General features: G+C 58.1%; 44 protein-coding genes and 1 pseudogene (1 of these 45 running past the window's edge). 21 read left to right on the top strand and 24 right to left on the bottom strand.

Annotated features, from left to right (window positions below; genetic code table 11):
* Both NE637_RS11415 and NE637_RS11410 read right to left on the bottom strand, forming a co-directional pair.
* Positions 1-628, bottom strand: partial view of a hypothetical protein gene (locus NE637_RS11415; protein WP_227118783.1) — the 5' end (the start) only. Its footprint begins 1,517 nt before the window's first position; only the first 628 of its 2,145 coding nucleotides appear in the window; the start codon lies at positions 626-628; the stop codon falls past the left edge of the window.
* Positions 629-763: 135 nt separating this feature from the next.
* Positions 764-4,315: an FAD-binding and (Fe-S)-binding domain-containing protein gene (locus NE637_RS11410; RefSeq protein ID WP_227118782.1), complete on the bottom strand. Its 3,552-nt coding sequence runs from the start codon at positions 4,313-4,315 to the stop codon at positions 764-766.
* 451 nt (positions 4,316-4,766) lie between these two features.
* Between NE637_RS11410 and NE637_RS11405 the strand changes: the two genes are divergently transcribed.
* Positions 4,767-5,657 (top strand): hypothetical protein, encoded by an 891-nt coding sequence (locus tag NE637_RS11405; protein ID WP_215647482.1) that lies wholly within the window; start codon positions 4,767-4,769, stop codon positions 5,655-5,657.
* Between the two features lie 236 nt (positions 5,658-5,893).
* On the opposite strand, the gene cydB is transcribed toward NE637_RS11405, so the two are convergent.
* Both cydB and NE637_RS11395 read right to left on the bottom strand, forming a co-directional pair.
* Complete coding sequence (cydB, locus tag NE637_RS11400) at positions 5,894-6,919, bottom strand: cytochrome d ubiquinol oxidase subunit II (RefSeq protein WP_192113090.1); 1,026 nt, start codon at positions 6,917-6,919, stop codon at positions 5,894-5,896.
* Between the two features lie 2 nt (positions 6,920-6,921).
* Complete coding sequence (locus tag NE637_RS11395; RefSeq protein ID WP_192113089.1) at positions 6,922-8,238, bottom strand: cytochrome ubiquinol oxidase subunit I; 1,317 nt, start codon at positions 8,236-8,238, stop codon at positions 6,922-6,924.
* 310 nt (positions 8,239-8,548) lie between these two features.
* Here NE637_RS11395 and htpG point away from each other — a divergent pair, with 310 nt between their 5' ends.
* Positions 8,549-10,525: a molecular chaperone HtpG gene (htpG, locus tag NE637_RS11390; protein ID WP_227118781.1), complete on the top strand. Its 1,977-nt coding sequence runs from the start codon at positions 8,549-8,551 to the stop codon at positions 10,523-10,525.
* Positions 10,526-10,633: 108 nt separating this feature from the next.
* Here htpG and NE637_RS11385 read toward each other — a convergent pair whose 3' ends face one another.
* The 3 genes from NE637_RS11385 to NE637_RS11375 all read right to left on the bottom strand — a co-directional run bounded on the left by NE637_RS11385 (position 10,634) and on the right by NE637_RS11375 (position 14,681).
* Positions 10,634-11,344 (bottom strand): OmpA/MotB family protein, encoded by a 711-nt coding sequence (locus NE637_RS11385; protein WP_192113087.1) that lies wholly within the window; start codon positions 11,342-11,344, stop codon positions 10,634-10,636.
* A 170-nt stretch (positions 11,345-11,514) separates the two neighbouring features.
* Positions 11,515-12,363, bottom strand: coding sequence for a flagellar motor stator protein MotA (motA, locus tag NE637_RS11380; RefSeq protein ID WP_192113086.1), 849 nt, complete (start codon positions 12,361-12,363; stop codon positions 11,515-11,517).
* 275 nt (positions 12,364-12,638) lie between these two features.
* The gene (locus tag NE637_RS11375) at positions 12,639-14,681 is read right to left on the bottom strand and encodes an AsmA family protein (RefSeq protein ID WP_227118780.1); all 2,043 of its coding nucleotides are present in this window, start codon (positions 14,679-14,681) and stop codon (positions 12,639-12,641) included.
* A gap of 275 nt (positions 14,682-14,956) precedes the next feature.
* On the opposite strand from NE637_RS11375, the gene NE637_RS11370 reads away from it, so the two are divergent.
* Positions 14,957-16,591 carry a cobyric acid synthase gene (locus NE637_RS11370; RefSeq protein ID WP_227118779.1) on the top strand — a complete coding sequence of 545 codons (1,635 nt, stop codon included), beginning with the start codon at positions 14,957-14,959 and terminating at the stop codon, positions 16,589-16,591.
* Between the two features lie 9 nt (positions 16,592-16,600).
* Here NE637_RS11370 and NE637_RS11365 read toward each other — a convergent pair whose 3' ends face one another.
* Positions 16,601-17,536, bottom strand: coding sequence for a DMT family transporter (locus tag NE637_RS11365; RefSeq protein ID WP_227118778.1), 936 nt, complete (start codon positions 17,534-17,536; stop codon positions 16,601-16,603).
* Positions 17,537-17,857: 321 nt separating this feature from the next.
* Here NE637_RS11365 and NE637_RS11360 point away from each other — a divergent pair, with 321 nt between their 5' ends.
* From NE637_RS11360 to NE637_RS11320, 9 genes are all read left to right on the top strand, one after another.
* Positions 17,858-20,539, top strand: a complete 2,682-nt coding sequence (locus NE637_RS11360; protein ID WP_256267738.1) for a response regulator — start codon at positions 17,858-17,860, stop codon at positions 20,537-20,539.
* Positions 20,536-21,360 (top strand): glycosyltransferase family 8 protein, encoded by an 825-nt coding sequence (locus NE637_RS11355; protein WP_215647476.1) that lies wholly within the window; start codon positions 20,536-20,538, stop codon positions 21,358-21,360. Before NE637_RS11360 ends, NE637_RS11355 begins: the two co-directional genes overlap by 4 nt.
* Before the next feature lie 244 nt (positions 21,361-21,604).
* Positions 21,605-22,072: a chemotaxis protein CheW gene (locus tag NE637_RS11350; RefSeq protein ID WP_027180850.1), complete on the top strand. Its 468-nt coding sequence runs from the start codon at positions 21,605-21,607 to the stop codon at positions 22,070-22,072.
* Between the two features lie 157 nt (positions 22,073-22,229).
* Positions 22,230-23,369 carry a DegT/DnrJ/EryC1/StrS family aminotransferase gene (locus tag NE637_RS11345; protein WP_215647475.1) on the top strand — a complete coding sequence of 380 codons (1,140 nt, stop codon included), beginning with the start codon at positions 22,230-22,232 and terminating at the stop codon, positions 23,367-23,369.
* A gap of 27 nt (positions 23,370-23,396) precedes the next feature.
* Positions 23,397-23,933 (top strand): GtrA family protein, encoded by a 537-nt coding sequence (locus NE637_RS11340; protein ID WP_256267736.1) that lies wholly within the window; start codon positions 23,397-23,399, stop codon positions 23,931-23,933.
* Positions 23,930-24,904 carry a glycosyltransferase family 2 protein gene (locus NE637_RS11335; RefSeq protein WP_227118775.1) on the top strand — a complete coding sequence of 325 codons (975 nt, stop codon included), beginning with the start codon at positions 23,930-23,932 and terminating at the stop codon, positions 24,902-24,904. Before NE637_RS11340 ends, NE637_RS11335 begins: the two co-directional genes overlap by 4 nt.
* A gap of 173 nt (positions 24,905-25,077) precedes the next feature.
* Positions 25,078-26,718, top strand: coding sequence for an L-lactate permease (locus tag NE637_RS11330; protein ID WP_192113078.1), 1,641 nt, complete (start codon positions 25,078-25,080; stop codon positions 26,716-26,718).
* 198 nt (positions 26,719-26,916) lie between these two features.
* The gene (locus NE637_RS11325; RefSeq protein WP_227118774.1) at positions 26,917-28,731 is read left to right on the top strand and encodes a KUP/HAK/KT family potassium transporter; all 1,815 of its coding nucleotides are present in this window, start codon (positions 26,917-26,919) and stop codon (positions 28,729-28,731) included.
* Positions 28,732-28,748: 17 nt separating this feature from the next.
* Positions 28,749-29,024, top strand: a complete 276-nt coding sequence (locus NE637_RS11320) for a hypothetical protein (protein WP_227118773.1) — start codon at positions 28,749-28,751, stop codon at positions 29,022-29,024.
* A gap of 264 nt (positions 29,025-29,288) precedes the next feature.
* Here the strand turns inward: NE637_RS11320 and lepA are convergent, their stop codons facing one another.
* From lepA to NE637_RS11265, 11 genes are all read right to left on the bottom strand, one after another.
* Entirely contained in the window at positions 29,289-31,094 is a 1,806-nt protein-coding gene (gene lepA / locus NE637_RS11315) for a translation elongation factor 4 (protein ID WP_215647473.1), read from the bottom strand.
* Positions 31,095-31,387: 293 nt separating this feature from the next.
* On the bottom strand, positions 31,388-31,789 hold the full coding sequence (locus NE637_RS11310; protein WP_192113074.1) for a F0F1 ATP synthase subunit epsilon: 402 nt from the start codon (positions 31,787-31,789) through the stop codon (positions 31,388-31,390).
* Between the two features lie 97 nt (positions 31,790-31,886).
* Positions 31,887-33,308, bottom strand: a complete 1,422-nt coding sequence (gene atpD, locus NE637_RS11305) for a F0F1 ATP synthase subunit beta (protein ID WP_192113073.1) — start codon at positions 33,306-33,308, stop codon at positions 31,887-31,889.
* Between the two features lie 10 nt (positions 33,309-33,318).
* Positions 33,319-34,203: a F0F1 ATP synthase subunit gamma gene (locus tag NE637_RS11300; RefSeq protein ID WP_192113072.1), complete on the bottom strand. Its 885-nt coding sequence runs from the start codon at positions 34,201-34,203 to the stop codon at positions 33,319-33,321.
* Between the two features lie 26 nt (positions 34,204-34,229).
* Positions 34,230-35,738, bottom strand: coding sequence for a F0F1 ATP synthase subunit alpha (atpA, locus tag NE637_RS11295; protein ID WP_227118772.1), 1,509 nt, complete (start codon positions 35,736-35,738; stop codon positions 34,230-34,232).
* 3 nt (positions 35,739-35,741) lie between these two features.
* Complete coding sequence (gene atpH, locus NE637_RS11290; RefSeq protein ID WP_192113070.1) at positions 35,742-36,293, bottom strand: ATP synthase F1 subunit delta; 552 nt, start codon at positions 36,291-36,293, stop codon at positions 35,742-35,744.
* Entirely contained in the window at positions 36,290-36,871 is a 582-nt protein-coding gene (locus tag NE637_RS11285) for a F0F1 ATP synthase subunit B (protein WP_192113069.1), read from the bottom strand. The genes atpH and NE637_RS11285 overlap by 4 nt, the downstream gene beginning before the upstream one ends.
* A 106-nt stretch (positions 36,872-36,977) precedes the next feature.
* Positions 36,978-37,397 carry a F0F1 ATP synthase subunit B gene (locus tag NE637_RS11280; RefSeq protein ID WP_192113068.1) on the bottom strand — a complete coding sequence of 140 codons (420 nt, stop codon included), beginning with the start codon at positions 37,395-37,397 and terminating at the stop codon, positions 36,978-36,980.
* A 426-nt stretch (positions 37,398-37,823) separates the two neighbouring features.
* Positions 37,824-38,894, bottom strand: a complete 1,071-nt coding sequence (locus tag NE637_RS11275) for a glycosyltransferase (protein WP_215647471.1) — start codon at positions 38,892-38,894, stop codon at positions 37,824-37,826.
* Between the two features lie 36 nt (positions 38,895-38,930).
* Complete coding sequence (gene aroL / locus NE637_RS11270; RefSeq protein WP_192113066.1) at positions 38,931-39,476, bottom strand: shikimate kinase AroL; 546 nt, start codon at positions 39,474-39,476, stop codon at positions 38,931-38,933.
* A 9-nt stretch (positions 39,477-39,485) separates the two neighbouring features.
* A complete protein-coding gene (locus NE637_RS11265) occupies positions 39,486-40,559 on the bottom strand; it encodes a M24 family metallopeptidase (protein WP_227118771.1) in 1,074 nt (357 codons plus the stop codon).
* A 200-nt stretch (positions 40,560-40,759) separates the two neighbouring features.
* Between NE637_RS11265 and NE637_RS11260 the strand changes: the two genes are divergently transcribed.
* From NE637_RS11260 to NE637_RS11230, 7 genes are all read left to right on the top strand, one after another.
* Positions 40,760-41,569, top strand: coding sequence for an iron-sulfur cluster-binding protein (locus NE637_RS11260; protein ID WP_192113064.1), 810 nt, complete (start codon positions 40,760-40,762; stop codon positions 41,567-41,569).
* A 177-nt stretch (positions 41,570-41,746) separates the two neighbouring features.
* Positions 41,747-42,673 (top strand): dihydroorotate dehydrogenase, encoded by a 927-nt coding sequence (locus NE637_RS11255; RefSeq protein WP_227118770.1) that lies wholly within the window; start codon positions 41,747-41,749, stop codon positions 42,671-42,673.
* Between the two features lie 2 nt (positions 42,674-42,675).
* Positions 42,676-43,806, top strand: a complete 1,131-nt coding sequence (locus tag NE637_RS11250) for a hypothetical protein (RefSeq protein WP_227118769.1) — start codon at positions 42,676-42,678, stop codon at positions 43,804-43,806.
* A gap of 2 nt (positions 43,807-43,808) precedes the next feature.
* The gene (locus NE637_RS11245; RefSeq protein WP_215647564.1) at positions 43,809-44,894 is read left to right on the top strand and encodes an NAD-dependent epimerase/dehydratase family protein; all 1,086 of its coding nucleotides are present in this window, start codon (positions 43,809-43,811) and stop codon (positions 44,892-44,894) included.
* Positions 44,891-46,891: an ATP-binding cassette domain-containing protein gene (locus tag NE637_RS11240; RefSeq protein WP_227118768.1), complete on the top strand. Its 2,001-nt coding sequence runs from the start codon at positions 44,891-44,893 to the stop codon at positions 46,889-46,891. Before NE637_RS11245 ends, NE637_RS11240 begins: the two co-directional genes overlap by 4 nt.
* A 121-nt stretch (positions 46,892-47,012) precedes the next feature.
* Complete coding sequence (locus NE637_RS11235; protein ID WP_192113060.1) at positions 47,013-47,420, top strand: (deoxy)nucleoside triphosphate pyrophosphohydrolase; 408 nt, start codon at positions 47,013-47,015, stop codon at positions 47,418-47,420.
* Between the two features lie 339 nt (positions 47,421-47,759).
* Positions 47,760-50,816 carry an EAL domain-containing protein gene (locus tag NE637_RS11230; RefSeq protein WP_227118767.1) on the top strand — a complete coding sequence of 1,019 codons (3,057 nt, stop codon included), beginning with the start codon at positions 47,760-47,762 and terminating at the stop codon, positions 50,814-50,816.
* Positions 50,817-50,905: 89 nt separating this feature from the next.
* Here NE637_RS11230 and NE637_RS11225 read toward each other — a convergent pair whose 3' ends face one another.
* Positions 50,906-52,255 (bottom strand): sugar transferase, encoded by a 1,350-nt coding sequence (locus NE637_RS11225; RefSeq protein WP_192113058.1) that lies wholly within the window; start codon positions 52,253-52,255, stop codon positions 50,906-50,908.
* Entirely contained in the window at positions 52,252-53,409 is a 1,158-nt protein-coding gene (locus NE637_RS11220; RefSeq protein WP_227118766.1) for a glycosyltransferase family 4 protein, read from the bottom strand. Before NE637_RS11220 ends, NE637_RS11225 begins: the two co-directional genes overlap by 4 nt.
* A 226-nt stretch (positions 53,410-53,635) precedes the next feature.
* On the opposite strand from NE637_RS11220, the gene NE637_RS11215 reads away from it, so the two are divergent.
* Positions 53,636-54,658 (top strand): NAD-dependent epimerase/dehydratase family protein, encoded by a 1,023-nt coding sequence (locus NE637_RS11215; protein WP_227118765.1) that lies wholly within the window; start codon positions 53,636-53,638, stop codon positions 54,656-54,658.
* Positions 54,659-54,913: 255 nt separating this feature from the next.
* Here NE637_RS11215 and NE637_RS11210 read toward each other — a convergent pair whose 3' ends face one another.
* Genes NE637_RS11210 through NE637_RS11200 form a run of 3 tightly spaced genes read right to left on the bottom strand, consistent with a single transcriptional unit; the run spans position 54,914 to position 56,879 of the window.
* Positions 54,914-55,624, bottom strand: coding sequence for a septal ring lytic transglycosylase RlpA family protein (locus NE637_RS11210; RefSeq protein WP_027180843.1), 711 nt, complete (start codon positions 55,622-55,624; stop codon positions 54,914-54,916).
* Positions 55,615-56,613 carry a hypothetical protein gene (locus NE637_RS11205; RefSeq protein WP_227118764.1) on the bottom strand — a complete coding sequence of 333 codons (999 nt, stop codon included), beginning with the start codon at positions 56,611-56,613 and terminating at the stop codon, positions 55,615-55,617. Before NE637_RS11205 ends, NE637_RS11210 begins: the two co-directional genes overlap by 10 nt.
* Complete coding sequence (locus NE637_RS11200) at positions 56,610-56,879, bottom strand: hypothetical protein (protein WP_022658936.1); 270 nt, start codon at positions 56,877-56,879, stop codon at positions 56,610-56,612. Before NE637_RS11200 ends, NE637_RS11205 begins: the two co-directional genes overlap by 4 nt.
* Before the next feature lie 572 nt (positions 56,880-57,451).
* On the opposite strand from NE637_RS11200, the pseudogene NE637_RS11195 reads away from it, so the two are divergent.
* Positions 57,452-57,671: pseudogene (locus NE637_RS11195) on the top strand (dissimilatory-type sulfite reductase subunit alpha); the annotation flags it as partial.

Raw genomic sequence — 57,671 nt, 5'->3', positions numbered from 1 at the left:
ACACACCCACGGTCAGTACACCCACAATGATGGCCTGACGCCGCGCCTTGCTGGCCTCGGTTGTCGGAGCGGCCCACAGACGGCAGAGCATCCACAGAAAGACAAGGGTCATGGCCTGCAAAAGGCCCATGGTGAGCGCATCTGTCAGCAGGTAGAAGTTGGGCAGGCTCTGATGACCAGCGAGCACCACAAGCACGCCCAGCAACCCGCAAAAAGCGGCCGCGCCGCGCTGGACGCTTACCACCCGCGCAAGGCCGAACAGGCCAAGGCCGAACTGCGCCGCAACGCCCGCGCAAACAAGCCCGTAAAGGGGGCGGATTTCCCCGGCCTTGCCAAGAAAAACCGCCAGAAAGTGGTAGGTGTAGCGTCCGCTCCAGGTCAGCCATTCGCGGGCAACTTCATACAGCCCACCGGGCAGATCAAAGGGGAACATGGCTCTGGTGACTTCATCAAAGTCATCCCCGCGCGGAAACAGAAAGCCAAAGGCATAGGCAAAGGGCAGCAGCAGCGCCACCAGCGCCACCCACCAGCACCAGCCGGGGGCAGGCAAGGTGAAATGATGCGCCTGAAGCTCATGGGCCGGGGATTTCCCTCTGTGTGCGGGGCAGGAATCGGCAGGGTGCGCCATATGCTGACAGACCTTGTGTTTGCGCGGGAGGCCCCGTATCCGGAACCCCCCGCGCTGTATTTTGGGAATGTATGCTGGCCTCGCCAGAGGCAAGAGGCCGAGCCTGCATGTGCAGGCCGCCTTATGATAAGGCTGTTATTTTACGTCAATAACGCGCACTTCGCCGCGCACATCGTTGACTTTTTTGCGGAAGGTCTGGCGGCGGTCTTCGCCGTCCACCTGCCCGGCCAGCCATTCAACCACGTGCATGACAGGGCGTTTGTCGCGCATGTTGATGAGGCAGCGGCCAATACCGATCTTGCACGAGGGGCAGCCCACAATTACGGGGCCGTCGTTGCCCTGCTCAAAAGCCTCACCAAGGCGCAACTGCTTGCGCGAACGCAGCAGGTTGTAGATATCGGGCGAGGTCATGGCGCCCATGCCCGATTCGCCGCAGCAGCCAGGGTTGAGCGTAATCTTGGCGCCGCTGAAGTCGCCCAGCGCCTTGATAATCTGTTTTTGTCCCTTGATCTTGTGCACATCGGCCCATTCGCAGTGGCACGCGCCGTGGTACAGAACCTTGGAGCCTTCCGGTAGGGGAGCCTTGAGCTTGTCCTTGTCCAGCAGGGGCAGGGTAAGCTGCCCCACATCACGCAGGGTCAACTGCGGGAACTGCGTTTCCATGTGCAGGCGCTCAAGGCCGTCACGGCACGAGCCGCAGGCTGTGACCAGATGCTTGCAGTCAAAGCCCTGCTTGGCAAGATTGCGCAGCATGGAGGCCAGATACTGCCGGTTCTGGGCCATGTTGTCTTCAAAGGCCGTATCCATGCCCGCAGCCAGCAAGGGGAAGCCGCAGCACATGTGCCGGGGCGGCACGGCTACGGCAAAGCCGGCCTTGAGCAGCAGCATGATGGAAGAAACACCGATGCGGTCATAGAACAGCGCGCCGCCGCAACCGGGGAAGTACAAGACGCAGGGCATGCCCGGCGTTGGCTCGGCAGGCGCAAAAATGGAACCCCTGTGCAGCTTGAGGGTTTCATACAGATTCGTGTAGCCCATCTTGGGGCCGCGCCCGGAAAAGAGCGGGCTCTTCAGGCGGCGTTTCCACATATCTGGCACGAAACCGAGAAACTTGTTCTGCATCTTTTGTCCAAGGGAGGCCATTTTGGCCGCCTTGGGCACACGGTGCTGTATATCGCGCGAGAGCCATTCAAGGGCATGCCCCTTGATGGGGTGCCCGCCAGCGCCTTCGTGTTCCAGCAGGGCGCGCAGGGTGAGGGCCACCTCACCCGAGGGAATCTTGACCGGGCAGTTGGCCATGCAGCGGCCACAGGCGGTGCAATGCTCCACAATATCGCGCAGGGCCTTGTGCAGGCTTTCCTCAATGCGGCCCTTGTTGACCTGGCTGTAGTATACAGCCTCCAGCAGCATGCCCAGCACCATGTTCTTGTTGCGGGGGTGGTACTGCATGGAGCGCTCGGGATAGCACATGGAACAGACCTGCTTGCACTTGCCGCAACGCGTGCAGACCTGAATGGAGGTGAGCAGGCTGATGAGCTTTTCCTTGTCGGGCAGGCCGCTTTCACGAATATCGCGGATCAGGCGGTTGAACGAGAAGGTAAAGGGGCGCACCGGCAGCTCGCGGAAAACCAGCTTGGCCGGGTTCATCACATCGCGGGGATCCACGCGCTCTTTGAAAGCGCGCAGGGCGTCCATCTTGTCTTTGCCGAAAAAGGCGATCTTGGTGATGCCGATGCCGTGCTCGCCCGAAACCTCGCCGCCCATTTCCTGGCACTCGGCCATGATGCGGGCTGCGGTTTCTTCCGCTTCTTCAAGCATGTGAGCATCGTTGGAGTTCACGGGGATGTTCACATGACAGTTGCCGTCGCCCGCGTGCATATGGCTGGCAACCACAATGCGGCTGGCATCCATGTATTCCCTGATCTTGTCGATCTTTTTGGCAAGATGGGGGTATTTTTCCTTGAGCTTGGCAAGAAAGTCTTCTGCGCGGGCGGCCAGTTCCATATCCGAAATTTCGGTGGCGGCAACATCGCCCGAGGCAGCCTTGGAGGCCTGCGAAAACTCGCGGTTAAAGTCTTTATCTTCCATGGGGAAGCCCGGCAGACGACCCACTTCCTGCAAGGCGTAACGGTAGGAGGCCGCCGTGCATTCCAGGTTGATCTGCTCGAGGAACAGCGCAAAGTCGGGGATGCGGTCCATGGGGATGACCACGTCCTCGTTCATCTTGAAGCCGGAGGTGCGCTTGGCGATGGCCGAGAGCCTGTGGCGGTCTTCCCAGAAGCGCTCGCCTTCCTTTTCATCAGCGGCAACGATGATGTCCACGTTGTCCTGCTGTTCCACAACGCTCACGATGTCGCCCACGCACTTGTCGAGCAGGTAGGGATCGTCGCCATCCACCTGCAGGATGATGACCGAAATGGGCGAGCCCTCGTATTTCTCGGACTTGCGCTTGTATTCAATGGCCTGCACGTACTTGGCGTTGAACTCTTCCATGGCCGACAGGTGGGCGTAGTCGCCTTCCTGCCGGATGCGGTTGCGCAGGGCCACCAATTCTCGTACCACCACGGCGGCGGGGTGCATGGAGCGCCCAAAGAATTCAAGCACCATGACGCGGCTGTACTTGGGCTTGGGGTGAACGATAAAGCAGGCTTCGGTAATGATACCGTCCACGCCTTCTTTCTGCATGCCCGGCAGGCCGCCCAAAACCTTGTTGGTCACGTCCTTGCCAAGGCCCGGCAGGCGTATTTCGTCGCCGCGCAGGTGTACCACGTTGCGCACGCCGCCGCTCACGTCCTTGACCACAAAGACGGCGGTTTCTTCGGGCAGGATCTTGTGGCGGGGGTGGTTTTCACGCTCAACGGTGATGATTTCACCCGTGGGCGTGACCATGCGCCACCACAGCAGGTTGTCCAGCGTGGTGCCGTACTCAAAGGCGCTGGGGCCGCCCGCGTTTTCAGAAATGTTGCCGCCGATGGTCGATGCCTGCTTGGAAGCCGGGTCAACGGAAAACAGTGCGCCCTCGGCATCCACGGCGTTGATGACGGCCTGGGTGATGGCCCCGGCCTGACAGGTGACTGTCATGGCTTCAAGGTCAACAGGCCCGATGCGCGTCAGCCGGGTGAGGCTGACAATAACCGTGCGCTTGCGCGCGGGTACAGCGCCGCCGGTCATACCGGAGCCGCCGCCACGCGGAATGAGCGCAAACTTCATGTCGTTGGCGAGCTTTACAAGCTCGGCCACCTGCTCGGTATTGTCTGGCTCAACCACCAGCAGGGGCAGTTCCATGCGCAAGTCAGTGGCGTCTGTTGCCGATTCCACCATGGCGGCGGGATTGGTCAGAATGCATTCATCGGGCAAAACGCCGTGCAGGGCGTCCACCAGTTTGGCGCGGAAGGCGGTTTCGGCCTCGTGGGCCGACCAGAACATGGTCAGGCCTTCGCTGATGGCCGTGGCGTAATAGTGCGCCAGGGAGACCGATTCCTTGTCATAGCTTTCGCGCACGCTGGTGCGCACGGTTTCCGCATTGATAAAGGGGTTGTAGGCCACCAGAAAAAGTTCTTCGGCTATGGCGATGGCCAGGTTGCGCACAGATTCGGGCCATTCTGCAAAGTCATCAATATTGATGCGCAGAATCCTGTTCACCACATAGTCGGGAGAAATGGAGATATGCGGACCCTTGTGGGGCATGACGTTCTACCTCGTAAAGCTCGATGAAGCTCTTGCGGCGTTGCCGCCGGTCAAATCCGTGAAGACAGGCGGGGCATGCTCAATCCACCCCCTGTTTTCCCGCGCATTGGCGAGTCGCCCAATAGCCGACCATGCCGAACCGATGCCCGTAGTGATGCGGGGTCGGGCGGCATGGCAGTTTGGAAAAAACTCGCGCTCTCGGCAGGCCGCAGGCCGCCGACACTGTTCAAACCCATCGGGCAAGCCGAAGGTCTGCAACGCGGGGGAAGCCTTTTCTCTACGTTCTATATTGATGGATGGCAAGTGCGCAGGGCATTGGCCCACGCATGCCATTCATGATTCCGCCTGCCATAACAGGATTAGTAGTCTTTGACATTTGGCAAGCTGTAGATATCCTTCTGCCAGACGGGGTTTCTTTGGATCTCCGGGTACTCATCTATGGAGCTATCGCATGTTTATTTTTAAATTACAGCCAATTACGGATGTCTTTGACTGGCTGCACTCAGCCTGGGAGCGTGCAGCCACCCAGCGCCGCGTGGCCCTTTGCATCCTCTGGGTATATCTGCTCGCCCTGCTTGGGGTGGAACTCAAGCGCATGGGCATTCTGCCTCCGTGGCTGGCCGCGATTACGCCGCACAGCCATTTTTACGCCATCCATCTGGCCTTTACCCTGATTCTGGTGCTTGAGGTCATGAGCCTGATTCTGGCGATCCCAAGTTCCCTTTCGCAATCCATGGGCAAGCAGTTTGAGATACTTACCCTTATTTTGCTGCGCAATGCCTTTAAAGAACTAGCGCATTTGCCGGAGCCGGTCAGCGTGGTTAACGACCTGCTGCCGGTTATCAGCATAGCGGTTTCCGGTGCCGGTGCCTTGTGCGTGTATCTGTGCCTTGGCCTGTACAAACGCATCGCACGGCAACACCTGCATTTTATCGCCACAGCCGATCTGCGCATGCGCTACGTCATGAGCAAAAAAATGTTGGCCTTGGCCCTGTTTGTAATATTTCTGTTCATCGGTTCCCGCGATTTTATGCACTTTGTGAAAACCGGCGAAGACCTCAAGTTTTTTGAAACTCTCTACACGGTGCTGATTTTTGCAGATATCGCCATGGTGCTCATCGCACAGCGGTACATGCCTGCCTTCCATGCGGTGTTCCGCAATTCGGGCTTTGTCATAGGCACCTTGCTCATGCGGCTAGCCCTTTCCGCAAGCCCCTTGTGGAGCCCTGCCATTGGGCTTTTCGCAGCGCTCTTTGTGCTGGCCGTGACCTGGGGCACCAATTATTTCACGCCCCTCCGGCATCAGGGCTACTGTGTGCGTGAGGTGGAATCCACGGATTAGAACCCCTTTACAGGGAAAGACTGCACAACGAAACTGATTAGCCGTGCAGCCTTTTTTATGGCGCAGAGTTTTCCCCGCAGAGGGGCCACGCAGAACAATATAGACAATCATTGTTGGCAATGTCCGTACCCCGGTTGGTCAGATTAACGCCAACGCTGCACTGCTGGCTTTAAATGAAAACACCCCGCATCAGACGATGCGGGGTGTTGCTTTTGGAAGGGGAGAACCGCCTGGGTTTAGTAGGCGTGTTCGTCCTTGAGATCCTCGTGCGTCACAGGGGCGGAGAAGGTCTTGTACAGCCAGAACTGGTACGCAAGCACGATGGGCACCATGACCAGAGCCACGCCCAGCATGATCTTGAGCGTCAGTTGGCTGGAAGCGCCGTTAAAGGCGGTGACCGTGGCGGCAGGATCAATGGAAGATATGATCATGCCGGGGAACATGCCCGCAACGCCAAAGAAGGTAACGCCAAGAATGAACACGGCGCTGCACGCCCAGGCCAGCCACAGCTTGCCCGCACCCAGCATGACGCGCGCGCCCACAAGGCCCGCCAGCGCCAGCAAGGGCAGAACAAACAGAACAGGCATGGCCAGAAAGTTTGCATACAGCTTGGTGTACATGGCGGTGAGAACCAGAAAGACCACCAGCAGCAACAGCATGACAGGCCACAGGAAGGTGGCCGATGCCACTGCGCGGGTTTGCAGGCTGCCTGTGCTCTTGATGGCCAGCCACAGGGAGCCGTGCAGCAGGAACATGCACAAAAAGAACACGCCGCCCGCAAGGCCGTAAATGTTCAGCAGGCCAAGCAGGTTGCCGTGGTATACGCCCTTGACGTCAATGGGAATACCCATGAACAGGTTGGCGAAAGCCACGCCCAGCAGCACGCAGGGGATCAGGTTGGCAAGAAAATGCACACCGTCCCACAGGGCGCGCCAGCTGTCGTGTTCCACCTTGTTGCGGAACTCGAAGGAAACAGCCCTGAAAATAAGGGCGAACAGCAGCAGAAGCAGCGGGGCGTACAGTGCGCTGAACATGACCGCATAGGCCTTGGGAAAAGCCGCAAAGGTCACGCCGCCAGCGGAAATAAGCCACACTTCGTTGCCGTCCCAGAAGGGACCGGCAGCATTGTACATGATGCGGCGCTCAGACTCGTTTTTGCCCAAAAAGGGCAGCAACGCGCCAAGGCCAAGATCAAAACCGTCCAGAATAAAGTACACGGCCCACAACAATGCCCACAGCACAAACCAGATGGTTTCCAACATGGCTATACCTCCTGGGCGTCAGGGCCCTTGATGGCGTATTTACGCAGCAAGTAAATGTCCAGAAGGCCAAGCAGGGAATACACCACTATGAACGCACCCAGCGAAATGGCGACATTCTCGGCTGGAACTGGCGAAACCGCGTCGGAAGTGCGCATGAGACCATAAACAATCCAGGGTTGGCGGCCAATTTCGGCCACTGCCCAACCCAGCATGATGGCAACGTAGGGCAGGGGGATGTTCCATACCAGCGCCTTGAGCAGCAGGGGGCAGGGTTCGTCCTTCTTGCGTTGCAAAAAAGCGCCTACGGCCAGCAGCACAAAGATGCCAGCCATGGCAATCATGCCACGGAAGCTCAGGAAGGTAGGCATAACCGGGGGGCGGTCTTCCTTGGCAAAGTCCTTGAGGCCCTTCACTTCGGCGTTGGTATCGCCGTAGGCAATCCAGCTCAGCAGACCGGGAATGCCGATGGCCTGAACCTTGTTGCCTTCATTGGCTTCGTCAGGCCATGCCAGCAGATAAAAGGGCACGTTGCGCCCGGTTTCCCAGTGGGATTCCAGCGCAGCCAGCTTGGCAGGCTGAACCTGGGCCACAGTCTTGCCCTGCTGGTCGCCCGAAAGGCCCAGCAACAAAACAAGAATCAGGGTGAAAGGCGCGGCCATCTTGAAAGAGGCCCTGAAAAAGTCCACCTGGCTCTTGCGCAGCAAATGCCAGGCCGAAACGCCCAGCACAAAAAAGCCGCCCAGCGCCCACGATGCAAGCACCGTATGCGCGTACATGCCCCAGGCGTAGCCATTGGTTACCACCTGCCAGAAGTTGGCAAGCTCTGCACGGCCAACTGTCTCATTGATGGTATAGCCCACCGGGTGCTGCATAAAGCCGTTGGCAAGAATGATCCACAGGGCGGAAAGGTTGCCCGCAAATGCCACAATGTAAATTGAGGCAAGATGCATTTTTTTGCCAACGCGGTTCCAGCCGAAGTGCCACACTGCAAGGAACGTGGATTCCAGAAAAAAGGCCACCGTGGCTTCAATAGCCAGCAGGGAGCCGAAAATATCGCCCACGTATTCCGAGTAGCGGGACCAGTTGGTACCGAACTGGAACTCAAGCGTGATGCCTGTCACCACGCCCAGGGTAAAGTTGATGAGAAAAAGTTTTCCCCAAAATTTGGCTTGTTTTTTCCAGAATTCGTCACCGGTACGCACATAGCGGGTTTCCATCCAGGCGAGAATGACGGAAAGACCGAGCGTAAGCGGCACGAATATGAAATGGAAAAAAACGGCCACAGCGAATTGCAAACGCGAAAGCATTACAACGTCCATGTAGGCCCTCCTTGAATATCCTTCAGGCGAGATAGCTTTTTTCCCATCAAATGGCAAGTAGTTACGAATATCATTTTGCCCGTATGAGTATGAATCCTGCGGGCTTGATGTTTTATCCCCCTTTTATATGAAATATTGGATTGGAATGTCTGCGCGTGCCTGCCAGCCTGTTTTACAGGGTGCCGGACGCGCGAATTTCCCTGCGTTGCCAACTGCCGCGCGGAAAAATGCCGTAAAATTTGGCAAATCCCCCTTGAAATTTCAGTGGGGGATATTATTTTCAACTATATCTTTTTTCAGGAGGTTTGTCATGGCAGAGGCTGGTAAGAATTCCCGCCAATTCCGCGCTGAGGTGCGCAAAGTCCTGCATATCCTCACCAATTCGCTCTATACAAATCGCGAAATTTTTTTGAGGGAACTTGTTTCCAACGCCTCGGACGCGTTGGATAAATTGCGCTATCGTATGAACAGGGGCGAAAGCCCGCGTCTTGCTGATATCCCCCTTGAAATCCGCATCAGCCTGGACAAGGACGCCAAGGTTCTGACCATTGCAGATACCGGCGTTGGCATGACAGCAGAAGAACTGGCTGAAAACCTTGGCACCATTGCCAGATCCGGCTCCGAGCAGTTTTTGGCCGATATTGCGGCTGAAAATGCCGCCAACGGCAGCGATGCGGCAAAGGCCGAAGCCGGGGAGGAGGGCGAAACCTCCGGTCCTGCGGATGCCGCCAACATAATCGGCCGTTTTGGCGTGGGCTTTTATTCTGTCTTTATGGTGGCCAGCAAGGTGGAAGTTACTTCGCGTCCGGCTTTTGGCGATGATGCAGAAGCCAGCGTGTGGGTCAGCGACGGGCTTGGCACCTTTACCGTTGAGCCCGCAACCGGGGATGAGCCCGCGCGCGGTACTGTCATCAAGGCATGGCTCAAGGACGATGCCGCCGAATTTGCAGAGAAGTTCCGCGTTGAGTCGGTTATCCGCAAGCACTCGGCCTTTGTTCCCTTTCCTGTCCTCGTGGACGGCGAGCGGGTCAACACCCAGCCTGCGCTGTGGCGCGAGCCAAAGTTTTCGGTCACCAAGGAACAGTACGATTCCTTTTACAAAGCCCTGACCTATGACGCTAAGGAGCCGCTGGACACCCTGCATCTTTCTGTGGATGCGCCTGTGCAGTTTAATGCACTCCTGTTCACGCCCGATTCGGCGCAGGATTTTTTTGGTGCTGACCGCGAATTTTGGGGGCTTGATCTTTATGCCCGCCGCGTGCTCATCCAGCACCGCAACAAAGAACTGGTGCCTGAATATCTGGCCTTCCTCAAAGGCGTGGTCGACACGGAAGACCTGCCCCTGAACATCTCGCGCGAGACGCTTCAGGAAAACGTGGTGCTGCGCAAGATCAATCAGGTGCTGGTCAAGCAGACCTTGGGCCATCTTGAAAAGCTGGCAAAGGACGATGCGGAAAAATACAGCCGCTTCTGGAAGCTGCACGGCAAGGTTTTCAAGCTGGGTTACCACGATTATGCCAACCGCGAACGCATCAGCGCCTTGCTGCGTTTCAATTCCTCGTCCCTTGCGGATGCGGATGCGCTCACCAGCCTTGATGAATACATGGCCCGCGCTCCAGAAGGGCAAAAGACCATCTGGTATGTGGCAGCGCCCAACCGTGAGGCCGCCCGCCTCAATCCGCACATGGAGCGCTTCCGCTGCAAGGGCATTGAAGTGCTGTGGCTGTACGAGCCTGTGGACGAATTTGTCATGGACGGCCTTGCCAAGTACAAGGACTGGGAATTCAAGTCGGTGGAAACAGCGGCGGATGACGCCCTGAAAGACTTTTCCGACAAGGAACAGCCGGAACACGAAGCCGCCGCGCCGCTCTCTGACGACGATTCGGCAAGTTTTGACGCCCTGCTTGGCAAGATGAAGGAAATCCTGGGCGACAAAGTGACGGACGTGCGTGTTTCTCACCGTCTGGCAGACAGCCCCGCAGTGCTGGTTTCGCCCGATGGCGGTCTGTCGTCCTCCATGGAAAAACTGCTCAAGGTCATGCAGAAGGATGATTCCATCCCTGTGAAGGTGCTGGAGGTCAACCGCGATCATCCGCTGCTGCGCAGTATGTTGCGCATGTTCAAGGCAGACGCGGACGACAGGATTCTGGCCGACATGACTGGCTGCCTGTTCGACGCCAGCCTGCTGCTGGACGGTTACCTCAAGGATCCTCAGGCATTGGCGGCCCGCACGGGCAAGCTGCTTGAAGAGGCTGCCGCCTGGTACACGGAAGTACGTAAGATATAGCTCTGGCCGGGATGCCGCAAAAGCATCCCCGTCAGTGAAACAGAGAAACGGCCCTTGTGAATTTTCACAGGGGCCGTTTCTTTTGCAATTTGCTGGCAGAATGGCGGACTAGTACACCACGCTGTATGACATGACCTCTGGCCGATGGAAGAAAAATTCCACCCGCCGGTTCATGGCGCGGCTCTGTTCGTCAATGCCCGGCTTGAGGGGGCGCGTATCACCGTAGCTCACAGCACGCATGCGCGTGGGCTTGATGCCCTTATCGGCGAGATAATGCACCATGGCTGATGCACGCGCGCCGGAAAGCTCCCACGCGGAGGCATATGGCGGTCTGGCCTCGGTGGAGTCAGCGTGCCCGCGCACCACAAGGTAAAGATTGTATTCGTTCATGAGTTTCAGCACCGCTTCCAGCACCTTGGTGCCTTCGGGCAGCAGGTCAACGCTGCCGGGCCGAAACATAACGTCCGAATTGACGCGCAACTGCACGCCCACGTCATCCGCGCTGATGCCCGAGGAATTTTGCGGCACGGCATCTGCCATGAGCATCTGCTTGATTTTTTGCGCAATGGCGTAGTGCGACTTTTCAACCTCGTTGATTTTGAGGTCGCGCGCATCAATTTTATCCGTGTTCTGGATGAACGGATTATTTGATATGGGGGATGTGGAACTGGAGTCGAAATTGCGCTCGCCGCTGAAGTACGCGGCAAGACCCGCCTTGGTGTCGGGCGGCACCATGCTGAGGATCCACAACAGAAGGAAGAAGGCCATCATGGCCGTAACAAAGTCGGCATACGCCACTTTCCATGCGCCGCCGCCCATAGGCTTTCTCCTTCGTAGTAATCTGCGCCGGGCCTTACGCTTTTGCTGACGGCATAAAGATCAGCCGTCCGCGCCCTTGATGTGCAAACCATAGCAGGTTTTTACAGAAGGGCAAAATATCTGCGCCTGCACTCCCCGGTTAGGGGGGCAGCCAGCCCGTTTGCCCCGGCCTAGCCGCTCTTGAGCCGTTCTTCCATTTCTGCAAAAGAAGGTCGGAAGGGGTAGGGTATGGCCCTGCGCCCATATTCCACGGCGATCAGCGGAGTTGATCCGCGAATGGCGGCAGCTACGGCTTCCTTGATGGCGTTAAAATAAAAATGTTCTTCGGCCACGTAGTTTTCAAGCTTTGCGCCCATGGGGCCAAAGAGGCCATAACAGGCAAGAATACCAAAAAACGTGCCGACAAGCGCTGCCGCGATGTAGTGGCCAAGAACTTCCGGCGGTTCGTTGATCTTGCCCATGGCCAAAACCACGCCCAGCACGCAGGCCACAATACCCATGCCCGGCAGCGATTCGGCCATGTGCGACACGGCGTGGGCGGGCAATATGCCTTCTTCGCGCATGGTCTCGATATCCACATCCATGAGGCTGTCGATATCTGCGGGGTCGCCGGTGGTCAGGTACACGCGCAGCGTGTCGCCCACAAAGTTCACCAGCACGGTATCTTTGGAAATATTGGGATACTTGCTGAAAATTGGGCTGGATTCGGGCTTTTCAACGTCGCTTTCAATACTGATCACGCCCTCGCGGTGCATTTTGGAAAAGAGCGCATACAGCAGGGCAAGGGTCTCAAGGTAATGATTTTTGCTGGAACCAGGATCGGCAAACAGGTGCTTGAGGCTTTTGACAACCAAGCCAAAGGTGTACTTGGTCTGCGAACCAAAAAAAGCCCCAAGGCCGCAACCCAAAATAATGATGAACTCGGCGGGCTGAAAAAGAACGCCCCAGTCGCCGTGAGCCATGGTGTAGCCCGTGCCGACTGAAGCCGCAACAATGACCAGTCCTATAAGTAAGTACATACTGCCGCCTGTTCGCTCTATGCCTTACTGGGCAAAGAAACCCCGTAAAGCTCGTGTGTTGCCTGGCTGGCGAAATTTTGACTACTCCGCTCACCAATCGCGCCTTTACAGCGCGTTCAGGCCTTCTTTAATGCTTAACGCCCGTGATGCTAATAGCTTTAGCCCATGACGCCGAAAAGGCAAGCCCCAGGCAAAATACCTTAACCCGTGAACCAGAGCTGTTTGCCTTGCCATTGGCCTTCGCTCGTATCTTTGTCCAGCCGTCGCCATGCCTGTTAGCGGCCCAGAATGCCGCGAACCAGCCCTTCCGCGCCCTTTGCCGCGTCCTTGGTGGTGCTTCCGGCTTCCTTGCCCGTTTTCAGCAATGCTCCGGGCAGATTTTTTGCCATATCAAGGGCAAAACGCGGGTCAACACCATACGAAATGTCACTCAAAGGCCCCTTGGCCGTCACAGGAATCGTCAGCCCCATGGTTTTGATGTCCAGGGCTGCGTCCAGGTACTGTTTGGGCAGACTAATGCGCGCCTTGCCCGCAGCGTTGAGAGTGGCGGAGGTAACGGTGATGGGACTTGCGTTGATTTCGCCATCGCGGGCGGTAAAGGGAGCACGGGCCAGATCAAAGCGGTCGGGCAGCGGCCCTGCCTTGCCGGTGAGCGAAGGGATGCTCTTGGAAAGCTCTGCCATGGCCGGAACATGCAGGCGGCGTATCTCAAGCTGCCCGCGTCCGCCAAGAGTCTGGCGAATATCGTTGGCGTCCGCGCACTTCATGGTCATATCCGCATCCAGCGAGGCCTGCCCGTCGGCCAGTCGGCCCTTGCCAAGGGCAACCAGCAGCGGGCCAAGCTCCACATCGGCGGCTTGCGCCTTGAGAGCGCAAGTTTCAGTCGCCATATCCATGTTGCCGGTGGACTTGATAAGCCCGCCGCTGCCAAGGCTGGCCGTTAAGGAAGTCAGGGCGTAGCGTCCTTTTTCTCCTTTGATGGCCAGCGCAATGTCTTTTATCTGCAATCCGCTCTTGGTAATGCCAGCCACTTTGGCGCGGATGTCCAGCCCCGGCATGCGCCGTGCCGCTTCCGCATCCGGCTTGGCTCGCTTGCCGTTGGACGATGCTCCGTCGTGGCCCGCAGGCTTGGTTTCCGTTGCATTCTTGCCGGATTCTGCCGGGGGCAAATAGGGATCAAGATTGAGCATGCCGGTCTGCACGTCCGCAGTCACAAGCATGGGAGCGTTTTCGGGCAGATCAAGGCGCAGGCCTCCGCGCAGGGAAAGATCGTCAAGTTGCAAAAGCATCTGGCTGAGATTCAGGGCATTGGCGGTATAGCGCACCATTGTTCTGAAGCGCAGATCGTCCTTGGCAGCGGGAGTCGCCAGTTTATGGCCTGCCAGCGCAGCAAGTTTGTGGGGCGAGCCTTCCATTTCAAGAGCGCCGTTGAACGCCAGGGGGGCCAGCCCGCCTTCGCCGGATGCGCTCACCCGCGCCTGGGGCGTATTGAGCAATGCCTTGCTCAACTGGAGGTGCAGATCGCTCAGCCGCAACGACCCTTCACAGGTGAACTGCAACGGCCCGGCTTCCTTGGGCAGCGCTCCGGTGAGCGGTGTGACAGTCAGCGCAGTCTGCCGGAAAAGCAGCTGAGGCGGCGCGTAGCGCAGGCGGGAAGAAAATGCCAGCGTACCCGAGATGTTGTTTGCGCCAGATTTGGCGGCGGGGGCAGCAGGTTCGGCGGTGCTGTCGCCAAAAATAAAGGCAAAGTCGCACTGCACCACGGCTTCTTGCCCGGTGCGCAGATTTTCTACAGAAAAGTTTACATCATCAACGCGCAGTGTTTTACCATTTGCGGTTGTGTAGGTCACAATACCCTGGCGCAGTACAAGACGTTTCAGCTCAATGGGAAGGGCTGGCGGGGTCGCAGCGGCTGGTTTGGTTTCAACGGCGGGTTTTTCCGCATCCGGCTTGGCAGCGGCAACGGCCTTGCCTTCGCGGACTTCAATCACGGGGCTGTTCAGCCGTACTTCACGCACGACAACATTGCCCGTAAGCAGGGGGCTCAGCTCCAGTTGGGCCATGCCGCTTTTGACGGAGATGACCACGCCCTGCCCATCGCCGGAGCTGCCCCAGTGCGCCTGTCCAAAATTGACGCCGGGGGGGAAAAAGGAAATTCCGGGCGGGCTGTCAAACGTTAAAGGTTGCCCAGTGGCTTTGGCCGTGGCATCGGCTATCTGCCGCACCACAAAACCAGCGTCAACCCTGCTGAGCAGGACAGCCGCCGCCACTGCCAGAACCGTGGCGCCACCCAGAATCCATAAAAATACACGCTTCATTGAAACTCCGCAGGTATTTGCGGCCCTGGCGGCCGCGTAAACCGCCGTGCCCTTCGGGGCCGCGGCGGGTATTTGTATGACCACCATTTCTTTTATACGAAAAGCTGGCAAGCAGTGCAAGACGAAGAACGCGCAGTGCAGGCAGGCGGACTCTGTACCTTGCGGCCGGGCGCATTGGTTGCGGTAGCTTCCCGCAATCCATATATTGCCGAAAAGATATCATAAAAGGCACAGCACTGAACGGACATGCCGCAAGTGCAGGGAGGATACCACGCATGGCGGTCAGATCGGTTCATACGGCACAATCGGGGCAGGGGCGTTCTTTGCCTCCGGCTCTCATGATTCAGGGGACGTGCTCAAACGCGGGCAAAAGCCTGATTACGGCGGCCGTATGCCGCCTGCTGGCCCGCAGGGGGCTGCGGGTTGCACCTTTCAAGGCGCAGAACATGGCGCTCAATTCTTTTGTAACCAGCGACGGCAAGGAAATGGGCCGCGCTCAGGTCTTGCAGGCCGCCGCCTGCGGCCTCGCGCCAGACGTGCGCATGAACCCCGTGTTGCTCAAGCCCACGTCCAACGTGGGTTCTCAGGTTATTGTACTGGGCGAAGCCGTGGGGCACATGCGCGTGGGCGAGTATCTCGCCTATAAGCCGGAAGCCTGGAAGGCCGTGCGCCGCGCCTACCGCAGTCTGGCCGCAGATATGGACGTGATGGTGCTTGAAGGGGCGGGCAGCCCGGCCGAAATTAACCTCAAGGCCCACGACATTGTAAACATGCGCATGGCCCGTTATGCCGGGGCGCATGTGGCCCTGGTGGCGGATATTGACCGTGGCGGGGCCTTTGCGGCCCTGGCTGGCACCATGGCCCTGCTCACCCGCGCTGAAAGGGGGCGTGTAGGGGGCTTTATTCTCAACAAGTTCCGGGGCGATGCAAGCCTGCTGGACCCCGCCCTGTCCATGATCCAGAAGCGCACGGGCAAACCCTTTTGGGGGGTTGTACCCATGCTGGAAAACCTGCGCCTGCCCGAAGAGGACTCCGTAAGCTTCAAGGAAGGTCTGACCCCTGGCCTGCGCATGGGGCAAACATCTGGTGCCCCCGGCTTGCTGGATATTGTGGTGCCCGATCTGCCGCATTTGAGTAATGCCACGGATCTTGACGCGTTGCGGGACGAACCGGGGGTACAGTTGCGCATTGTGCGCCACGCGGATCAGTGGGGCGCGCCGCATGTGGTTATTTTACCGGGCAGCCGCAATACAGTGGGTGATTTACGTTTTTTGCGGCGCACCGGACTGGCCGGGCTGGTGCAGAAATTTGCCCGTCAGTGCCTGGAGCGCGGCGCTGGCGCGCTGGTGGGCATCTGTGGGGGATTGCAGATGCTTGGAACCGAAATAGCCGACCCCCTGCTGATTGAAGAAGGCGGATGCGAACCTGGGCTTGGCCTGCTGCCCCTCAGTACAAGGCTGCTGGCTGCCAAGCGTCTGTGCCGCGCCGCCGGATGGGCGGATGCCAGTGTGACAGGGGCAGAACGCCAGACCGTGACAGGCTATGAAATCCATCACGGCGAGACCTCCTCTTTGCACAAAGAATTGTTGGGTGTAGCTGGCGAACCAGCCTCGGGCGATGCCGCGTCTGCCGTCATGCGGGTTGTGATGACCGACTCCGAGGGCCGTTCCTTGGGCTGGGGACGATACGATGCGCGGGGGTGCGCCCGCGTGTGGGGCAGTTATCTGCACGGCCTTTTTGACGAGGATGCCTTTCGCCATGCATTTTTGCGCCGCCAGCGGCATGAGGCGGGTTTGCCGCCAGCGCAGGAAACAGCCTACAGCCTGGGCCCTGAACTGGACAGGCTGGCTGATGCTGTGGAAGCAGCGCTGGACATGCCGGCCATACTCAACTTGCTGCATCTGGCTTGAGCAGAAAAATCATACTGTCGGTTTTTGGCCCAAGGCGTTGCGGTTTATTCCCCGCCATTGGCTCAGCAGTACGCCAAGCACGATAAGCAAGGCCCCGCCATATTGCGCGGGAGAGAGCTTCTCGCCCAGCAGGGCGACGCCGAAGAGCAGGGCAAAAACAGGTATGAGATTGGTGTAGGCGGCGGCGCGGCCAGCAGAAAGGCGCTTAACGCCAAAATTGTACAGGCCGTATCCTGCAAAGGTCACAATGCCGCCCAGATAGAACACGCAGGCCCAGGGAACCCAGGCGGGAAAATCCCTGCCAAGGCTGATGAGCGTGTCTGATTCCGGCACCACAAGAGCCAGCAGACAAAAAAAGAGCATGCCCACAAAGGCCTGAACAGCCGTGATGCACAGGGCGCTGTATACGGTTGAAAGGTGGCGGGCCAGCACGGTATATCCGGCGGCGCAGCACATGGCGATACCCTCAAGGATGTTGCCCAGCAGGGGATTGGCGGCTTTTTCATCCGGAACCGCGGCAAGGGTGAGCCACGTGACGCCGCAAACAGCCAGCAAAAAACCTAGCCACATGCGCAGGCCCGCGTGTTCGCGCAGGGCGACAAAGGCTACTGCCGCCACCAGAAGCGGCAGCAGGGATGTTATCATGCCAGCCTGCGAAGCCGTGGTCAGGCGCAGCGCGTGGGTTTCAAACAGAAAAAAGAGGCAGGGTTCGCACAAGGCCATGAGCGTCAGTGTTCCCAGATTGCCGTGTTCCTTGAGTTCGCGCCAGAGGCGCGGCCACAGGGGCAAAAAAACAATACAGGCCACAAGCATGCGCCCGGCCATGGTTTGCAGGGGGGTCAGGGCGGTCAGGGCGATGCGCAGCACTACAAAGGTGGAGCCCCAAAAGGCCATGGCTGTCAGCAAGGCCGCGTGAGGCAATAAGTTCCGGGCGGTGGGGGACATGAGGGTTTTCAGTTTCTCCAGAATGGTCGCGGATGATTTTTGCGGCAGCCTATGGTAAGAATGCCAATACTTCAAGGTATGAGGCCATCCGGCAATCGCGCGGGGGTGCCTGCCTGTCCGGGTTCAAGCTTGACGAAAGGCACTGTCCGCTGCCTGCGGGAGCAAGAAGCATGAGCATCAGAACCATCATCAAAACTTCCAACCTCGCGCAGTTGCTGCTTCTTTTGCTGCTTGGGCTTTGCCTGGTCTCTCTGGGGCGTGGCCTTAATGAGGGCCGCAGGGTACTCGAAAACTATTACAGGCTTGATTCCCTCCTGGTGGATGTGGAAACCAATACCCCGCCAGAGTTACGAAGAAGCCCACGCCTTTATTTTTACGGGCAATCCAGAGCGTTATGCCAAGTGGCAGATGCTGAATCAGGATCGCGTCCACGAGATGCAGGACGCCGCCGGGCACGAGGGAACCTTTGAGCATATTGCCCGCAATCTCAATGTGACGGGAAGTCTGCAAGGGCAGGTTCAGGCGCTTCTTGCCCAGCGCAGGCACCTCGACAGTCTGCTTGATACCGCCGTGAACATGGCTGTGGGCAATAGCGGGCCGCCCCTGTGGGACAGGGACGGGCTTGATCTGAAAGGCGCGCAGAGCTGGGTAGACAGGGTCAATCTGGACAGTGAAGCGCAGCAGGTTCTTTTCAGCGCGCAGGCTCTGCGCGAAGTGCAGTACCGCAGCTTTCTGGAGCAGGTGAGCAAGCAGGAGTCTCCGCTTGTCCAGATGGTCTGGGCAATGTTTTTTGCCTTGCTGGCCCTCGGGGCCAGCGCGGTTGCCAATATCTATATCTTCCAGATGAGAGTCGCCAAGCCGCTGGGCGAGGTCAGCCAGTATGCGGAAGACGTGGCGGCGGGCGAGGATCCCGAACCCTTGAAGCTCAAGTACCGGGATGAGCTGGCCGTCATGTTCGCCTCCCTGCAACGCATGAAGGGAACGCTGTTCTCCCGTATCCGCGAACTGAAAGAGGCCGAAAGGCGTGCTCGCAAAAGTAAGCAGCAGGCCGTGCTTGCCCGTGCGCAGGCCTTGTCGTCGCTGGAACTCGCCCAAAGGGCCTCACACGTGCAGGAAGATTTTTTACGCCGCATGAGCCACGAAATCCGCACGCCCCTCAATGCCATCATCGGCATGAGCTATCTGAGCCTGCAGGCGGGCCTCAGTGGCGTGCAGCGCGATTATCTTTCCCAGATCAACAAATCGGGCAGCCTGCTGCTGGACATGGTCAACAGGATTCTTGATTTTTCAAGCGTCAACGAGGGCTTGCTGCGCCGCGAAAACCGGGCATTTCAGTTGCCCCGCCTGCTGGAGCTGTTGCGGCAGAGCGTGGCGGGCAGCGCCCTTGAAAAACAGTTGGAGCTGATTTTTACACTTGATCCGGCTGTGCCGGTGGTTGTGGAAGGTGATGAACGGCATCTGGAAGAAGTGTTGCGCATCCTGCTGGACAATGCGGTCAAGTATACCCGCACTGGCTCCGTGGAGTGCAGCGTGCAGCTTGCCCACGGCGGTCTGGAAGATGGCGGATGCCGTCTGCTCTTTGTGGTGGCCGACAGCGGCCCCGGCATGGATGCTGTTCTCAAGGACAAGCTTTTTGAACCCTTTGCCCTGGGCGATGAGTCGTTGACTCGATCAAACAGCGGCCTTGGCCTTGGGCTTGCGCTGGCCCGGCAGCTGGTCAACCTCATGGGCGGCGAGCTTTCTGTGGCAAGCGCACCCGGCAAGGGGAGCCGCTTTTTCTTTGAATTGGGCTTCGGCTGGGTGCAACAGGGCGAAGCCATTACGGAAACAACCTCTGCGCAGGAAGAAGCCGCCGCCGTTGTGGACAGTGCCCTTGGCGCTGCGACCACGTCGCAGCGCACTGTGCTTGTGGTGGAAGATAACGATATCAATGCCCAGATCGCCAGCGAGCTGCTGACCCAGGCCGGGCTTGCCGTGCGTGTGGCCTCCAACGGTCTTGCGGCTGTTGAAGAAGTGCGGGGCGGCGGCGTTGACCTTGTGCTCATGGATGTGCAGATGCCCGTAATGGATGGCCTTCAAGCCACCATGCGCATCCGCGCGCTGGGTTTTTCACCTGCGGATCTGCCCATTCTTGCCATGACTGCCCATGCCGATGCCGCTTCCCGTCTGGAAGGCAAGAACGTGGGCATGAACGACTATCTCACCAAGCCGGTTGATCCTGCCGCCCTGTATGCCGCTCTTGAAACGTGGCTTCCGGGCGGATTGCAGTCCAATCCGCTGGCTGCGGATGTTGGCCCGGATGTTTTTTCTGCCGCAGCAGACGCGGAAAGCCGTGTCCAGGAGGGCGAGGAAGGGCTTTCGCTGGACGTTATGCGCGATCCGGCCCAAACTTCTTCAGTGCCGGAGGGGCAGGCGGTCAATGTGGAGGCTGGCCTTGCAACCGTAGGCGGCAACCGCGAATTGTACCGCGAGCTGCTGCTGCGTTTTGTGGATCACTACGGCGAGAGCGCCAGGGAGCTGCGCGGGCTGCTTGCCTGCGGCGATCTGCGTGGCGCGGCCCGTCTGGCGCATACGGTAAAGGGCGTTGCCGCCAACCTTGGCGTGGAGCGGGTATGCCGCCTTACGCGGCACATGGAAAACTCTTTGCCCCTTATTCCGCCGAGCGAAGAACTGATGGACGAGTTTGAAGCGTGCATGAACGAGGTGCTGCTGCGCGTGCGCTGTCTTGAAGGCGATGGGAGCATGGCCACAACTGGCACCATGCACCTGGAAGGCGAGCACCGGGACAACCTTCTGGCTCTGCTAGCCGAACTGCCCGAACTGATGGAAACGGACTGGGGCAATGCGGAAAGCGCCATTGAACGGTTTATGCCTCTTGTGAACGGCACCCCCTATGCAGAAGATCTGACCGCCATTCTTGCCTCGGTAAAAGACTTTGACAATGCGGCCCTACAGGCTCAGGCGGCAGCCCTGCAACGGCGTCTGCGCGGAGAAAGCCTGTGAAAACCGTTTTTTGCCTTGACGACAAGATCAAGTATCTGACCCTGCTCAAGGTGGCGGTGCGGTCGTTGCGCGCAGTGCAGGGCAAGGATGCCCCCTGCCTCTGCGTCTACGCCGGAAATGATGCGGCCTTGCTGGCAGAACTCGCTGCGGAAAATATTCCTGTTGCGCGCTATACGCCGCGCCTTGACCCAAGCGGTTTCACTCCGTTGGGACAGGCCTGCGCCGGATGCTTTCTCAAACTGGAACTTGCTCTTGTGCCCGAGCTTGCCCAGGACGACCGTGTACTTTACTGCGATACGGATGTACTTTTTTATCGCCCTCTGGACGAACTTTTTGCACAGCATCCGCCCTACGTTGGTATGGCAAGGGAGTACACAGCTCCCTTTTATCACCAGCATCAGCAGCTTTTTTATGAATACAGGGGCGAACACTACACCGTTCCCATGCCTTTTCCCATCTGGACATATTCCAGCGGGGTGGCGCTGTTCAATCTTGAGCGGCTGCGCAAGCGCGACCTGATAGGGCACTTCATGGCTTTTTGCCGGGAAAATGAATCGCGTATCGGCAACCTTGATCAGTCGCTGGTGAATTATTTTTTTGGCAAGCGCATTACGCGGCTGGATGATTGCTGGAACAGCCCCCCCTATAGAGAGGAATGCAGGGATGAGGCGCGGATAGTGCATTTTCACGGCCCCAAGCCCTGGGCATATAAACGGACCAACCTGCCCGAGCTGTGCATCAATCACTATGACTACATGCGGGGAATCTGGATGGAATACCTGAATCCCCAGGAACGCACGCTGGTGGAAAGCTGGGCGTAAACCAGCCCGAAAGTATTGTTTTTGTCACCCACTCTGAAGTATTCTCCGCTCTGTCCGATAAGGTTGAAACCGGGGCCTGAACGCTCCAGTTAGCGGGGTTGATCCCGGCGCAGATTGCAGCGGATTGCATATGACGGATTGCCGCAAAAGCGGTGATTCATGGGCGGAAAACGCCCGCTTATACCATGGAGGCCATCCCATGACGGATACAATGGACGCGGCGCAAGCCACTCGGCAGGACGTGCTGCAAGGTTCCGGGCAGGAACATGAGGGCGATCTGCTCCAGCTGGTGACGTTCCGCATTGGCGAAGAAGAGTTCGGGGTGGACATCCTTTCCGTTCAGGAAATCATCCGTCTCATGCAGATCACCATGGTACCCCATGCCGCAGCCTTTATTGAAGGCGTCATCAATCTGCGCGGCAAGGTTATTCCGGTCGTCAACATGCGCACGCGCTTCAGCATGCCCGCCCTGGAGCACGATGGCAACACGCGCATTGTTGTAATGGAATTTAACCAGAAGATAGTGGGTTTTCTGGTGGACGGCGTGTCTGAAGTGCTGCGTATTCCCGCCTCCACTGTGGAGCCTGCGCCACCGGTGGTTTGCGGTATCGGCTCCGAGTATATCCGGGGCGTGGGCAAGCTTGAAGACCGCCTGCTCATTCTGCTTGACCTCGACACGTTATTGAGCGACATGAACGCCGATGCGGGTTAGCATGGCGGCCAGGCGCGCACTACTGATTCCGTGCGGACGGCGGACTTTTTAAAGCCCGGCGTCCTGCGGTGTTTTGAGTGAACGACGCGCAGCCTGAAGCCTTCGCCAGCCGGAGCGGCACAGCCGCTACGGTTATGCCGCCGCAGCAGGAGGCCTTATGTCCATGCGTCTTTCCCGCTCCATTGTGGGAGAAGCTGAAGCCCGCGCCGTTAGCCGTGTTATTACTGAAGACGGCTACCTCGGCATGGGCAACGAAGTGCGCCTTTTTGAAGAAGAAGTCGCCCGCTACCTCGGCGTCAAGCCCAGTCAGGTTATTTCCGTAAATACAGGTACTGCGGCCCTGCATCTGGCTGTGGACGGCGTTGCCGCCCAGTGCCGCGTAGACGGCAAGCCGGAAGTTCTGGTTCCTTCCCTTACCTTTGTGGCGTCTTTTCAGGCCATTACCGCCGCGGGCTGCCAGCCTGTGGCCTGCGATGTGCTGCCCGAAACCGGCACCATTGACCTTGCCGATGCCGAACGCCGCCTGACCCCCCGCACCATTGCCATCATGCCCGTGCACTATGCCAGCAATCCCTGGCATATTGACGCCATATACGACTTTGCCCGTGTCAAAGGCTTGCGCGTGGTGGAAGACGCCGCCCACGCCTTTGGCTGCAAAAGCAGGGGACGCATGATCGGCAGCTTTGGCGACATGGTCTGCTTCAGCTTTGACGGCATCAAAAATATTACCTGCGGTGAAGGCGGCTGCCTGGTGGCCTTTGATGAGGCCGCCGGAAATCTGGCCTCTGACGCCCGGCTGCTTTCTGTAGCCAACGATGCAAAACAGCGTTTTGCCGGCGCGCGTTCGTGGGATCCCGATGTGACCCGTCAGGGCTGGCGTTATCATATGAGCAATATCATGGCCGCCATCGGGCGGGTACAGCTTGGACGGCTTGAATCGGAATTTATTCCGGCACGCCGAATGCTTACAGCCATTTATGAACAGCGCCTCGCCAACGTGGAGGGCCTTGCCCTGCTGGCCACTGATCCGCAGGACTTTGTGGTGCGCCATATCATGCCCGTGCGTGTGTTGGGTGGCCGCAAAGATGCCGTTAAGGAATTTATGGCGGCACGCGATATCCCCACCGGCGTGCATTACAAACCCAACCACCTGCTTAGCTGCTTTGGCGGGGGCGCGGAGTCGCTGCCCGTGACGGAACAGCTCTATGGCGAACTTGTGACCCTGCCCCTGCACCCCGGCCTCAGCGCCGAAGATGTGGAGAGCGTGTGCGACGCGCTTGTTGCCGCACTCAAGTAGCGCCCGCCAGTGCGCAGGCGATTTGCCGTGGTTAGCGGCTGGCAGGCTGTGCCGGGCTTCAGATGGCTGGCGGATATGGTGCGCGGGCTTTTGGCCCGGCGCTGGGTGCGCTTTGGCGTTGTGGGCGGCGCGGCTTCTGTAAGCTACTTTCTGCTGGGGCTGTTGTTCGTCAACGTGGCAGGTTTGCCCACGCTGGCGGGCAATGCCTTGGCCTACGCGCTCAGTTTTATTGTTTCCTATCTCGGGCAATGCCTGTGGACGTTCCGCGCCGCGGATTCCGCCGCAGGCATTGCCAGCCACCGCACCATGCTGCCGCGCTTTGCGGCTACCCAGGCTGTGGGCCTGTGCTGCAATTCGGCCATTGTCTGGCTGCTGGTGCGGCTTGGTGTTCCTTATGCCTGGGCCATGCCCGTTGCAGTTCTGACCGTGCCTGTCATGGTTTATGTGCTGTGCAAGGTCTGGGTATTCAGAACGCAGGCTTCATTCGCTCCCGCCGGGACAGGGCAAAGCCCGGCGCAACAGACATCCACGCCCCACACCGCGCGCAATGAGGATAAAGCATGAACGCCCCCGCTGTTTCGGTCATCATGAACTGTCTGAACAGTTCCCGCGATCTGCGCGAAGCCATGGACAGCCTCATGGCCCAGACGTTCACGGATTTTGAGGTTGTTTTCTGGGACAACTGTTCAACGGATGAAAGCCCCGCCATTGCCAAAAGCTATGGCGAAAAGGTGCGCTACTTCCGGGGAGAGGGTATTGTGCCGCTGGGCGAGGGGCGTAACTTGGCCCTGGCGCAGGCCCGTGGCCGGTATCTGGCCTTTCTTGACTGCGATGACGTGTGGCGGCCCACCAAGCTGGAGCGCCAGGTGGCCCTGTTTGAAGCCAATCCACGTGTGGGTTTGGTGTGCACGGATACGGAAATTTTTGACGGCAAGCGCGTGTTCAAGAGGATTTTTGCCGAAACGTCCCCTGCGCGGGGCATGGCCTTTGCCGCATTGATGGAACGCCAGTGGATTTCCATGTCGTCTGCCATGGTCAGCCGCGAGGCGCTGGCAAGTCTTTCGGCTGACAGAACGCCGTCGGGCGAAGGCCGCAATGGCGGGTGGTTTGATCAAAGTCTCAACGTGTGCGAGGAGGCCGATGTTTTTTACCGCATCGCTCACGATTGGGAGCTGGACTACGTAGATGAGCCTCTGACCCTTTGGCGGGTGCATGGGGGCAACACGACCTTTCGCAAGTTTGGCCAGTTTGCTGATGAAACGTTGCGTATTCTTGAGAAACACCGGGCGTTGTACCCTGGCTATGATCAGGAATATTCAGGTCTTGTCACAATGATGACCCGCAGGGCAAGCTTTCAGAAAGCTGTGGCCCTGTGGCGCGAAGGGCACAACGCCGCCGCCCGGGAGGCCATAAAACCCTGGCGACACAGCGGGCGCAAATTCAGGATTTTCTGGTGGGCAAGTTATCTGCCAGGAATTTTTTTTGACGTGGCCGCCCGCCTGTATTTCGCGCTGCCAGCCAATTTGCGACAATAGCAGTAAGTTTTGTCTCGACTTGGATAGGGAAACATATTGTATTTTTTGCTGAAAGATTATATTCGCACTCAAAGGTCTTAGTGGGGGGAAAGAGGTAGCATTTCTGGGTCGCACGGAAGGGACTCGCTCTGCTCAAGCCCCCTTGCAACACATAACAGTTGAGGGTCTGTTATATGGCTTGGACACAAGTGTATGATCCGGTTGGCGGAGCTGTAGTTTCCGCCCTGCTGGCAGGTATCCCCCTGATCAGCCTTTTTTACATGCTGGCCGTGCGTCGTGCTAAGGGGCATTACGCTGCGGCTCTTGCTGTGGCACTTTCTTTCGTTCTGGCGGTTGCTGTGTGGGGCATGCCGTTTGGAACAGCGCTGGGCGCATTGAGCTACGGCGCGGCCTTTGGCCTCTTCCCCATCATCTGGATCGTTATCACGGCGGTCTGGGTGTACAACATGACTGTGGAATCGGGCGAATTTGAATACATCAAAGAATCGCTCGCGCGTCTGACAGACGACCGCCGTTTGCAGGCCATCTTTATCGCCTTTGCCTTTGGTTCCTTCATTGAAGGTACCGCTGGCTTCGGCACCCCTGTGGCAATCACCGCCGCCATGCTGGTGGGCCTGGGCTTCCGCCCCCTGTACGCCGCTGGTATCTGTCTGATTGCCAACACCGCGCCCGTGGCCTTTGGTGCCATTGGTATCCCGATCATCGTTGGCGCCCAGGTTTCCGGCATTCCGGAAATGCACGTGAGCCAGATCGTGGGCCGTCAGCTGCCCTTCCTGTCCATTCTGGTGCCCCTGTGGCTCTGCGTGGTCATGTGCGGCTTCAAGCGCGCCATGGAAGTGCTGCCCGCCATCATCGTGGCTGGCGTGAGCTTCGCCGGTTCGCAGTTCCTGTTCTCCAACTACCACGGCGCTACGCTGCCCGATATCATGTCGGCTCTTATCACCATCATTGCCATGGTGTTGTTGCTGCGCGTGTGGAAGCCCAAGACCGTGTGGCGTTTTGAGGGTGAAAAGGAAACCGTGCTGACCGGCGCGGCTCCTTCCACGGGTATCGTGCTCCGCGCTTGGCTGCCTTACATCGTCCTGGCCGTCATGGTGTTCTTGTGGGGCCTGCCCCAGTTCAAGAACATGCTGAACGCCGTGCCCGGTTCGGTGCTCAAGTTCTCCTGGCCCGCTCTTGACGGCATGGTGCACAAGGCTGCCCCGATTTTGGCCGCCGGCAAGGATCCCAACTATCCCGCAGTGTTTGTGTTCAACTGGCTCTCCGCCGGTGGCACGGCCATTCTGCTGGCTGGTTTCTTCTCCGTGCCTTTCATGCCTGGTTATTCGTTCGGCAAGGCTATCAACTGCCTGTTCCGCACCATTCACCAGCTGCGCTTCCCCATTGCGACCATCGCCATGATCCTGGGCCTGGCTTATCTCATGAACTTCTCCGGCATGAGCTCCACCCTGGGTATTGCCTTTACTCTGACTGGCCCGCTGTTCCCGCTCTTCTCGCCCCTTCTGGGCTGGCTGGGCGTGTTCCTGACCGGTTCGGACACCTCTTCAAACGCCCTGTTCTGCGGTATGCAGCGCTCCACGGCTGAAGTGGTGGGCATGGATCCGGCCCTGGCCGTTTCCGCCAACTCGTCCGGTGGTGTTACCGGTAAGATGATTTCGCCCCAGTCCATCAGTGTGGCAACCGCTGCCACCAATCTGGTTGGTCATGAAGGCGATCTCTTCCGGTTTACGCTTGGGCACAGCTTGGCCATGACGGCCTTTATCTGCGTGCTCACCTACTTGCAGTCTAACGTGCTGCACTGGATGCTGCCGTAAACTTGGTTTTCCTTCCGTAATATGGCGCCGCCCCGCAAGGGGCGGCGTTTTTGCGTTTATGGGCAGGGGCCGCGCTGGCGCAGCGCAGCGGCTCCACCCGTCAGAGAATCTGCAAATCTTTATGGGCCGCGCATTTCAGGCTGTCTTGCCAGCCGCCCTTGTCTGCTTTATGGTGCGCTGCAATGCTTGGAGGACTACATGGATTCGCAGCAGGTAACGTTTTCTTCAATCGTCAAATCGCTGGGCCTTGTGTTTGGCGATATCGGCACAAGCCCCATATATACGCTGGCAGTCATATTCCTGCTGACCGAGCGCACAGAAGACCATTTTATCGGCATTCTTTCGCTAATTATCTGGACTTTGCTGCTGCTCGTAACTGTGGGATACGCGTGGCTGGCCATGAGCCTGAGCAAGGGCGGCGAAGGCGGCACCATTGTGCTGCTTTCCATCCTGCGCCCGTTACTCAAGTCGACCAAAAAGTTAGGTGTAGCTTCTGTACTGGCTTTTGTGGGGGTTTCTCTGCTCATTGGCGACGGGGTTATTACTCCTGCCATCTCCATTCTTTCTGCCGTGGAAGGTTTGACCCTTGTGCCGGGGCTTGAGCAGACTCCCAAGGCTGCAATTGTAGGGCTGGCGCTGGCGATTACGGTTGTGCTTTTTGCTGTGCAAAAGAGGGGCAGCGGCGCTGTTTCCGTAGTTTTTGGTCCCATAATGGCCATATGGTTCGCCGTGTTGGCTTTTTCCGGATGCGTCTCCATTGTGCAGACTCCACAGGTTCTCAAAGCCCTGAACCCCTGGTATGCGATTGATTTCATGATCCACAACGGCCTGGTGAGTTTTTTTGTTCTTTCAGAGGTCATTTTGTGCGCTACGGGCGGCGAGGCCCTGTATGCCGACATGGGGCATATGGGGCGCAAGCCTATCTTAGCCGCGTGGGGCATTGTGCTGTTGGCGCTGGTGGCAAGCTATATGGGGCAGACCTCATTCCTTATCCGCAATCCAGGGGCTGAAAACGTATTGTTCGAGCTGATCAACAGCCAGGCTCATTATCTGTATGTTCCTTTTCTGGTACTCAGCCTTATGGCAACTGTCATTGCCTCGCAGGCCCTCATAAGCGGTCTGTTTTCCATCATGTATCAAAGTATGGCAACGCATATCATGCCTTTGTTCAAAGTGGATTACACCTCAAAGGAATTGCATTCCCAGATATATATCAACTCTGTGAACTGGGCGCTGTTTGTAGCGGTGGTGCTCGTGATCTGTGGATTTGGCGAATCACACAAACTTGCTGCCGCTTACGGCCTTGCCGTTACTGGCACCATGACCATCACTGGCGTATTCATGGTGTGGATATTCCACCTTCAGGGACGAAATTTCAAAGCAGCCATAGCTGCCTGCATCTGTTTTCTCGACTTCATTTATCTGCTCGCGAACTTTTATAAATTTCCGCATGGCGGGTATTGGTCCATACTGATTTCGCTCATACCGCTTTCTGTCATTCTTATTTATACCCAGGGGCAAAAAGCCGCGTATCAACGTATGCGCCCCATGGGAAAAGAGCAGTTCTTGAGGAAATTTACCGAAGAAAAAACTCATGGTCATGCCATTCGCGGCACAGCCATCTTTTTTTTGAGAAGCTTGGACAAAGTTTCGCCTTATATTGTCAAGACCATGTTCAGCAACGGCATTATTTATGAGCAGAACATCATGCTGTGCATGTCCCGCACATATGAACCTACAGGCGTGATATGGCGGTTTGCGGAAGATCCCGCCGAAGGTATTCGCGTTTTTGAGGTTTCTGCGGGCTACATGGAAGTTGTGGATATTGACCACATCATGTCCGAAGCGGGCATCAAGCCGCGCGTTATTTTTTATGGCGTGGAAGACATCCTCACCAGTTCGCCTTTGTGGCGCATTTACGCCATCATCAAAAAACTGGCGCCATCGTTCGTACAGTTTTACAAAATGCCGGTGCATGCCGTGCATGGAGTTATTAGCCGTATAGACATGTAGCAGAAGGAGGGCCCGTCATGCAGAAAAAATCATTCGTTGGCAGCGGCTTGCTTGCGCTGTGCCTGATGGCAGGTTTTCTTGCTTGCGGCTGCGCCCCTCGTGAGCGGCCCCCTCTGACATTTGATGATCAGCAGGCTTTGGCGGCCAATCAGCAATGCCGGGCAGAAGCCACACAGATGAACAATGAGTGGCGTGGTGATACCAGCTACTTTCCCTGGCGCGCCTACTATGACATGTGCATGAGGCGTTTTGAGATCAGCGATGCGGAAGTGCGCAAGTTGCGCCTGCCATAATCGGGGTCTGAAGCCAGCCATGCGCGCACGGCAAGCTTTGCGCCGCCGTGCTAAACGATCGGCCAGGCAAAAGGCAAAAACGTGCCTCTGGCCTGACCTGTGAGCAGCTTTTTTTGATTTCTGATAGTCGGGTGCGCGCTTGCGCAACCGTGCTTTGACAGGCCATCTACGGGCCAGATTGAGCGTAAAGCCTGAGGGACATGCTGCGATGCAAAAAAGAAGGGTGACTCAAGCGAGCCACCCTTCTTTTTTGCATCTTAAGGTCTATTCGTCGCCCACTTTGAGGGCCGCCAGAAACGCTTCCTGCGGCAACTCAACGTTGCCCATGCGTTTCATGCGCTTTTTGCCTTCCTTCTGCTTTTCAAGCAGCTTGCGTTTACGCGTGATGTCGCCGCCATAGCACTTGGCTGTCACGTCCTTGCGGAAAGCTGACACGGTTTCCCGGGCAATGATCTTCTGCCCGATGGCGGCCTGAATGGCCACCTGAAAAAGCTGGCGGGGAATGCTGCGCTTGAGCTTGAGCGCCAACCCGCGCCCGTAGGTATATGCGCGGTCGCGGTGTACAATGACGGCAAGAGCATCAACGGTTTCACCATTGAGCATGATATCAAGGCGCACGAGGTCTGATTCGCGGTAGTCCAGCGGATGGTAATCCATGGAGGCGTAACCGCGCGTGGCAGACTTGAGCCGATCAAAAAAGTCGTAAACAATTTCTGCAAACGGCAATTCATAGGTCACAACCACGCGGTTGGTGGCCAGATAGTGCAGATTTTTCTGCATGCCGCGCTTTTCCTCGCACAGCTTCATGACGTTGCCTACGTAATCGTTGGGCACGTGGATGTCCATGTTCACATACGGCTCATAAAGGGTGCGGATCTTGGTGGGGTCTGGCAGATGGCTGGGGTTGTCGATCTGCAAGGTTTTGCCATCGTTTGTGTCCACCTTGTAGACCACAGAAGGCGCGGTGGCGATGAGGCTGACCTCAAATTCGCGCTCCAGCCGTTCCTGAATGATCTCCATGTGCAACAGACCAAGAAAGCCGCAACGGAAGCCAAAACCCAGCGCCTGAGACGTTTCCGGCTCAAAGGAAAAAGCCGCATCGTTGAGTTGCAGTTTTTCAAGGGCGGTTTTGAGGTTTTCGTACTCGTCTGACTCTGTGGGGTAAAGGCCGCAGAAAACCATGGGCTTCACTTCCGTAAAGCCGGGAACCGCCGTAGCGGCAGGGTTTTCCACCAGAGTGATGGTGTCGCCAACGCGGGCATCGCCCAGCTCCTTGATGGAGCCGCACATGAAACCGACCTCGCCAGCGTGAAGTTCGTTCACATCAGTAGCTTCCGGGGAAAACACGCCGAGGCGCAGCACTTCGTATTCCTTGCCCGTACTCATCATGCGCACCATGTCGTTACGCTTGATTGCGCCGTCCATAATGCGGAACAGGATAACGACGCCCTGATAGCTGTCGTACCACGAGTCGAAGATGAGTGCTTTGAGCGGAGCCGCCACATCTCCCTTAGGGGCAGGGAGCCGGTGGACAATGGCTTCGAGAACCGCGTCAACGCCCATGCCCGTTTTGGCAGAAACTGGCAGAGCTTCGGAGCAGTCAAGGCCGATGCTTTCTTCGATTTCGGCCTTCACGCGGTCAACCTCGGCGCTGGGCAGGTCGATTTTATTGAGCACAGGCACTATTTCGTGGTCGTGATCCAGAGCAAGGTAGACGTTGGCAAGCGTTTGCGCTTCCACGCCCTGAGTGGCGTCAACCACCAGCAGCGCACCTTCGCAGGCCGCCAGGGAGCGTGAAACTTCATAGTTGAAGTCCACGTGACCGGGGGTATCGATGAGGTTCAGTTCGTACATCTGCCCGTTTTGGGCTTTGTACGGAATGCGCACGGTCTGTGCCTTGATGGTGATGCCACGCTCCCGTTCCAGCTCCATTTTGTCCAGATACTGCTGGCGCGCCTCCCGCTTGCTGACAACCTGCGTCAGCTCAAGAATGCGGTCGGCCAGGGTGGATTTGCCGTGGTCGATGTGGGCGATAATGCAAAAATTGCGGATATTTTCCTGGTTGGGCATGGTCATGTCCTGGGAAACTGGATGGGTTGGCGGAAAATTTTCCGCGTTGAACCACAATCAATATCCAAGATTCGCGCGGAAGTCTATTTTTGCAAGCCGTGAAATCTTGGCAGAGTGCCGATTTCAGCCTGAATATTCGTGGAAAGCTGGCTTGGGCAGATGAAAATGGTGGAATGGGGGAGTTTGCGGGGGCAACAACAGGCCGGGCGAAAGAATTTTTGGGAAAAAGCAAAGCCGCAACAGCGCGGAAAATTCCACGCTGCTGCGGCCCCACAAATCTGAAAATTGGTAGCTCAGCGGAGCTGGGCCAGTTGCAAGCGCACAACTGCGCGTTGCAGAGCGGCTTCAGCGCGGACAATATCCACCTTTTCGTCATGGCTGGCAATGCGCTTTTCAGCGCGTTCCTTGGCTGCCATGGCGCGCGCGGTGTCAATGCTGTCCGCCATCTCAGCCGATTCGGCCAGCACTGTGAGCACATCGTTGTTCACATCGGCGAATCCGCCGGAGATGAAAACGTGCCCATCTTTGCCGTCAGCGCGGTAGCGCAGGCCGCCGATCTTCAGGGCAGAAAGCAGGGAAACGTGCTTGGGCAGCACGCCGAATTCGCCCTCAATTCCTGGGCAGACGGCCATTTCCACTTCGCCGCTGACCACGGTTTTGTCCGGCGTAACCACTTCAAGTTGCAGCGTGCCCATAGGTACTCCTTCGCTCCTGATATACGCAGATGGCCGGGTTCGGGTCGCGCCTTGTGCAAGGCGCGACCCAGAACCTCAAAGCGTTGCGATTAACGCCTTACTTCTCTTCCTGCAGCTTGCGCTGTTCGTACTTGGCAACGGCCTGTTCAATGCCGCCCAGCATGTAGAAGTCGCCTTCCGCCATGTGGTCGTATGCGCCGTCCAGAATGCCCTTGAAGCCCTTGATGGTGTCTTCAAGCTTCACATACTGGCCAGGGGTGCCGGTGAAGGTTTCGGCCACGTGGAAGGGCTGCGAGAGGAAGCGCTGAATGCGGCGCGCGCGCGCAACAGTCAGCTTGTCTTCGTCAGACAGCTCGTCCATGCCGAGGATGGCGATGATGTCCTGAAGTTCTTTGTACTTCTGGAGCACCATCTGCACACGACGGGCCACCATGTAGTGATCATCGCCCACAACGTTGGGGTCGAGGATGCGCGAGGTGGAGTCGAGCGGGTCCACGGCGGGGTAGATGCCAAGTTCTGCGATCTGGCGGGAAAGCACGAGCGTTCCGTCCAAGTGCGAGAACGTGGTGGCCGGGGCCGGGTCAGTCAAGTCGTCAGCAGGGACGTAAACGGCCTGCACCGACGTGATTGAACCGTTGTTGGTCGAGGTGATGCGTTCCTGCAAGGCACCAAGGTCAGTACCCAGGGTGGGCTGATAACCCACGGCCGAGGGCATGCGGCCAAGCAGAGCGGACACTTCGGAACCAGCCTGCGTGAAACGGAAGATGTTGTCGATGAAGAGCAACACGTCCTGATGTTCTTCGTCACGGAAGTATTCCGCGCAAGCAAGGGCCGTAAGGGCCACGCGGGCACGGGCTCCCGGAGGTTCGTTCATCTGGCCGTACACAAGCGTGGCGCGTTCCAGAACGCCCGCGTCCTTGAGTTCGTGGTACAAGTCGTTGCCTTCACGGGTGCGTTCGCCCACGCCCGCGAAAACCGACGAACCGCCGTGCTGCTTGGCGATGTTGTTGATCATCTCCATCAGAATAACGGTCTTGCCCACGCCAGCGCCGCCGAAGAGGCCCATCTTGCCGCCCTTGGGGAAGGGAACAAGAAGGTCAACGACCTTGATGCCGGTTTCAAGCAGTTCCACCTTGGTGTTCAGATCCGTGAATTGCGGAGCCGGACGGTGGATGGGGTAGTATTTTTCAGCATTAACCGGGCCCAGCTCGTCAACGGGGCGACCGATGACGTTCAGGATACGGCCAACGGCGGCCTTGCCAACAGGAACCATGATGGGGTTCCCGGTGTCGACCGCATCCATGCCGCGGACAAGGCCTTCAGTGGCGTCCATGGCGATGGTACGAACGACGTTGTCGCCCAGATGCTGCGCAACCTCACAGATGAGGCTGGGAGCATCGCTATTGTTCGGGTTGGTTATCTCCAGGGCGGTGAAGATACTCGGCAGGTTGCCGTCGCTGAACTCTACGTCCACAACGGCGCCGATAACCTGAACGACTTTACCGATGTTTTTGCTCATGTTTGGCTCCTTAACCCTTCAGCGCTTCAGCGCCGCCGACGATGTCGATGAGGTCGCTGGTGATGGAAGCCTGCCGCGTCTTGTTGTAGAGCCGCGTCAGCATGTTGATCATCTCGTTGCAGTTACGGGTGGCGTTGTCCATGGCAGCCATGCGGGCGGCGTGCTCGCTGGCCGAGGTGTCCAACATGCCACGGTAAACCTGCACCTTGACGTAGCGGGGCAGAAGCTCCGCCAACAGCTTTTCTTCCTGCGGCTCGTACACGTATTCGCAACGGGGCGTTCCGGCCACTTCTGCCACTTCTTCAGCTTCCGGCGTTTGCAACGGCAGAAGGCGAAGGGTGCGGGGCGGCTGGCTGCCCATGGATACGAACTCGCCGTAGATCAGCCACACTTCGTCGAATGCGAAGGTTTCGTAGCCGTGAATGACTTCCTGCGCCACAGAGCTGGCGAGAGCGAAGTCTATGCTCCCCATGCGGTCGCCATAGGCAGTGAGGATCGTGTGCCCGGCAGAACGAATGGCGTCGCGCCCCTTACGTCCCACACAGGCAAAGCTGATCTCCATTCCTGCCCCGGCTTTTTCTTTCGCCAGACGCAAAGCGGTGGCGATGATGTTGCCGTTAAAGCTGCCGCACAGGCCACGGTCGGATGTAACCAGCACAATGGCGCAGTGTTTCTTTTCCTCATGCTCTGCCAGCAGGGGGTGGGCATTGCCCTCCACCTTGCTCGACAGTTCGGCGAGCACGTCGCGGTATTTGGCCGCGTACGGCCTGAAGCGCTCGATGCGGGCCTGGGCGCCGCGCAGTTTCGCCGAGGCCACCATGTTCATGGCCTTGGTGATCTGCTTGGTCTTACCGACCCCCACGATCTTCATTTTTACGTCTTTGAGTGAAGGCATGCTTATCTCCCGTATGGAGGGGGCCCCTAGGCCTTCCAGCCCTGCTTGAAGGCGGTAATGGCCTCGGTGAGCGCTTTTTCCACAGCCTCGTCAATGACTTTCTTATCCTTAATGGCGTCAAGCACGTCCTTACGCGTATCACGCATAAAGGTGAGCATGTCGTCTTCAAACTTGCGGATCTGATCCACCGGCACGTCATCCATGTGACCACGGGTAGCGGCGTAGATGGAGGCAACCTGCTCATGCGAGGGCATGGGCCTGTACTGGGGCTGCTTGAGCAGTTCCACCAGGCGTGCACCACGATCAAGCTTGGCCTTGGTGCCTTTGTCCAGATCAGAGCCGAACTGGGCAAAAGCCGCAAGTTCGCGATACTGGGCAAGGTCAAGACGCATGGTACCGGCGACTTGCTTCATGGCCTTGATCTGCGCTGCGCCACCCACGCGGGAAACCGAAAGGCCCACGTTAATGGCCGGACGCACACCGGCGTTGAAGAGGTTGGGTTCCAGGTACACCTGACCGTCGGTGATGGAAATCACGTTGGTGGGGATGTACGCGGAAACGTCGCCCGCCTGGGTTTCAATGATGGGCAGAGCCGTCAAAGAACCGGCACCAAGGCTGTCGTTCACCTTCGCGGCGCGTTCAAGCAAACGCGAGTGGAGGTAGAACACGTCGCCGGGGAAAGCTTCACGTCCCGGAGGGCGACGGAGCAGCAGCGACATCTGGCGATAAGCCACGGCCTGCTTGGAAAGGTCATCGTAAATGATGAGGGCGTGCTTGCCGTTATTGCGGTAGAACTCGGCCATTGCGCAGCCGGTGTATGCCGCAATGTACTGCAAGGGCGCGGGATCGGACGCCGTGGCTGAAATGATGGTGGTGTATTCCATCGCGCCGTAACGGCGCAAGGTGTCGGCCACCAGAGCCACGGACGACTTCTTCTGGCCGATGGCCACGTAGAAGCAGTGAATGTCCGTTTCTTTCTGCGCCAGAATGGCGTCAACGCAAACAGCGGTCTTACCGGTCTGGCGGTCGCCAATGATAAGTTCGCGCTGTCCGCGGCCAATGGGAGTCATGGCGTCAATGGCCTTAAGGCCAGTGGGCATGGGCTCATGCACGCTCTTACGCGCGATGATGCCGGGGGCCTTGATTTCCACCGGGCGCACTTCCGTGGCTTCGATGGGGCCAAGGCCGTCGATGGGCTCACCCAGGGGGTTGAGCACACGACCCATAACGCCGTCGCCCACAGGCACGGAGAAGATCTTGCCGGTACGCTTGACCGGGTCGCCTTCCTTGATGCCCACGTCCGAACCGAGCAGGGCCACGCCGACGTTGTCTTCTTCAAGGTTGAGCACCATGCCCATGATGCCGCCGGGGAATTCCAGCAGTTCCATGGACATCGCGTTCTTGACCCCGTAGACACGGGCGATACCGTCACCGACGTAGAGTACGGTGCCAGTTTCGCTCATTTCGACGCGCTGCTCGTAGTTTTGGATTTGATCCTCAATGATCTTGCTTATCTCTTCCGCTTTGATCTGCATGTGCTATTCACCCCTCTTGAATGTCTCCCGAAGGATTCCCAACTGCGCGCGCAGACTTGCGTCCAGCACCCGGTCACCCATTTTGAGCACCATACCCCCTAGTATGTCTTTGTCCACGGCAAAGGTCAGCTCAATATCGGTGCCCGCTTTCTGTTGCAAGGTATCCTTGAGCTTAGACTTTTTGTCTGCGGAAAGTTGTACTGCGGTTATGCATTGGCCGCGGATGATACCCTTGGCCTCGTCCAGCAGTTTGCCGTACCACGCTGCAATTTCGCTCAAAAAGGCAAGCCTTTCCTTATCTGCAAGCAGAAAGCAGAAATTGCGCATGGTTTCGTCAGCCTTGAGCTTGGTCAGCAGTTTGTCGAGAACTGCCTTCTTTTCGCTTACGCCGATAACAGGGCTTTTCAAGGTAAGGTCAAGCCCAGGCGCGGCGGCAAGCATTTCACCAAGAGACGCCAGGCAATCGCCACGCGAGCTCAGGGCTGCATCCCCATCCTTTTTGCCAAGCGCAAAAATTGCGTTGGCATACCTGCGTGCAACCACGGTGTTAATCAATGGAGCACCACCTTGTTAAGGGAGTTGGCGATAAGCTTATCGTGCTCGGCCGCATTGAGCTTGGAGCTCAGAGCTTTCTCGGCGGCGTTCACGATCTCATCGGCAATGGAGGCGCGCACTTCAGCAAAGATCGCGCGGCCTTCATTTTCCGCCGTAAGGCGCGCCTGCTCCACAATCTGAGCGGCCTGGCGGTGAGCCTCTTCCACAATGCCCTGCTTGAGGGCTTCGGCCTGCTGGCGGCTCTCGGCCAAGATGGCCTCGCGTTCAGCATTAAGGTTGGCAATGCGGGTCTCTACCGAGGCCAGCTGCTCCTTGGCCGTCTTGCGACGTTCGTCAAGATCGTCCAGCGCATTCTTGATGCCTTCGCGGCGGTTCTTAAAGAAACGCTTGGCCAGCCCGCCAACGAAGTACCAGAGGATGCCGGCAAAAATTACGAAGTTGAGCACGCGCCAGCCGAAGTCGCCCCAACGCGGCGCTGCATGCCCTTCAGAAGCCATGGCTCCCGCAGGAATGACCACCAGCGCGGCAAAGGCAATAACGAGCGGCAGGATAAACCCCGCGTGTTTCCATCTGCTCAAAGCCCACCCCCTCTGTTCGATAATACCGATTCGAAAACAGTTCCCAGTGAAGCCGCAACGCGAGCGTTGCGGAACGGCCCGCAAAGGCCTGAGTCAGCGCCGCTTGCTAGCCCTTGATGAGGCGGTCGGCCAGACGGGTGGAAAATTCACCCACCTGCTTGCGCAACGCAGCAAGGGTTTCCGCAGCCTGTGCCTGCAGCGAGGCGCGGGTTTCAGCCAGAATATCGCGGGCGCTTTGCTGAGCTTCGCCCACAAGCTTCTGCTGTTCGGCCACGCCAGCGGCGCGGCCAGCCTCACGGTTGCTGCCTGCGTCCTGACGGGCGCGGGCCAGTTCGGCCTCATAGTTGGTGAGCCGTTCGCCAGCCTGGTACTCGAAAGAACCGGCTTCCTCGGCCATGTCATCCATGACGCCGTTGCGCTTTTTGATGATTTCGCGGATGGGGCGAATCAGGAGGATGTTAAGCACATAAATGGCGATAAAGAAGTTCGCCAGCTGAAAAAGAAGAGTGACGTTTAGGTCCAGCATGCCGCATCCTCCATGTGAATTGCGGATTGAAGGAGTTGAAAATACATAAAGCCCTTGCAAGATATCTGCTCAGCCCTGTTATGTCAAAGGGTATTGGTGACAAATTTCGCAAACTCCGCAATTTTTTTTTCACAAGCTTTGTGCTCAAAGCTGCACGGAGTGTAAAACAGTCTTTATGTCGATTGTTTTGGTCTACTGCATCAACTCAGTGATGTCTGTGCGTCAATATTGGCTGTTTAAACAAACAAATAAAGTGCTCGGCTTGTTGTGGCAGCGCGTGAAGCAGAGGATTGTGTAATAAAGTGTACCATAGTTGCAGTATTGCAGTGGACAGTGCGTGCTACTGAGTGAAAAACGCTTGCGCAGAAAGACACAAACGAATGTTAAACCAGATTTAACAGGTCTGCATTATTAAAAAAGGATATATCAAACCAGGAGCCAATCCTGCTGCTCATACCCTGCGTGCGAGAGCCACTGACCAGCTTCTTCTGCTGCGCCGTGGGCCGTGAGGGCATTGAGAATACAGCAGTGCCCGGGCTTGGGCAGCGTACTGCGTGCCAGAACAGGGATGCCGTTTACGCAATTGCCGATCTTTTTGGGATCAATATCAATGTAGGCATCTGGCCTTGGCCCCAGCGGCCACAAGGGGGCCAGCCGTTGCCGGGCAACGCGCCCGCCGCCGATTACCCAAACATGGGGATGAAAGGGGTTGTGTTTCTCAAGCCAACGGGCCAGCCATAGTGCCCGCAGCCTGTCGCAGGCCGCGCGTGCGTATCTGCTGTCTGCCCGGGTGGCGCGGGTTGGAGCGTCATTCCACACCAGCATTTCGTGGGGCAGCTTTTCCATCACCGCGCCGTGGTGGAGCCAGCGCAGCCAGATCTCCCAGTCTTCGGCAAAGTCGCCGTCACGGTACGCGCCCCATTTGTCCACGCATTCCCTGCGAAACATGACCGAGGGATGACACAGGGGCGTATCCCGAAAACGTGCGCGGCTGATCTGGGTATGTGTGAGCAGGCTGTTCTGCCAGTCCACAAAGTGGGCAAAGCCGTGTGCTGTTGCGCGATCTCCGCCAAAAGCCACGCAGGTTGCCGACACGCTGAGTTGCGGGTTGTTGAAAAGATGAGCGGCCTGCGTGGCAATGCGCAAGGGATGCGCCGTATCGTCCGCATCCATGCGCGCTATAAACGAACCGCGCGCCACGGCAAGCCCTGCATTAAGCGCTGCCACAATGCCGCCGTGCGGCAGGTGCAGTGCCCGCAATCTGTGACCGCAACGGATGGGGCTTGCCCAGTATTCCAGAAGCTCGGGGGTGTCGTCGGTGGATCCGTCGTCAGCAACAATAATTTCAAATTCGGGTAAGGGCGCGCCTGGGGCCGGGCGCTGCCCGAGCAGGCTTTGCAGGGTTGCGCCCAGAGTGCGGGCCGCATTCCACGCTGGCAGCACCACGGATACAAGCGGCGCTGGCAATTGGGATGAAATGCGATCGGTATCAGCCATTGAAGGCAAACAGTGAGGGCAGGGTGAAGTGTATGGTCATGCCTTGGCGTGGTCCTGCGGCTTCCGTTCCTGCAAGAGCTGCTCTATGTGCTGGCAGACAACAGGCATGGGCCGCGATGCATCAACTATGTGGTGCGCGGCTTGTTCATAAAGATGCCGCCGTTCGTTCAGAATCTGGCCGATTTCTTCAATGAGTCCCTTACCGGTTAGCGAAGGGCGCTGGTTGTTGACAGGGTTGCGGCTCAGTCTTTCGGCAAGGGTCTGCACAGGGGCATCGAGAAAAACAACCATGCCGCGTTGGCGCATGAGGCGGCGATTTTCTTCCGCCAGCACCATGCCGCCCCCGGTGGAAACGACGCAGCCAGCGGGGTGTGCGTCCACCACTTCCTGCAAAGCCTGACTTTCCCGGCTGCGGAAGCCGGGCCAGCCCTCTGCGGCCACAATCTGCTCTACAGTACGGCCCGCCCGGTGCAGCAAATGCTGATCAGTGTCGGCAAAGGGCAGGCCGAGGCTTCTGGCAAGCGCCTTGCCGATGGTTGTTTTGCCCGAAGCCCGCGCGCCCACCAGAAAGAGAATGCTCATGCCGCCTCCTTAAAGGATTCTGACGCCGTCTTTTTCAACCAGCACGGTGTATTCCCAGCGGATGCCGCCCCATTGAGGATAGTAGAGCCCCGGCTCAACGGTCACAACCATGCCAGGTTCCAGAACACCCTCAGCGCGGGGCGAAAGGCTGGGTGCTTCGTGGGTTTCAAGGCCCACGCCGTGCCCGAGGCCGTGCGTAAAGGCATTGGCGACGCCAGCTTTGGCAAAAACATCATGCGCCAGCGCATAGGCCATGCGCAAAGGCATGCCGGGGCGCATGCCCTCTATGGCCGCCGTCTGCGCCTGCCGGGTAAGGTCGAGCGCACGGCGGAACTCGTCAGTCGGTGCCGTACCCACCCAGAAGGTGCGGGTCTGGTCAGAGCAGTAGTTCTCAACGCGGCAGCCCACATCGACCAGAACCGGGCAGTTGTCTGTAACAGCGTCCTGACCGGGGATGGCATGGGGCAGGGCGGCGTTTTTGCCCACGGCCACAATGTTGGCAAAAGCAAGTTCCGAAGCGCCGTTTTCGCGAAAAAAGCGCTCAATGAGCCAGCTTATGTCGGCCTCTGTGCGTCCCGGCTCCAACTGGCCCTCAACCCATTTCATCAGTTTGTGGTTGAGCGCAAAAGATTTTTCCAGCGCGGAGATTTCGCAGGGTTCCTTGATGCGGCGCAGGCGCTCGACCATGCCGTCAGCCGCCTCGCAATACAGGCCGGAGCCAGCGTCAGTCAGATCGCGGGCAAAGGTGAGGCTGACGCCGTTGGCCTCAATGCCAATGCGGCTGCCGCAGCGCCTGAGCAATCCGTGCAGTTCGCGCGCTGCGTTGCCGCCGTATATAAAGATGCGTTCGCGATCCCAGATGCGTGAGGCTGCGTCCAGATAGCGGCCGTCTGTTGCCAACCAGTCGTGCCCATCAGATGTGATGACAAGTCTGCCTGCGCTTTCGTTAAACTGTGGATCATGCAGCTCAAAACCGGAAAGATAAAACCTGTTGGCAGCCTGGCTGATGAGCATGGCGTCAAGCCCGCGCAAGCGCATGGCACGCCGGAGGTTTTCACGGCGGGAAGCGAAGATGTCACTCATAAAAATTCTCCTGCGGGCACTATACCCAGCGCAGGGCTGGCTGAAAAGGTTAAATTTAACAGGGTTGAACGGAGCGGATTATGGTGGGAAGGAGGGCCGTCAGAATGGACAATTGATACACTTCTTGTATACATTAGCAAAGAGGCTTGGAGTAGCGGGGTCAGTTGACCTAGAACCTAACTAGGACTATTATTATAGACATGTCACAAACATCTTCTTGCGAGCTTGATGTTCTCGATCTTGTGCCTTTTGGGCAGACCGGCAACGAAAGCCGCTTTTTTGCGTTGCGCCTCTCCCGCCCCGAGTGGACTCGGTGGCGGCCTGGGCAGTTTGTCATGATCCGTCCCCGAAATTTCGGGCTGGATATCCCTTGGGCGCGTCCTCTTGGCATCTGCCATATGACCTCCCGGCATATGATCTGCTTTTTCCAGGTGCGCGGCAAAGGCACAAGGCGCATGTCCGAGCTGCGCTCCGGCGACAAGGTTCGCGTATGGGGGCCGCTGGGCAACGGGTTTGCCGTTGAGCCGGACACTCCGACCCTGCTGCTGGCAGGCGGCATGGGCATAGTCCCCTTTGTGGGCTACGTGAGCGAGCATCCCAAGCCGTGGAATGTGTCCATGCTCTTTGGGCACCGCGAGCACATCAGTTGCTATCCAGTGGACAGCATCAACGAGCACGTGCCGCTGGACAGCCTGCGCGAAGCGGAATCCGGCGATCTGGACGATTTTATTTTTACCATTCAGGAGCGCATGAGCGAATACGCCGAGCAGAAGGGCCTTGTGCTTGCCTGCGGGCCTACCCCCTTTATGCGCACCGTGCAGAAGTTTGCCGCCGAGCTTGGCGTTCGCTGCCAGGTTTCGCTTGAAAACCGCATGGCCTGCGGTGTGGGTGCATGCCTTGGCTGCGTGACCAAAACCACAGAAGCCTGGCCGGTTGAAGCAAAGCGCGAAGGCCTGGTGCAGGTGTGCAACCACGGCCCGGTATTCTGGTCGGATCAGGTAGAACTGTAGGTTTTGCCTGCCCTTCCTTGATTCCTGAAACGACGTTAACGCCCGCATGCGGCATCCGTTACGGCCATGGCGCGCCGCACCGGCGAACCGGCGGTCGCGCGTGGGTACGCGCGGGCCTGTCTTGCCAGGCGAAGCCACGCACAAAATGCCGGATGTCGGCAATCTGGAGAAAGCGGCATGGATCTTTCCGTCACACTCAAGGGGCAGACGCATGATCTGACCCTTAAGAACCCTGTGCTCACGGCTTCAGGCACCTTCGGCTACGGGCTGGAGTTTGCCTCTTACGGCGATCTTGCCTCGCTTGGCGGTCTGGTCGCCAAGGGTCTTTCCCTGTTGCCACGTCAGGGCAACGCCACGCCGCGTATTGTGGAAACCACCGCGGGCATGCTTAACGCCGTGGGTCTGCAAAATGACGGAGTCGAGGTTTTCTGCCAAGACAAGCTCCCCCGCCTGCCCTGGCAGGAAACAGCAGTTATCGCCAATATTTACGCCGGTTCGGTGGAGGAATTCGCCGAGCTTGCCGCCCGCCTCAATGCGGAAGAAGGCGTTGCCGCCCTTGAGGTGAACGTCTCCTGCCCCAACGTCAAGGAAGGCGGCGTGCTGTTTGGCCAGGATCCGGCGCTTGCCGCCCAGGTCACGGCTGCCGTGCGCCGCGCCGCGCCGGGCAAGCACGTTATGGTCAAGCTCTCGCCCAATGTGACGGATATCGCCCTTATGGCCCGGAGCGTTGAAGACGCGGGCGCGGACAGTATCTCGTGCATCAACACGCTGCTCGGCATGTCTGTGGATCTGAACAGTCGCAAGCCCTCGCTGGCCAACGTGGTGGGTGGCCTTTCCGGCCCTGCCATCAAGCCCGTGGCCCTGCGCTGCGTGTGGCAGGTGGCCCGCGCCGTGAACATCCCCGTTATCGGTGTGGGCGGCATTGTCACCGCCGAAGACGCGCTGGAATTTTTGCTGGTGGGCGCGCGCGCCGTGCAGGTTGGCACGGGCAACTTCATGCGGCCCGACTGCGCCTTTGCCCTGGCAGAGGAACTCCCCGCCCTGTGTGAAAAGCTGGGCATTGAAGACCTGGGCGCTTATTGCGGCAGCCTGGATTTGGACTAACTATGTCGCTTACCGTTATCCCCGCCCGCTCCAAGCAGGAATTTGACCAGTTCATGGATTTACCGTGGAGCCTGTATGAACGTGGCTCCCTGTGGACGCCTGGCCTTAAAAGTCAGGATCGTGAACTGCTCACGCCCGGTGAACATCCCTTCTGGGAAAGCGCCCGACGCGAACTCTTTCTTGTGCTGCGCGATGGCCGCGCCATTGGCCGCATAGCAGCCATTGTGGACGAAAAGTACAATGCCTATGCCAATGAAAAGTGCGGGGCCTTCGGCTTTTTTGAGTGCGCCAATGATCCCGAGGCCGCCCACGCCCTGCTGGATGCGGCGTACGGCTGGCTGGCCGAGCAGGGCATGCGCTTTATGCGCGGGCCGCTGAATCCCTCGGCCAACTATACCTGCGGCCTGCTGGTGCATGGCTTTGACCTTGCGCCCACCATCATGATGCCCTGGAACCCGCCGTATTACGCTGAGCTGCTCGAAACGTGGCATCTGCGCAAGGAGCAGGATCTTTTCGCCTACCAGATCGAGCGCTCGCGCCTTACGCCGCCGGAATGGCTCAGTGAGGAAGTGACGCGCCTCAAGGCCGAGGGGCGCTTTACCTGCCGTACGTCCAGCAAGGCCACACTGGCGGAGGATATCCGCGCCATGCTGGAGCTGTACAAGGTGTCCTGGGCCAAGAACTGGGGTTTTTCTCCCCTTTCTGACGGTGAGGCGGAACAGCACGTCAAGGAGCTCAAAAGCGTTCTTGATCCGGAATTTTTTGTACTGTTCTTCCACAATAACGAACCAGCCGCAGGCATGGTGGCCCTGCCGGACATGGCCCCGCTCTTGCGGCGGCTCAACGGCAAGCTGGGCATCTCGGCTTTGTGGCACTGGTGGCAGTCCCGCGCAGAGATTCGCGGCGGCTACCGCATCATTCTTTTTGGTATTCGCGAAGAATTTCGCCTCATGGGCCTGCCCTTGCTGCTGCTCGACTTCATGCTGGAAAAGGCGCGTCAGCACCCGCATTTTCAGTGGGTTGAGGGTTCCTGGGTGCTGGAAGACAACACGCCCGTCAACGATCTGCTCGAAGATTTCTCGGGCCAGCTTACCAAGCGTTACCGCCTCTATCGCAGGGAGATTCAGTCGTGACCATGACTGAAAGCGCCGTATATACACCGCATTTGGCGGGTAAAAAAGTGCTGCTTACGGGCGGCACTGGTTTTGTGGGGCGGCATCTGCTGCCGCAACTGCTGGAAGCCGGAGCGCAGGTCACCTGCCTCACTCGGGCTGCCTCGCGCACCGGGCATCTGCCTGCGGGCGTGGAAACAGTCCAGGCCGATCTGAGCACGGGGCAGGGGCTTGCAGAAGCCCTGCACGGCAAGGATGTGGTCATCCACATGGCGGCCCTGCTTTTTGGCCTTGGCTGGCAGGATTATCTGCGGGCCAACGCCCTTGCCGCCCGCAGCATGGCCAGCGCAATAACCAGCCTTGCCCGCGCTGGAAACCTTGGGGCGGACTTTCGCTTTGTGCTGGTTTCAAGCCTCGCGGCAACCGGCCCCTGCGGCACGGCCCCCGGTGTGGACGATGCCACGCCGCCTGCGCCGGTTTCCGCCTATGGCTGGTCAAAAATGCTTACCGAGCAGGTGCTTGGGCGCGCTCTTGGGCAAAGTCTTGTAACCCTACGCCCGCCCATCATTTATGGCTCGGGCGACAAGGGCCTGCTGCCGGTATTTCAGGGGGTTATGCGTGCCCATGTGGCCGTGAGCCCCGGCGCTGGACGCGAGTTCCCGGTCAGCGCCGTACATGCGGACGACATGGCCCAGGCCGTGCTGTGCGCATGCAAACCCGAAGCCAGCGGCGTTTATCATCTGAGTGACGGCGAGGCCTATACCATGTCCGGCTTTTGCCGGGTCATGGGCGCAGCGGTGGACAAGGCCCTTGGCCGCGCACCCCGCAATGTGTGCGTAGTGCGCATGCCTTTGCCCGTCATGGCTTGTACTGCCGGGCTGTCTACGGCCTTTGCCGTGGCTGCCGATGCCGTGTCCCGCCGCCTTTTGGGGCGTGGGCTGCGGCGCGCCCCGGCCTGGAATCTGGACAAATACCGTGAAGCCCGTCAGGCCGGGTGGCTGTGCGACAACAGCCGCATCTGCTGCGAACTGGGTTTTGCGCCGCGCGTGAGCCTTGAGGCAGGTATGACCGAAGCCATCGACGGCTACCGCCGCGAGGGCTGGTTGTGAAGATCACCATACAGGAACTTTCCAAGGCATTTGGCGGACGGGACATTCTCAGCAACTTTTCGCTGGAAGTGGATTCCGGTGTACGGCTGTGCGTTTGCGGGCCCAACGGTACGGGTAAATCCACCTTGTTGCGCCTCCTGGCCGGGGTGGAGAGCCCTGACGGCGGGCGGGTGATTCTGCCGCGCGGCTGCCGCCTTGGCTTTGTGGAGCAGGAGCTTTCAGAGGAATCCCTCGAAACGCCGCTGCTGGCCTATGTACTGGACGTGCTGCACGACTGGAGCGATTTTTGGGCCGAATGGGAAGAAGCCGCCGCCAGTAAGGACGAGTCGCGCCTGACCTCCCTGATGCACCGTCAGGGCGAGCTTGAGGCGCTCTACGGCTACAATCCCGAGCATCGGGCCAAGGCCGTGCTTTCCGGTCTGGGCTTTGCCGAAAACAAGTGGAACCGAACCCTGCGCGAACTCTCCGGCGGCTGGCGCGAGCGCGCCAAGCTGGCCCGCGTGCTTACCGCCGGCGCCGATGTGCTGCTGCTGGACGAACCCACCAACCACCTCGACGTAGAAGCCGTGGAATGGCTGGAATCCTTTCTCATGGACTTCAGCGGCGCGCTGGTATTTGTGGCCCACGACCGTGTGTTCATGGATAATGTCGGCACGCACGTTCTCTACCTCGGGCTGTCCAAGCCCGTGTTCCGCAAAGCCACCTACACGCAGTTTCTGACCCTTCAGGACGAATACAACGCCCAGCGTGAGCGTGAAGCCCGCGCCCTCAAGGACGATCTTGACCGCAAGATGGCCTTTGTGGAGCGCTTTCGCGCCAAGGCCACCAAGGCCCGTCAGGCGGGTTCCCGGATGAAGATGGCCAAAAAGCTCGAAAAAGAGCTGGAAGACTACAGACCGGAACCCAAGCGCAAGGATCTGAATTTCAGCTGGCCCGAAGCTCCGCATTCAGAAAAGATTGTTCTGTCTGCTGCGGATCTGGAATTTCATTTTGGCGATGGCAAAACCATGTGGCCGCCCCTGACCCTGACCCTGTTCCGTGGGCAGCGGGTGGCGCTGGTGGGGCACAACGGCTGCGGCAAGTCCACCCTGCTCAAGCTGCTGGCTGGCACGCTGGAACGCTGCGGCGGCAATATGGTCACGGCATCGCAGATGCGCATGGGCTACTACACCCAGCATCAGATGGACACCTTGCGGGGCGATACCACTGTGCTTGGCGAGATCCGCCGTCTTTCAGATCCGCACACCACGGAAGAAGAGCTGATGAGCGTTCTCGGGCTCTTCATGCTGGGGCAGGACTATTTTGAACGGCAGGTGAGCGCCCTTTCGGGTGGCGAAAAAAGCCGCCTTGTGCTGGCAACGCTGTTTTTGAAGCGCTGCAACTTTCTGTTGCTGGACGAACCCACCAACCATCTTGACCTCGAAAGCCGCGAAGCCCTGGTGAGCGCGCTACAGAAGTTTAACGGAACCCTGCTCATGGTGGCGCATGACCGCTGGCTGCTCTCGCAGGTTGGGGCTGAAGCCTGGGAACTCAATGAAAATGGGCTGACCGTATTCCCCGACTTTGCCTCGTATGACGAAAACCGCCGCGCCCGCCAGAACGGTTTGGGCGAAAGCCCCCAGAGTGCCGCCAATGCATCGGGCAACAGCGCCCGGCAGACGGACGTGCCCGCCGCGCAGCCATTGTCGCGCGATGAACAGAAGCGCATCAAGCGCGAACAGGCCGACAGGCGCAATGCCCTGCACAAGGAGCTGAAGCCCCTGCAAAACCGTTACGAAGCGCTGGAAACAGAGCTTGCCTCGGTGCTTGACCAGCAGGCCCTTGTGGAAGGCCAACTGGCCGACCCGGATGTGTATGCCGACCACGCCCGTTCCAGCGATCTGCTCAAGACCTTTGAATCGTGCAAGCAGCGTAGTGAAGCCATTCTGGAAGAAATGACCACGCTTGAAGAAGGCATGACGGCTGTGCGGGAAAAGTGGAACGTGGAGCAGGATTGACCGACAGGTTTCGCGGCAACCCCCACAAAGGCGTTGCGTGACGTAAGAGCTTGGTGCAATAGTATAAATACGTTTTCACCCAAAACTGCTCCAGGGCCTCGCGCCCGGTGTGGAGAGCGGCATGCAACATATAGAAGTAGCTGCGGGCATCATCTGGCGGGGCAAGAGGTTTCTGGCCAGCCAGCGCCTCAGCGACAAGCCTCTTGAAGGGTACTGGGAGTTTCCCGGCGGCAAGCTCGAGGCCGGAGAAAGTCCGGAAGACGCCCTCAAACGCGAACTGGCAGAAGAGCTGGGCGTGGGCGTGCGGCAGGTCGTGTTCTGGAAAAGCCTTGACCATGAATATGTGGAGCGCGGCTTCAGCGTGCGGCTGTATTTTTTTCATGTCACCGAATTCGTGGGCGAACCCTGTGGCGAAGAAGGGCAAAACCTGCGGTGGGTTGAGCCGCAGGAGGCCTTTGCCCTCGGATTTTTGCCTGCCGATGCCGTGGTGCTTGAAGAACTCATAGCGAGGCAACCGAGCATTCTTTGATAATTTGTGTGATGTGCCTCCCCTGCAGTGAATATTTTTTGTTTCGGCCCGCCTATGGCGGGCTTTTTTTATGGGCAGGGGAATTAGGCTGCAACTGGCGGTGGAAATGTTCCCCGCAAAAAGGTAGCCTGAAATCAGTATTTATCGAAACCGCCACTGCTCACTGCTTTTTCCAAAAAATTCGGGAGAGGCTATGCGAATGCTGTCAGCGGAACGGCGGGCTACGCCCTGCAAGCCCGGCCGCATCATTTTATCCCTTCCCAAACGGTGTTGGCGTGCGGCCTTGCATGTCACTCAGGTGCCCTGCCTTGGCAGGCCCGCACACCGGGCAGGTGATCTATGCGTATAAAACAGCTTTCCTTTATTGTGTGCGCCGCCATAGTTGGGCTGTTCGTGCTTATTTCCTACGTCACGTCCGAGCTTGTGGTGGTGCGCGGCGTTGACGCCATTGAGAGCAACAGTTCCGCCGAAAAAATGAAGCAGTTGCGCAATCACATCCATGCGCAGGAAACACAGCTAAGCCATATCGCGGTGGACTGGGCATGCTGGGATGACGCCTACCGGTTCATGCAGGACAATAATGCTGAGTTTGTCCGAACCAACCTGCGGCAGCAGATGCTGGCAAAGTTGAACCTGTCGTCCATTGCCTATGTCAGCAGAGATGCCGTAAATGTACATATGGTTGAAGACGATGCGGGCTGGCGCAAGCCTGGGCATACAGCCGAGGTGCAACGCCTTTACGAGCAACTGGTCAACAGGCTTGAGGGCAGTTCGGAAGAAGGTCTTGCAGGGATCATGATGATTGGTTCTGTGCCGCATCTTGTTGCGGCCCAGAAAATCCGCGATACGGCCATGCTGCTGCCCGCCAACGGTGTGGTTTTTATGACCCGCGCCATTGATGCGGATTTTATAAAGGATGTGGAACACGATACCCTGCTGCGCTTTACGGTGCTGCCGGTGGAAGCGTTCAACAGCCTGCCCGTGGCTGCGGATGATCTGAACGCCTTCAAAATTGTGCGCGAAGACGGCAGCATCAATTCATATTCAGTGGTACGCGATGTTTTTGATTGTGCGGCGTTTTGCCTGCGGCTTGTGACAGGCCGGGAAATTGCCCAGCTTGGCAAGCGTATGTTTTTGCAGAATTTTATTCTGATTGTTGTTACTGGCATGGGTATGCTGATTGCGTTCCTGGTGTTTACAGAAAAGCAGATACTCAGGCGCATTCTCTCCATGCAGCGGCAGGCACAGCATATTGAAAAAAGCAGCGAGCCGCTGAAAAAAATTGATATTCAAGGTGATGACGAAATATTTGACCTCTCCCTGAAGATAAACAGCATGATCGACGCCCTGCAATCCAACGAAAAGTTTTTGCAACAGACGCTGGATACTCTTCAGGCTGGCGTAATCACCATTGAACCAGGCAGCCTGAAAGTGCGCAGCATCAATGCTTTTGCGCAACAGTTCATCGGTCTGCCTGCCGATGAAATTGTGGGCAGGCCCTGCCATGAATTTATCTGCCCCGGCGGGGTGGACCTCTGCCCCATGAGCAAAGGCAATCCCAAGGGCGAGCTGCTCGCCGGCCAGTTGACGTCTGCGGACGGCACCATGAAAACCATCGTGAAATCCGTGCGCGCCATTGAGATGAAGGGCGAAGAGATTTTTCTGGAATCATTTGTGGACATAACGGATCTGGAAACAACGCGTAAGGAGCTGCAACGCTCAGAAGAGCGGTACAAGACCCTGTTCATGAACACCGGCACGGCAACGGCGGTTATCAGCAGCACCGGGCTGATATTTTTGACAAATACGGAATTTTCCAACCTTGTGGGCATGCCGCCGGATGAGATTGAAGGAAAGCTCTTCATAACCAGATTTTTAGGCAAAGGCGAAGGGCATTCGCCGCTGTCGTTCGGCTCTTCTGCAACACGGGGCAGTGAAAAATACGAAGCAGAAATCCGGAGCAGCACGGGAAAAACCATCAATGTGCTGGTAACCCGGGCAAAAGTTCCTGAAAGCGGCCTGTCAGTCATTTCCCTGCTGGATATTTCGGAACGTTCGGCAATGGAGAGGGAACTGGCCTACAGGGCCAACCATGACCTGCTCACAGGGCTTGCCAACAAGGCCCTGGTGGCAACGCGGCTCATGGCCGCCATGCAAGAAGTGCATGAATCCGGGGGCATGGTAGGCGTGCTGCTTATCGATCTTGACCGTTTCAAGCAGGTGAACGACAGCTTCGGGCATTCACTGGGCGACAAGCTCTTGCGGCAGGCTGCGGAGCGTCTGACGTATCTGGCCCGGCAGGATGACTGCGTGGCCCGTACCGGCGGCGATGAATTTGTCATTGTGGTGGGCAAGGCGCAGGGGAAGATTCAGCTTGAGGCCCTGGCAAGCAATGTGCTGCATTCGTTGAACCGCTGCTTTTACGTGGACGAGTATTCCATCTATCTTAGCGCAAGTATTGGCATTGCCTGCTATCCCGGCGACGGCACAACTGTGGAGGCGCTGATGCAAAGCGCCGACCTTGCCATGTACAGGGCCAAGGCCAAGGGCAAGAACACGCATACGTTCTTTACAGAAGACCTTACCGTGGCGGCCAATGACCGCATGGCGCTGGAAACTGAGCTTTTCCGCGCCATGGACAGTGCCGCCTTTGAGGTGCACTACCAGCCCAAGATTGATATTGCCAACGGCGCAGTTGCTGGCTGTGAAGCTCTGGTGCGCTGGAAGCGCGCTGACGGCATGTGGATTCCTCCCTCTGTGTTTATCCCCCTGGCTGAAGAGACAGGGCTTGTGCGGCGGCTCGACATGTACGTACTGCGCAAGGCGTGTCGGCAGCAGAGGGAATGGAGGGAGCAGGGTCTGGGGAATGTCCACATGGCCGTCAATATGTCCGGGCGCAGCATCATTGCTGAAACATTTGTGGACGATGTGCTGGATGTGCTGGGCCGGGAAGATGTGCGCCCTGAGCACCTGGGCATAGAAATCACCGAAACGGCCTTCATGTCCAATATGGCGGAGGCCTCGCGGGGCATAGCGGCCTTGAGCGAGCAAGGAATACAGATATATCTGGATGACTTTGGAACCGGGTATTCATCGCTGTACTATCTGCACACCATGCCCATCGCCAGCCTGAAAATCGACAAGTCGTTCATTGACGGCATTAACGCACCGCTCAATGCCTCCAACGAACTTGTCAAAACCGTGCTGACTCTCGCCTCCGGCCTTGGCATGGCAACAGTGGCCGAAGGCGTTGAAACAAGGGAGCAAATTGACTTCCTGGCAGAGAATGGTTGCAGCGCCATCCAGGGCTATATCTTTTCCCAGGCGCTCAGCGGCAGCGATTTTGCAACCTATCTGAAAGGATCTGCCGAGAGTATTGCGGCGGTTATGGCCTAGTCGGCCTGCCTTTCAAGGGCAGTAAAAAGCCCCGCGGGATTATCCTGCGGGGCTTTGGCATTTGCAGCGTGTGCGCTTTCAGGCGCGGACTAGCGCGCTCCCTTGGGGAAGAGCACAACGCCGACCGTCTTGAACACGATATTTATGTCCAGCAGAATGGACATGTTCTTGATGTAGTACAGGTCATATTCCAGTTTACGGCGGGCATCGTCTTCTGACGCGCCGTAAGGATAACACACCTGCGCCCAGCCGGTGAGACCCGGCTTAACCGTATGCCGCAGGCTGTAGTAGGGTATGGTTTCCTTGAGCTTGGTCACAAAGGCCATGCGCTCGGGGCGCGGGCCGATAAAACTCATGTCGCCCTTCAGGATGTTCCAGATCTGGGGCAGTTCGTCTATGCGCACCTTGCGGATGAACTTGCCGAACTTTGTCACGCGCGCGTCATGGGCGCTGGCCCATACGGCTCCGTTTTTTTCAGCGTCTGCGCGCATGGAGCGGAACTTGTAGACCGTAAATTCCTTTTCAAAAAGGCCCACTCGATCCTGTTTGTAAATGACCGGGCCGGGCGATTCCAGCCGCACCACAATGGCGGTCAGCAGCATGATGGGTGCTGCGGGAATGAGCAGGAGCAGCGAAATCAGCACATCGAGGGCGCGCTTGAGCCTGCGCAACGAGCCGCGCGTGTTCAGCGAAAAGCCTTCGGTCTGCAACAGCCATTCATCATTGATCTGCGAGAGCGGCAGGCGCTGCACCACGTGCTCGTAGAAACTGCGGATATCCACCACCATGCTGCCGCGCAACTTTGCTTCCAGCAGATCATGGGCGATGTCGTCGTCAATGGGTGCATCGGGCAGCAGCAGGATCATGGTCGCCTGTTTTTCTTTGGCAATGTCCAGAGCCATGAAGGGCGCACCAAGGCAGGGTCCGGCATCAGGCCCCTGATCGCGCTCGCCCACATAGCCAAGAATTTCGGCCTTGGGCAGCCCCTCTGCCAGCAACTGGCGCACCTTGCCCGCGCGGTCCACCCCCACCAGCAAAATGCGCAGGGGATGGGTGAGCCTTTCGGCATTGAGGTGGTAAATCCAGCGCCAACCCAGAGAAAATGCCAGCGAAAGGGCAAAAAGCATGGCCACGGTTTCGCGGTCAAAACGCCAGTGCTGGAAGGCGTAAGAAGCGGTGGCCGAAGAAACAATGCCAAGCAGGCAGGCTACCAGCACACGCCCCACGGTCTCCTTGAAGTCCTCGTTGCCCACGCTGTACGCATCAAGGATGTAAAAAAAGAGCATGTAAAAGAAAATGGTAAAGAGCGTAGCGCCCGTATAGTCGTGGAAAATGCTCAGATCGGATTCGACCGTCAGAAAGCCGGTAATGCTGAGTGCCAGCAAAATGCAGACGAGATCCAGAACCTGCAGCATGGCCATGCGGTATGTGCTTATCATAGGGTATCCTCAATGGCGGGCACGCGCATGTCTTCAAGAATGCGCGCGGCCACTTTTTCGGCGTCAAATTCACTCAGGGCCAGTTCCCGTCCGGCCTGCCCCATACGGGCAATGCTTTCAGGACTGGTGATGAAGGATTCCATAGCGCCTGCCAGCGCCCGCGGATTGCGTACCGGCACAAGATAGCCGTTGACGCCATCGCGCACAACCTCGCGGCAGCCGGGGGCGTCCGTGACCACAGCGGGGCGACCCATGCTCATTCCCTCCATAATAGAGGTCGGTGTTCCCTCACGCCAAGAGGGCAGCACAAGCACATGGGCGGCAGCCACATAGGGGCGTACGTCGCGTGTTTCACCAAGGTATTCTATGCAGCCCTGATTCTGCCATGCATCCATCTGTTCCATGCTCACGCTGCCGAGGCCTTTTTCCGGTGGGCCGAGCACCTGAAAGCGGGCATCAGGGTACCGGGCCTTGAGCAGGCGCGCGGCTTCGGCATATTCCGGCAAGCCCTTGGCTTCAAGCAGGCGCGCCACCAGCAGAAAAACAGGCGATCCGCTGAGGCGGCCATCGGCGGAATAGCCGGGCAAGGGGCAGGGGGCAAAGCGCTTTGTGTCCACCCCGGTGCCGCGCGCTGTAAGCACCCGTGCGTTGCGGCCAAGGATGCCCGACTGGCGGAAAACCTTTATGTCGTCCTGATTCTGAAAAAAAATGCCTTCCGCGCCCGAAAGCGCCACGCGGTATAGCAGGCGGCCCAGGCGGTTGACGCATTTCTTGAAGAAGTTATCAGCCTCAAAGGCATAGCCAAGGCCGGTGATGGTGGCATAAACGTGGGGCACCCCAGCAGCTCTTGCCGCCATGCAGCCGTAGATCACGGGCTTGATGGTGGAGGCGAAAAGCAGGTCTGGCTTTTCGTCCCTGAAAAGGCTGAACAGTTCCCGCGTGGTGCGCAGGTCGCTCAGGGGGTTCAGCCCCTTTCTGTCCAGCGAATAGTGGCGCAGGCGCGCGCCCTGAGCGGCCAGTGCCGCCTCAGCATCGGCATCGCCTGGCGGGGCGCAGCAAACTACCTCGTGCCCGGCCTTGCGCATGTGCCGGATCAACACGCTCCAGAAGTTGCTCATGGCTTTGGTCTGGTTGCCCAGAACAATGATCTTCATGCTCGGCGCTCTCCCTTGTTCGGCGCTTGCCCTGCGGGCTTGTGTCGCATGCGCAAGTCTATAGCACTACAACCGTGCTATGAAAAGGGGAGGAGCTTTTGCATATATAGGAGGCGCAGGCCATCGCGGCTTTACAGTCGCGCTGCTACAGGGTAAAAGAGCGATGGTTCTGCTGCCCGGGAATCAGCCTTGGCGCAGGCCGGAAATCTGAAAACAGGACGCAAAAATGAGCGCGTATTCTGATCTTACCAAGTCCATGACTGCCCAGCCTTCGCGTTGGCTTATCACCGGCGTTGCGGGCTTTATTGGCTCCAACCTGCTGGAACATCTGCTGAAACTTGGGCAGACCGTGGTTGGTCTGGACAACTTTCTTACCGGCTACCAGAAAAATCTGGACATGGTGCGCGACATCGTTGGTCCAGAAGCATGGAGTCGGTTTACCTTCATCGAAGGCGACATTCGCGATATCGACACCTGCCACGCCGCCTGCAAGGGCGTGCAGCATGTTCTGCACGAAGCGGCCCTCGGTTCTGTGCCGCGTTCCATTGACGACCCGCTGTTGTCCAACAGCTGCAATATCACCGGCTATCTGCACATGCTTGTGGCCGCGCGCGATGCGGGCGTGAAGAGTTTTGTGTACGCCGCTTCTTCCTCTACCTACGGTGATTCGCCCGAACTGCCCAAGGTGGAAGACAAGATCGGCAGCCCGCTTTCCCCTTACGCTGTCACCAAGTACGTGGACGAACTGTATGCGGACGTGTTCAACCGCTGCTATGGGTTCTCCAGTGTTGGCCTGCGGTATTTCAACGTGTTCGGCCAGCGCCAGGATCCTTACGGCGCGTATGCCGCTGTTATTCCCCAGTGGTTCGCAAGCCTTATCAAGAAGGAAACCGTTTTTGTGAACGGCGATGGCGAAACCAGCCGCGACTTCTGCTATATCGACAACGTTGTGCAGGCCAATCTGCTTGCCAGCTTTGCCCAGGGCGAAGCCACCAACAAGATTTACAACGTGGCCTTTGGCCAGCGCACCACCCTGAATGAGCTTTTTGATCTCATCAAGGAAGAAGTTGCCCGCCACAAGCCCGAAGTCATGAGCGCCGAATGTGTGCATCGCGACTTCCGCGCTGGTGATGTGCGACACTCCCTTGCCGATATCAGCCGCGCAGAAAAACTGCTGGGCTACGGTCCCCAGTTTGACGTGCGCCAGGGCCTGCGCCTCGCGGGCGACTGGTACGCAGCCAACCTGTAGCAGCCGATCTCATTTCAGAAATATGAAACCCCGCGCAAGCGGGGTTTTTTGCTGCCCAAGGCTGGAGTTAATTTGAAAGCTGCGCAGGAGCGGTTGCCGCAAAAATTGTTTAGGGATAGTGTATAATTGATTTTTTTGTTCTCTGGCAAGGAAGATAAGCCTTTTTTACGAAGGAGTGTACATGAGAGTACTCGACCGGAGTAAAAAAGGCTTTCTGACGCAGCCAGAGGGCAAAAGAACAATTATACACTGTCCCTAATTGTCACCCACTACAAAAGCGCCGGGATACATGGCGCGGAAAATATCAAGCTCTTGCTGCGCCCCGAAAGAATCGGGCCACGGCCCCACCTGCACATTCCACATGTTGTTGCTGCCGTAAATGAGGCGTCCTCGTTTGCCGGTCTGGGAAAGGATGTTGATGAGGTTGTCGGCGTTCACCCTGTCGGCAAATGCCCCCACCTGAACATAAAAAGCCCCGGTGAGGTCGCCGTCTTCTTTCATGCGCTCAACGCCGCCCATGCTCTGAATGCGCACGCGCGCCGTTCCGGGGCCAAGGATGTTCAGGCGGCTGGCCGCAGCGCGGGAGAGGTCAATGACGCGGTCGTCCACAAAAGGCCCACGGTCGTTGACGCGCACAATGATGGAGCGCCCGTTGCCCATGTGGGTGACGCGCACCTTGGTGCCCAGGGGCAGCAGTTTGTGGGCCGCCGTCATGGCGTACTGGTTGTAGGTCTCGCCATTGGCCGTGGTTTTGCCGTGGAAACCTGGCCCGTACCATGAGGCCGTGCCTTCTTCCACAAAGCCATTGGCTGACTTGAGGGGATAGTAGGTCTTGCCGCGCACAGTATAAGGGCGGCTGCCGGGAACCCCGCCCTTGCGCCAGGAGCGAGAACCACAGCCGCTCAGGAGCGCGGCGCAAAGCAGGGCAACAAGAAAAATAAGAAGCGGTCTGACCGTCATGCACATCCGCGGCCCTGACTGCTCAGGTAGGGCAGGCAGGGGAGTGTGTTCTTTTTGCCGCAGGCGGCGCAAAGCCCGGAGCAGTCGGCCTCTGACGCGGCGGCGCATTCCAGTTCGTGCAGCAGGGCAAGGCCCTCCCGCCCAAGGCTCCCGCCATCGCGCGCGCGCGCGAGCAGGGCCAGCGCCGGATTGCGGCGGCCTGCATTGAGAAAATCCCTGGCAGCCAGAAGGTAGAGGCGTTCCCTGTCGTTGCCGAAGAGCGAAGCCAGAAGGTGCTCGTAACCCGCGCCAAAGACCTGGCGGGCAAAATCTTCTTCTGTGGCAAGCCAGCGCGCCAGATGGGCGTTGTGCCGCTCGACCGCCAGATAGCTTGTGAGAAGCCGCAACCCGTGGGCCAGAACGTGCATGATGCGCGAAAGTTCGCGCGAGGAGCTTTCAGAGGTTTGCCCGCCAAGGCCGCGCAAGGGGTTGTACATGTCTGCCGTAACCCCGGGCCTGCGCGAAATCTGAATAAGCCGGTTGGCGTAGTGCTGGCCCTGAAAGGCGTCTTCCTTCAGTTTGGCGCATTCGTGAAAGGCGTAGCCAATGCACCAGTCAATGAGGGTTTCAAAAGCCTTCTGGGCCTGCGCGCCACCAGGCAACACGCTGTCCGCATGGCGACGCAGCGCGGTGATCTGCGCCATCTCTGCGGCATTGCCGTTTTCATCGGCGGGTTCTTCCGGCAACGGCAGCTCCAGCGGCGGCATGCCGCCGGGGGCCATGGCCTCTATGCCGGGGCTGTTACGGAAAAGGTGATGGGCCGTGTCTTTGAGTCGCCAGAAAACCCCCTTGCGCATGGCCTCGCCCAAAAGGTCGCGCAAGGCTGTGTAAGAAACGGCTCCGTCCACGTCAAAGCGGCGGCGCTGGTCGGCCAGCAGGCTGTAAACGGTGCAATAGTCGCGCACCAGGTCGCGGACGAGAAAATCGCGGTTGGCCAGCAGCCAGCGTCCGTTCACGCTTCGTCCTCCTGGAGCAGGGCGCGGGCCACGGCGATGTCGTACAGCAGCAGGGGGTCAGATTCGGCATTGCGTTCTTGCTGATACATGCGCGCGGCACTGCGCACCACAGCCATGCTCAGCCAGGGGTGACGCTCCCACACTTCGGGATGGTCGGCGCGCCAGAGGCGAAATTCAACCTCGCCGTCAGGCCCGCGGCGCACGTAGACGCGCGAAAGGGCATTGCCCGCCTGCGGGTGATAGTACAGTCCAAGTTCGTCTTTCATTATAATGATAACCCTTGCGGATATGCGGCCGTGTGAGGCCGTTGTTGGTGCGGCGCATCCGCACATTCCATTTTGATCATACGCGCAAGAAAGTACTTTGCCAAGGCTGTGCGGTAATGTTGTGAAAAATAGTACAATATTTAAGAAAAAAGTTGCTTTTTTACGTAAAAAAATGCCCGCACGTCTCGCCTAAAGTAATGATTTTGGCATACTGTGCTCACGTGCATTGTGTCGCAAAGCCTTGATCGCCGGGTATTCTTGCGCCTTTTGCGTATATCATGCCGCCCCGGTTGTCATTAAGTGGAAAATGGGCTAATCAGTGTTTTGACCGCGTTGCGGCCTGACGGTCGGTGGCCCTTGCACGTCCGTTATCCGCGATCCCTTGGGGCGTCCCGATTTTACGGGGCGGGCGCATGCAGGTTTTACCTTCATGCGTGTGCTGGGGGGAGTATCCCCGCCATGCACGGGCAGCGATTTCGCGCCTGTACCCCGGATTGCCGCACCGGATCGCCGCAGTTGACCGGCACGTCACGCGAGCGCGTGATACAAACAAACCATGTGGAGGTATGGCAATGGCGAAACATGCAACCCCCTTGTTGGACCAGCTTGAAAGCGGCCCTTGGCCGAGCTTTGTGTCCGACATCAAACAGGAGGCGGCCTCTCGGGCCCAGAATCCCAAGGGTCTTGACTATCAGATCCCTGTGGACTGCCCTGAAGACCTTCTGGGTGTGCTTGAACTTTCCTACAACGAAATGGAAACACACTGGAAGCACGGCGGCATCGTGGGTGTGT

Origin of the sequence: Desulfovibrio desulfuricans, assembly GCF_024460775.1 — a bacterium.
Taxonomy (GTDB): Bacteria; Desulfobacterota; Desulfovibrionia; order Desulfovibrionales; family Desulfovibrionaceae; genus Desulfovibrio; species Desulfovibrio desulfuricans_E.
This window is presented reverse-complemented; position numbering and strand designations above follow the sequence as displayed.

Coding starts and splice junctions, on each gene's coding strand:
- NE637_RS11410 (WP_227118782.1), bottom strand. CDS start 4,315: ATGCCCCACAAGGGTCCGCATATCTCCATTTCTCCCGACTATGTGGTG.
- NE637_RS11405 (WP_215647482.1), top strand. CDS start 4,767: ATGTTTATTTTTAAATTACAGCCAATTACGGATGTCTTTGACTGGCTG.
- cydB (WP_192113090.1), bottom strand. CDS start 6,919: ATGTTGGAAACCATCTGGTTTGTGCTGTGGGCATTGTTGTGGGCCGTG.
- NE637_RS11395 (WP_192113089.1), bottom strand. CDS start 8,238: ATGGACGTTGTAATGCTTTCGCGTTTGCAATTCGCTGTGGCCGTTTTT.
- htpG (WP_227118781.1), top strand. CDS start 8,549: ATGGCAGAGGCTGGTAAGAATTCCCGCCAATTCCGCGCTGAGGTGCGC.
- NE637_RS11385 (WP_192113087.1), bottom strand. CDS start 11,344: ATGGGCGGCGGCGCATGGAAAGTGGCGTATGCCGACTTTGTTACGGCC.
- motA (WP_192113086.1), bottom strand. CDS start 12,363: ATGTACTTACTTATAGGACTGGTCATTGTTGCGGCTTCAGTCGGCACG.
- NE637_RS11375 (WP_227118780.1), bottom strand. CDS start 14,681: ATGAAGCGTGTATTTTTATGGATTCTGGGTGGCGCCACGGTTCTGGCA.
- NE637_RS11370 (WP_227118779.1), top strand. CDS start 14,957: ATGGCGGTCAGATCGGTTCATACGGCACAATCGGGGCAGGGGCGTTCT.
- NE637_RS11365 (WP_227118778.1), bottom strand. CDS start 17,536: ATGTCCCCCACCGCCCGGAACTTATTGCCTCACGCGGCCTTGCTGACA.
- NE637_RS11360 (WP_256267738.1), top strand. CDS start 17,858: ATGTGGAAACCAATACCCCGCCAGAGTTACGAAGAAGCCCACGCCTTT.
- NE637_RS11345 (WP_215647475.1), top strand. CDS start 22,230: ATGTCCATGCGTCTTTCCCGCTCCATTGTGGGAGAAGCTGAAGCCCGC.
- NE637_RS11335 (WP_227118775.1), top strand. CDS start 23,930: ATGAACGCCCCCGCTGTTTCGGTCATCATGAACTGTCTGAACAGTTCC.
- NE637_RS11330 (WP_192113078.1), top strand. CDS start 25,078: ATGGCTTGGACACAAGTGTATGATCCGGTTGGCGGAGCTGTAGTTTCC.
- NE637_RS11325 (WP_227118774.1), top strand. CDS start 26,917: ATGGATTCGCAGCAGGTAACGTTTTCTTCAATCGTCAAATCGCTGGGC.
- NE637_RS11320 (WP_227118773.1), top strand. CDS start 28,749: ATGCAGAAAAAATCATTCGTTGGCAGCGGCTTGCTTGCGCTGTGCCTG.
- lepA (WP_215647473.1), bottom strand. CDS start 31,094: ATGCCCAACCAGGAAAATATCCGCAATTTTTGCATTATCGCCCACATC.
- NE637_RS11310 (WP_192113074.1), bottom strand. CDS start 31,789: ATGGGCACGCTGCAACTTGAAGTGGTTACGCCGGACAAAACCGTGGTC.
- atpD (WP_192113073.1), bottom strand. CDS start 33,308: ATGAGCAAAAACATCGGTAAAGTCGTTCAGGTTATCGGCGCCGTTGTG.
- NE637_RS11300 (WP_192113072.1), bottom strand. CDS start 34,203: ATGCCTTCACTCAAAGACGTAAAAATGAAGATCGTGGGGGTCGGTAAG.
- atpA (WP_227118772.1), bottom strand. CDS start 35,738: ATGCAGATCAAAGCGGAAGAGATAAGCAAGATCATTGAGGATCAAATC.
- NE637_RS11280 (WP_192113068.1), bottom strand. CDS start 37,397: ATGCTGGACCTAAACGTCACTCTTCTTTTTCAGCTGGCGAACTTCTTT.
- NE637_RS11275 (WP_215647471.1), bottom strand. CDS start 38,894: ATGGCTGATACCGATCGCATTTCATCCCAATTGCCAGCGCCGCTTGTA.
- aroL (WP_192113066.1), bottom strand. CDS start 39,476: ATGAGCATTCTCTTTCTGGTGGGCGCGCGGGCTTCGGGCAAAACAACC.
- NE637_RS11265 (WP_227118771.1), bottom strand. CDS start 40,559: ATGAGTGACATCTTCGCTTCCCGCCGTGAAAACCTCCGGCGTGCCATG.
- NE637_RS11260 (WP_192113064.1), top strand. CDS start 40,760: ATGTCACAAACATCTTCTTGCGAGCTTGATGTTCTCGATCTTGTGCCT.
- NE637_RS11255 (WP_227118770.1), top strand. CDS start 41,747: ATGGATCTTTCCGTCACACTCAAGGGGCAGACGCATGATCTGACCCTT.
- NE637_RS11250 (WP_227118769.1), top strand. CDS start 42,676: ATGTCGCTTACCGTTATCCCCGCCCGCTCCAAGCAGGAATTTGACCAG.
- NE637_RS11245 (WP_215647564.1), top strand. CDS start 43,809: ATGACTGAAAGCGCCGTATATACACCGCATTTGGCGGGTAAAAAAGTG.
- NE637_RS11235 (WP_192113060.1), top strand. CDS start 47,013: ATGCAACATATAGAAGTAGCTGCGGGCATCATCTGGCGGGGCAAGAGG.
- NE637_RS11230 (WP_227118767.1), top strand. CDS start 47,760: ATGCGTATAAAACAGCTTTCCTTTATTGTGTGCGCCGCCATAGTTGGG.
- NE637_RS11225 (WP_192113058.1), bottom strand. CDS start 52,255: ATGATAAGCACATACCGCATGGCCATGCTGCAGGTTCTGGATCTCGTC.
- NE637_RS11220 (WP_227118766.1), bottom strand. CDS start 53,409: ATGAAGATCATTGTTCTGGGCAACCAGACCAAAGCCATGAGCAACTTC.
- NE637_RS11215 (WP_227118765.1), top strand. CDS start 53,636: ATGAGCGCGTATTCTGATCTTACCAAGTCCATGACTGCCCAGCCTTCG.
- NE637_RS11210 (WP_027180843.1), bottom strand. CDS start 55,624: ATGTGCATGACGGTCAGACCGCTTCTTATTTTTCTTGTTGCCCTGCTT.
- NE637_RS11200 (WP_022658936.1), bottom strand. CDS start 56,879: ATGAAAGACGAACTTGGACTGTACTATCACCCGCAGGCGGGCAATGCC.